This is a genomic window from Pseudomonas sp. Irchel 3E20, assembly GCF_900187645.1.
In the GTDB taxonomy this organism is placed as follows: Bacteria; Pseudomonadota; Gammaproteobacteria; order Pseudomonadales; family Pseudomonadaceae; genus Aquipseudomonas.
On record NZ_FYEE01000001.1, the window covers coordinates 456,568 to 512,130 of the forward strand.

Annotated in this window: 55 protein-coding genes (2 of these 55 cut by a window edge); 31 read left to right on the top strand and 24 right to left on the bottom strand. The window is 61.5% G+C overall.

Annotated features, from left to right (window positions below):
* The 8 genes from dnaE to ispD all read left to right on the top strand — a co-directional run.
* A protein-coding gene (dnaE, locus tag CKW13_RS01930; protein WP_095106423.1) for a DNA polymerase III subunit alpha crosses the window boundary here: on the top strand, window positions 1-198 show its final stretch. Its footprint begins 3,324 nt before the window's first position; only the last 198 of its 3,522 coding nucleotides appear in the window; its start codon lies beyond the left edge, outside the window; the stop codon is at window positions 196-198.
* 140 nt (window positions 199-338) lie between these two features.
* The gene (locus CKW13_RS01935; protein WP_095106425.1) at window positions 339-1,286 is read left to right on the top strand and encodes an acetyl-CoA carboxylase carboxyltransferase subunit alpha; all 948 of its coding nucleotides are present in this window, start codon (window positions 339-341) and stop codon (window positions 1,284-1,286) included.
* A gap of 148 nt (window positions 1,287-1,434) precedes the next feature.
* Complete coding sequence (gene tilS, locus CKW13_RS01940; RefSeq protein WP_095107020.1) at window positions 1,435-2,745, top strand: tRNA lysidine(34) synthetase TilS; 1,311 nt, start codon at window positions 1,435-1,437, stop codon at window positions 2,743-2,745.
* A 292-nt stretch (window positions 2,746-3,037) separates the two neighbouring features.
* Window positions 3,038-4,669, top strand: coding sequence for a CTP synthase (locus CKW13_RS01945; protein ID WP_095106427.1), 1,632 nt, complete (start codon window positions 3,038-3,040; stop codon window positions 4,667-4,669).
* A gap of 5 nt (window positions 4,670-4,674) precedes the next feature.
* A complete protein-coding gene (gene kdsA / locus CKW13_RS01950; RefSeq protein ID WP_095106429.1) occupies window positions 4,675-5,520 on the top strand; it encodes a 3-deoxy-8-phosphooctulonate synthase in 846 nt (281 codons plus the stop codon).
* A gap of 152 nt (window positions 5,521-5,672) precedes the next feature.
* Complete coding sequence (eno, locus tag CKW13_RS01955) at window positions 5,673-6,962, top strand: phosphopyruvate hydratase (RefSeq protein ID WP_095106431.1); 1,290 nt, start codon at window positions 5,673-5,675, stop codon at window positions 6,960-6,962.
* Between the two features lie 173 nt (window positions 6,963-7,135).
* Window positions 7,136-7,414 (top strand): cell division protein FtsB, encoded by a 279-nt coding sequence (ftsB, locus tag CKW13_RS01960; protein WP_095106432.1) that lies wholly within the window; start codon window positions 7,136-7,138, stop codon window positions 7,412-7,414.
* Window positions 7,411-8,118 (top strand): 2-C-methyl-D-erythritol 4-phosphate cytidylyltransferase, encoded by a 708-nt coding sequence (ispD, locus tag CKW13_RS01965; RefSeq protein ID WP_095106433.1) that lies wholly within the window; start codon window positions 7,411-7,413, stop codon window positions 8,116-8,118. The genes ftsB and ispD overlap by 4 nt, the downstream gene beginning before the upstream one ends.
* Before the next feature lie 3 nt (window positions 8,119-8,121).
* On the opposite strand, the gene CKW13_RS01970 is transcribed toward ispD, so the two are convergent.
* Window positions 8,122-9,018 carry a LysR substrate-binding domain-containing protein gene (locus CKW13_RS01970; RefSeq protein ID WP_095106435.1) on the bottom strand — a complete coding sequence of 299 codons (897 nt, stop codon included), beginning with the start codon at window positions 9,016-9,018 and terminating at the stop codon, window positions 8,122-8,124.
* Window positions 9,019-9,133: 115 nt separating this feature from the next.
* Here CKW13_RS01970 and CKW13_RS01975 point away from each other — a divergent pair, with 115 nt between their 5' ends.
* The 8 genes from CKW13_RS01975 (at window position 9,134) to rpoS (ending at window position 16,343) form a co-directional block, all read left to right on the top strand.
* Window positions 9,134-10,246 carry an S-(hydroxymethyl)glutathione dehydrogenase/class III alcohol dehydrogenase gene (locus tag CKW13_RS01975; RefSeq protein ID WP_095106437.1) on the top strand — a complete coding sequence of 371 codons (1,113 nt, stop codon included), beginning with the start codon at window positions 9,134-9,136 and terminating at the stop codon, window positions 10,244-10,246.
* An 88-nt stretch (window positions 10,247-10,334) separates the two neighbouring features.
* Window positions 10,335-11,180, top strand: coding sequence for an S-formylglutathione hydrolase (gene fghA, locus CKW13_RS01980; RefSeq protein ID WP_095106439.1), 846 nt, complete (start codon window positions 10,335-10,337; stop codon window positions 11,178-11,180).
* A gap of 52 nt (window positions 11,181-11,232) precedes the next feature.
* Window positions 11,233-11,706 carry a 2-C-methyl-D-erythritol 2,4-cyclodiphosphate synthase gene (ispF, locus tag CKW13_RS01985; RefSeq protein WP_095106441.1) on the top strand — a complete coding sequence of 158 codons (474 nt, stop codon included), beginning with the start codon at window positions 11,233-11,235 and terminating at the stop codon, window positions 11,704-11,706.
* On the top strand, window positions 11,703-12,761 hold the full coding sequence (gene truD, locus CKW13_RS01990; RefSeq protein WP_095106443.1) for a tRNA pseudouridine(13) synthase TruD: 1,059 nt from the start codon (window positions 11,703-11,705) through the stop codon (window positions 12,759-12,761). Before ispF ends, truD begins: the two co-directional genes overlap by 4 nt.
* Entirely contained in the window at window positions 12,749-13,498 is a 750-nt protein-coding gene (gene surE / locus CKW13_RS01995) for a 5'/3'-nucleotidase SurE (protein WP_095106445.1), read from the top strand. The genes truD and surE overlap by 13 nt, the downstream gene beginning before the upstream one ends.
* Before the next feature lie 41 nt (window positions 13,499-13,539).
* Window positions 13,540-14,175, top strand: a complete 636-nt coding sequence (locus CKW13_RS02000) for a protein-L-isoaspartate(D-aspartate) O-methyltransferase (RefSeq protein WP_176465036.1) — start codon at window positions 13,540-13,542, stop codon at window positions 14,173-14,175.
* A gap of 212 nt (window positions 14,176-14,387) precedes the next feature.
* Window positions 14,388-15,233 (top strand): peptidoglycan DD-metalloendopeptidase family protein, encoded by an 846-nt coding sequence (locus CKW13_RS02005; RefSeq protein ID WP_095106449.1) that lies wholly within the window; start codon window positions 14,388-14,390, stop codon window positions 15,231-15,233.
* A 105-nt stretch (window positions 15,234-15,338) separates the two neighbouring features.
* Complete coding sequence (rpoS, locus tag CKW13_RS02010) at window positions 15,339-16,343, top strand: RNA polymerase sigma factor RpoS (RefSeq protein WP_095106451.1); 1,005 nt, start codon at window positions 15,339-15,341, stop codon at window positions 16,341-16,343.
* A gap of 75 nt (window positions 16,344-16,418) precedes the next feature.
* On the opposite strand, the gene rnt is transcribed toward rpoS, so the two are convergent.
* The gene (rnt, locus tag CKW13_RS02015) at window positions 16,419-17,093 is read right to left on the bottom strand and encodes a ribonuclease T (RefSeq protein ID WP_095106453.1); all 675 of its coding nucleotides are present in this window, start codon (window positions 17,091-17,093) and stop codon (window positions 16,419-16,421) included.
* Window positions 17,090-18,136, bottom strand: a complete 1,047-nt coding sequence (gene pyrC / locus CKW13_RS02020) for a dihydroorotase (RefSeq protein WP_095106455.1) — start codon at window positions 18,134-18,136, stop codon at window positions 17,090-17,092. The genes rnt and pyrC overlap by 4 nt, the downstream gene beginning before the upstream one ends.
* A 157-nt stretch (window positions 18,137-18,293) precedes the next feature.
* Here pyrC and CKW13_RS02025 point away from each other — a divergent pair, with 157 nt between their 5' ends.
* Window positions 18,294-19,202 (top strand): OmpA family protein, encoded by a 909-nt coding sequence (locus CKW13_RS02025; protein ID WP_095107022.1) that lies wholly within the window; start codon window positions 18,294-18,296, stop codon window positions 19,200-19,202.
* Between the two features lie 126 nt (window positions 19,203-19,328).
* Window positions 19,329-20,546, top strand: coding sequence for an argininosuccinate synthase (locus CKW13_RS02030; protein WP_095106457.1), 1,218 nt, complete (start codon window positions 19,329-19,331; stop codon window positions 20,544-20,546).
* Window positions 20,547-20,674: 128 nt separating this feature from the next.
* On the opposite strand, the gene CKW13_RS24670 is transcribed toward CKW13_RS02030, so the two are convergent.
* Complete coding sequence (locus CKW13_RS24670; RefSeq protein WP_256576487.1) at window positions 20,675-21,403, bottom strand: hypothetical protein; 729 nt, start codon at window positions 21,401-21,403, stop codon at window positions 20,675-20,677.
* Between CKW13_RS24670 and CKW13_RS24375 the strand changes: the two genes are divergently transcribed.
* Complete coding sequence (locus CKW13_RS24375; RefSeq protein WP_176465016.1) at window positions 21,393-21,563, top strand: hypothetical protein; 171 nt, start codon at window positions 21,393-21,395, stop codon at window positions 21,561-21,563. The genes CKW13_RS24670 and CKW13_RS24375 overlap by 11 nt on opposite strands.
* Window positions 21,564-22,123: 560 nt before the next feature.
* The gene (locus CKW13_RS02040) at window positions 22,124-22,750 is read left to right on the top strand and encodes a response regulator transcription factor (RefSeq protein ID WP_095106459.1); all 627 of its coding nucleotides are present in this window, start codon (window positions 22,124-22,126) and stop codon (window positions 22,748-22,750) included.
* Between the two features lie 193 nt (window positions 22,751-22,943).
* Here CKW13_RS02040 and CKW13_RS02045 read toward each other — a convergent pair whose 3' ends face one another.
* From CKW13_RS02045 to metG, 8 genes are all read right to left on the bottom strand, one after another.
* Window positions 22,944-23,123 (bottom strand): PA3496 family putative envelope integrity protein, encoded by a 180-nt coding sequence (locus tag CKW13_RS02045; RefSeq protein ID WP_095106462.1) that lies wholly within the window; start codon window positions 23,121-23,123, stop codon window positions 22,944-22,946.
* Between the two features lie 106 nt (window positions 23,124-23,229).
* Window positions 23,230-23,868 (bottom strand): endonuclease III, encoded by a 639-nt coding sequence (nth, locus tag CKW13_RS02050; protein ID WP_095106465.1) that lies wholly within the window; start codon window positions 23,866-23,868, stop codon window positions 23,230-23,232.
* A complete protein-coding gene (locus tag CKW13_RS02055; protein ID WP_095106467.1) occupies window positions 23,865-24,482 on the bottom strand; it encodes an Rnf-Nqr domain containing protein in 618 nt (205 codons plus the stop codon). Before CKW13_RS02055 ends, nth begins: the two co-directional genes overlap by 4 nt.
* Window positions 24,475-25,086 carry an RnfABCDGE type electron transport complex subunit G gene (locus CKW13_RS02060; RefSeq protein ID WP_095106469.1) on the bottom strand — a complete coding sequence of 204 codons (612 nt, stop codon included), beginning with the start codon at window positions 25,084-25,086 and terminating at the stop codon, window positions 24,475-24,477. Before CKW13_RS02060 ends, CKW13_RS02055 begins: the two co-directional genes overlap by 8 nt.
* Window positions 25,083-26,072 carry an RnfABCDGE type electron transport complex subunit D gene (locus CKW13_RS02065; protein WP_095106471.1) on the bottom strand — a complete coding sequence of 330 codons (990 nt, stop codon included), beginning with the start codon at window positions 26,070-26,072 and terminating at the stop codon, window positions 25,083-25,085. The genes CKW13_RS02060 and CKW13_RS02065 overlap by 4 nt, the downstream gene beginning before the upstream one ends.
* Entirely contained in the window at window positions 26,059-27,246 is a 1,188-nt protein-coding gene (gene rsxB / locus CKW13_RS02070; RefSeq protein WP_095106473.1) for an electron transport complex subunit RsxB, read from the bottom strand. Before rsxB ends, CKW13_RS02065 begins: the two co-directional genes overlap by 14 nt.
* Entirely contained in the window at window positions 27,243-27,815 is a 573-nt protein-coding gene (locus tag CKW13_RS02075) for an Rnf-Nqr domain containing protein (RefSeq protein WP_095106475.1), read from the bottom strand. Before CKW13_RS02075 ends, rsxB begins: the two co-directional genes overlap by 4 nt.
* A 120-nt stretch (window positions 27,816-27,935) precedes the next feature.
* A complete protein-coding gene (gene metG, locus CKW13_RS02080; protein ID WP_095106477.1) occupies window positions 27,936-29,984 on the bottom strand; it encodes a methionine--tRNA ligase in 2,049 nt (682 codons plus the stop codon).
* Window positions 29,985-30,156: 172 nt separating this feature from the next.
* Here metG and apbC point away from each other — a divergent pair, with 172 nt between their 5' ends.
* A complete protein-coding gene (gene apbC, locus CKW13_RS02085; protein ID WP_095106479.1) occupies window positions 30,157-31,251 on the top strand; it encodes an iron-sulfur cluster carrier protein ApbC in 1,095 nt (364 codons plus the stop codon).
* 51 nt (window positions 31,252-31,302) lie between these two features.
* On the opposite strand, the gene CKW13_RS02090 is transcribed toward apbC, so the two are convergent.
* On the bottom strand, window positions 31,303-32,061 hold the full coding sequence (locus tag CKW13_RS02090) for an SDR family oxidoreductase (protein ID WP_095106480.1): 759 nt from the start codon (window positions 32,059-32,061) through the stop codon (window positions 31,303-31,305).
* A 160-nt stretch (window positions 32,062-32,221) separates the two neighbouring features.
* On the opposite strand from CKW13_RS02090, the gene CKW13_RS02095 reads away from it, so the two are divergent.
* The 4 genes from CKW13_RS02095 (at window position 32,222) to groL (ending at window position 35,736) form a co-directional block, all read left to right on the top strand.
* The gene (locus CKW13_RS02095) at window positions 32,222-32,953 is read left to right on the top strand and encodes a HugZ family protein (RefSeq protein WP_095106482.1); all 732 of its coding nucleotides are present in this window, start codon (window positions 32,222-32,224) and stop codon (window positions 32,951-32,953) included.
* 66 nt (window positions 32,954-33,019) lie between these two features.
* A complete protein-coding gene (locus tag CKW13_RS02100) occupies window positions 33,020-33,496 on the top strand; it encodes an FxsA family protein (protein WP_095106484.1) in 477 nt (158 codons plus the stop codon).
* A 250-nt stretch (window positions 33,497-33,746) separates the two neighbouring features.
* Window positions 33,747-34,040, top strand: a complete 294-nt coding sequence (locus tag CKW13_RS02105) for a co-chaperone GroES (protein WP_019827816.1) — start codon at window positions 33,747-33,749, stop codon at window positions 34,038-34,040.
* A gap of 49 nt (window positions 34,041-34,089) precedes the next feature.
* Entirely contained in the window at window positions 34,090-35,736 is a 1,647-nt protein-coding gene (groL, locus tag CKW13_RS02110) for a chaperonin GroEL (RefSeq protein WP_095106486.1), read from the top strand.
* Between the two features lie 100 nt (window positions 35,737-35,836).
* Here the strand turns inward: groL and CKW13_RS02115 are convergent, their stop codons facing one another.
* Window positions 35,837-36,595, bottom strand: a complete 759-nt coding sequence (locus CKW13_RS02115) for a phosphatase PAP2 family protein (protein WP_095106488.1) — start codon at window positions 36,593-36,595, stop codon at window positions 35,837-35,839.
* Window positions 36,596-36,779: 184 nt separating this feature from the next.
* Between CKW13_RS02115 and colR the strand changes: the two genes are divergently transcribed.
* The 5 genes from colR to CKW13_RS02140 all read left to right on the top strand — a co-directional run bounded on the left by colR (window position 36,780) and on the right by CKW13_RS02140 (window position 40,486).
* Window positions 36,780-37,463, top strand: a complete 684-nt coding sequence (gene colR, locus CKW13_RS02120; protein WP_095106492.1) for a two-component system response regulator ColR — start codon at window positions 36,780-36,782, stop codon at window positions 37,461-37,463.
* Window positions 37,453-38,733, top strand: coding sequence for a HAMP domain-containing sensor histidine kinase (locus tag CKW13_RS02125; RefSeq protein ID WP_095106494.1), 1,281 nt, complete (start codon window positions 37,453-37,455; stop codon window positions 38,731-38,733). The genes colR and CKW13_RS02125 overlap by 11 nt, the downstream gene beginning before the upstream one ends.
* A gap of 137 nt (window positions 38,734-38,870) precedes the next feature.
* Complete coding sequence (locus CKW13_RS02130) at window positions 38,871-39,551, top strand: class I SAM-dependent methyltransferase (protein WP_095106496.1); 681 nt, start codon at window positions 38,871-38,873, stop codon at window positions 39,549-39,551.
* Between the two features lie 3 nt (window positions 39,552-39,554).
* A complete protein-coding gene (locus CKW13_RS02135; RefSeq protein ID WP_095106498.1) occupies window positions 39,555-40,259 on the top strand; it encodes a lipopolysaccharide kinase InaA family protein in 705 nt (234 codons plus the stop codon).
* The gene (locus tag CKW13_RS02140; protein ID WP_095106500.1) at window positions 40,259-40,486 is read left to right on the top strand and encodes a hypothetical protein; all 228 of its coding nucleotides are present in this window, start codon (window positions 40,259-40,261) and stop codon (window positions 40,484-40,486) included. Before CKW13_RS02135 ends, CKW13_RS02140 begins: the two co-directional genes overlap by 1 nt.
* A 57-nt stretch (window positions 40,487-40,543) precedes the next feature.
* On the opposite strand, the gene CKW13_RS02145 is transcribed toward CKW13_RS02140, so the two are convergent.
* The 10 genes from CKW13_RS02145 to CKW13_RS02190 all read right to left on the bottom strand — a co-directional run bounded on the left by CKW13_RS02145 (window position 40,544) and on the right by CKW13_RS02190 (window position 54,555).
* Window positions 40,544-43,576, bottom strand: coding sequence for a multidrug efflux RND transporter permease subunit (locus CKW13_RS02145; RefSeq protein WP_095106502.1), 3,033 nt, complete (start codon window positions 43,574-43,576; stop codon window positions 40,544-40,546).
* Between the two features lie 14 nt (window positions 43,577-43,590).
* Window positions 43,591-44,742 carry an efflux RND transporter periplasmic adaptor subunit gene (locus CKW13_RS02150; RefSeq protein WP_095106504.1) on the bottom strand — a complete coding sequence of 384 codons (1,152 nt, stop codon included), beginning with the start codon at window positions 44,740-44,742 and terminating at the stop codon, window positions 43,591-43,593.
* A 205-nt stretch (window positions 44,743-44,947) separates the two neighbouring features.
* Entirely contained in the window at window positions 44,948-46,048 is a 1,101-nt protein-coding gene (locus tag CKW13_RS02155) for a DUF1513 domain-containing protein (protein WP_095106506.1), read from the bottom strand.
* Window positions 46,049-46,062: 14 nt separating this feature from the next.
* Window positions 46,063-47,127: an imelysin family protein gene (locus CKW13_RS02160; protein WP_095106508.1), complete on the bottom strand. Its 1,065-nt coding sequence runs from the start codon at window positions 47,125-47,127 to the stop codon at window positions 46,063-46,065.
* A 29-nt stretch (window positions 47,128-47,156) separates the two neighbouring features.
* The gene (locus CKW13_RS02165; RefSeq protein ID WP_095106510.1) at window positions 47,157-48,584 is read right to left on the bottom strand and encodes a di-heme oxidoredictase family protein; all 1,428 of its coding nucleotides are present in this window, start codon (window positions 48,582-48,584) and stop codon (window positions 47,157-47,159) included.
* A gap of 261 nt (window positions 48,585-48,845) precedes the next feature.
* On the bottom strand, window positions 48,846-50,189 hold the full coding sequence (locus CKW13_RS02170) for an imelysin family protein (protein ID WP_095106512.1): 1,344 nt from the start codon (window positions 50,187-50,189) through the stop codon (window positions 48,846-48,848).
* Window positions 50,190-50,410: 221 nt separating this feature from the next.
* Window positions 50,411-52,462 carry a bifunctional diguanylate cyclase/phosphodiesterase gene (locus CKW13_RS02175; protein WP_095106514.1) on the bottom strand — a complete coding sequence of 684 codons (2,052 nt, stop codon included), beginning with the start codon at window positions 52,460-52,462 and terminating at the stop codon, window positions 50,411-50,413.
* A gap of 310 nt (window positions 52,463-52,772) precedes the next feature.
* Window positions 52,773-53,369 carry a superoxide dismutase gene (locus CKW13_RS02180; RefSeq protein ID WP_010452821.1) on the bottom strand — a complete coding sequence of 199 codons (597 nt, stop codon included), beginning with the start codon at window positions 53,367-53,369 and terminating at the stop codon, window positions 52,773-52,775.
* Window positions 53,370-53,545: 176 nt separating this feature from the next.
* A complete protein-coding gene (locus CKW13_RS02185) occupies window positions 53,546-54,148 on the bottom strand; it encodes a LysE/ArgO family amino acid transporter (RefSeq protein ID WP_095106516.1) in 603 nt (200 codons plus the stop codon).
* A gap of 5 nt (window positions 54,149-54,153) precedes the next feature.
* A complete protein-coding gene (locus CKW13_RS02190; protein ID WP_095106518.1) occupies window positions 54,154-54,555 on the bottom strand; it encodes an ACT domain-containing protein in 402 nt (133 codons plus the stop codon).
* A gap of 149 nt (window positions 54,556-54,704) precedes the next feature.
* Here CKW13_RS02190 and CKW13_RS02195 point away from each other — a divergent pair, with 149 nt between their 5' ends.
* Window positions 54,705-55,563, top strand: the 5' portion of a protein-coding gene (locus CKW13_RS02195; RefSeq protein WP_095106520.1) for a LysR family transcriptional regulator ArgP. 29 nt of this gene lie beyond the right edge of the window; 859 of the gene's 888 nt are visible here — the first part of the coding sequence; its start codon is at window positions 54,705-54,707; its stop codon lies off the right edge, out of view.

The following is a 55,563-nucleotide window of genomic DNA, read 5'->3' on the forward strand; positions in this document are numbered from 1 at the left end:
GGCGACCAATTGCGGGTGCTGGGCGACTTGCTCAAGCGCCATCGCGGTGCCTGCCCGATCACCCTGGAATACAGCGGCCCCGATGCCAAGGCGCTGCTACAGTTCGGCGAAACCTGGCGAATCGACCCGGCGGACAGCTTGATTCAAGCCTTGCGTGACCAGTTCGGGCGAGACAACGTCTTCCTCCAATACCGTTGATGGCCTGGTGCCCCGCGTGGGCGCCGGTCCTGACCTGAATTTTTAATCTCGACCTGAACGCGCCTCTCCCTTAAGGTAGGGCGCGAATAGACAACCGGCCGGCCCAAGCTCTCTTGGACGTCGACCCAAGACGGACGCCTATGAACCCGAATTTTCTAGATTTCGAACAGCCAATCGCCGACCTGCAAGCCAAGATCGAAGAGTTGCGCTTGGTCGGTAACGACAATTCGCTGAATATCGGCGATGAGATCTCCCGCCTGCAGGCCAAGAGCAGCACCCTGACCGAAGACATCTTCGGCAAGCTGACCAGTTGGCAGATCGCGCGCCTGGCGCGTCACCCGCGGCGCCCGTACACCCTGGACTACATCGAGCACATTTTCACCGAGTTCGACGAACTGCACGGTGACCGTCATTTCTCCGACGATGCGGCCATTGTCGGCGGCGTTGCCCGACTCGAAGACCAACCGGTGATGATTATCGGCCACCAGAAAGGGCGTGAAGTCCGGGAAAAGGTACGCCGTAACTTCGGCATGCCGCGCCCCGAAGGCTACCGCAAGGCCTGCCGCCTGATGGAAATGGCCGAGCGTTTCAAAATGCCGATCCTGACCTTCATCGACACCCCGGGCGCGTACCCGGGCATCGACGCCGAAGAGCGCAACCAGAGCGAAGCGATTGCCTGGAACCTGCGCGTCATGGCGCGCCTGAAAACCCCGATCATCGCCACCGTGATCGGTGAAGGTGGCTCCGGCGGCGCTCTGGCGATTGGCGTGTGTGACCAACTGAATATGCTGCAGTACTCCACCTACGCGGTGATCTCACCGGAAGGCTGTGCGTCGATCCTGTGGAAAACCGCCGAAAAAGCTCCGGACGCCGCCGAAGCCATGGGCATCACCGCCGAGCGCCTGAAGGGTCTGGGCATTGTCGATAAGGTGATTGGCGAGCCTTTGGGCGGCGCCCACCGTGACCCGGCTACCGCCGCTGCATCGATTCGCGCCGAGCTGAGTTCGCAGTTAGCGATGCTGAAAAAGTTCGATAACGATGCATTGTTGGCCCGTCGCTATGAGCGTTTGATGAGCTACGGTCTCTGACCTGACCCAGCGACACCCCTGTGGGAGCGGGCTTTCCCGCGAAGGCGTCGGCACAACCAACATTAATGTTGGAGGCCATGGACTCTTCGCGGGCAAGCGGAGCGCCGTCCGGCCCGTTCCGACATTGGATTTGGGCGAAGTGATCGAAATGAATCAGTCAGCCATGGATCTACCCGCCAAACTGCTGCTGAACCTGGCCCCTTGGCGCACGGCCCCGATCTGGCACGTCGCCTTCTCCGGGGGGCTCGATTCCACCGTCCTGCTGCACCTTCTTGCCCAATTGGCGCACACCCATTCCCTGCCCAGGCTGACGGCCATCCATGTGCATCATGGCCTGCAATCGGTGGCGGATGCGTGGCCGCCACATTGCCAGGCTGTTTGCGACGCCCTTGGCGTGCCATTGCGGGTGATCCACGTGCAGGTGAAGGCCGGGGCGAGCCTTGAGCGAGCGGCTCGTGAGGCCCGCTATGCTGCCTTCGCTCAAAGCCTGGGGAGCAACGAGGTGCTGTTCACCGCCCAGCACCGTGACGATCAGGCCGAAACCTTGCTGTTTCGCCTGTTGCGCGGTGCTGGGGTCAGAGGCCTGTCGGCGATGCCGCCGCAGCGTGCGCTGGGGCAAGGGCAGTTGCTGCGCCCGCTGCTGGACGTGTCGCGGGCCGAGTTGGCGGCCTATGCCCGCGAGCATGGCTTGTGCTGGATTGACGACCCGTCCAACCAGGATCAGCAGTTTTCCCGCAACTATCTGCGACAGGAAATCTTTCCTGCATTGCTCCAGCGCTGGCCACAAGCCGTGGCCACCATGGCCCGCAGCGCCGCCCATGTGCAGGAAGCCCAAGGCTTGCTCGATGAATTGGCGCTGATGGATTTGCAAACGGCCCGCGCGGCCTGCGCGTTCGATTGGCTGGGGCTGCCTTCGCTGGAAATGGCGGCGTTTATCGGGCTGTCCCCGGCCCGGCAACGCAATGCCCTGAGCCATTGGCTGGCGCCCATGACCCGGTTGCCGGACAGCGATCACTGGGCGGGATGGGAGAGCCTGCGCGACGCCGCGCCAGGTCGGCATCCACGCTGGCGGCTGGCGGACGGCGAGTTGCAGCGCGCGGGCGGGCGCCTGTGGTGGCTGGCCGGTGCCTGGCTGCGCGAACCGGTTGGCGACCTGGGCTGGGCCGATCCGCGCCAAGCTTTGGCGTTGCCGGATAACGGCTGCCTCGCATTGACCGGCACGGCGCCCGACGGGCGGCTGCGGGTGCGTTATCGCCAGGGCGGCGAAGTGATGGCGGTGGTGGGGCGCGGCCATCGCGATCTCAAGCGTTTGCTCAACGAACGGGGTGTGCCAGGCTTTGCCCGTGGCCGATTGCCGCTGCTGTACAGAGGCGGCGAACTGCTGGCGGTGGGCGGCGTCCCGGGCCTGGATGGCGCTGCCGATGGCCCGTGGCAATTGCGGTGGCAGCCTCCTGCCTGAGATCAAGGTTTGAGCTGGAAGGGGCTTTCCGGTAGACTACGCTCCCTTCTTGATACAACTTCTGTGGATTCGCCTGAATTGCAGCAGTTGCCGATTACCAAGCAGTCTTTGCTGGGCGATTCCAAAAAATGTGTAGCGAACAACGTACCGGTGGTTTCACTTCCGGTCTGTCCCAACGCGGCGGTTTTTTTGAAAGATGCACTGTAATTAATGCAGGTGATCGGGGGCTTCGGCCTTCCTTCGCTTTCCCCGGCGGCTCGGACCGCTTTAACGCAGACTTCTAGGGTTTTTCATGACGCGCTACATATTCGTCACGGGCGGTGTTGTTTCTTCATTGGGGAAAGGCATCGCATCGGCTTCATTGGCGGCCATCCTGGAGGCGCGGGGACTTAAGGTCACCATGCTCAAACTGGACCCGTACATCAACGTTGACCCGGGCACCATGAGCCCGTTCCAGCACGGTGAAGTGTTCGTCACCCACGACGGCGCCGAGACCGACCTGGACCTGGGCCACTACGAGCGGTTCATTCGCACGACCATGACCCAGGACAACAACTTCACCACCGGCCGGGTTTACGAACACGTGCTGCGCATGGAGCGCCGTGGTGCCTACCTGGGCGCCACCATCCAGGTGATCCCGCACATCACCGATGAAATCAAGCGCCGCATTATCAAGGGTGCCGGCAATGCCGACGTGGCCTTGGTCGAGATCGGCGGCACCGTGGGCGACATCGAATCCCAGCCGTTCCTGGAAGCGATCCGCCAGTTGCGTTTTGAAGTCGGCGCCAAGCGCGCGATGCTGATGCACCTGACCCTGGTGCCGTACATCGCCACCGCTGGCGAGACCAAGACCAAGCCGACCCAGCACTCGGTCAAGGAATTGCGCTCCATCGGCCTGCAGCCGGACGTACTGGTCTGCCGCTCCGACCACCCGATCGATATCTCCTCGCGTCGCAAAATCGCCCAGTTCACCAACGTCGAAGAACGTGCGGTGATTGCCCTGGAAGACGCCGACACCATCTACAAGATCCCGGGCATCCTGCATTCCCAGGGCCTGGACGATTTCGTCGTCGAGCGCTTTGGCCTGCAATGCGAAGGCGCGGATCTGTCCGAGTGGGAGAAAGTGGTCGACGCCAAGCTCAACCCGGAACACGAAGTCACCATCGCGATGGTCGGCAAGTACATGGAGCTGCTGGATGCTTATAAGTCGCTGATCGAAGCGATGAGCCATGCTGGCATCACCAACCGCACCAAGGTCAACCTGCGCTACATCGATTCCGAAGACATCGAGAACCAGGGCACCGCGCTGCTCGAAGGCGTGGACGCGATCCTGGTACCCGGCGGCTTTGGCCTGCGTGGCGTGGAAGGCAAGATCACCGCCGTGCAATTCGCCCGCGAAAACAAGGTGCCCTACCTGGGTATCTGCCTGGGCATGCAAGTGGCGGTCATCGAGTTCGCCCGTAACGTTCTGGGCTGGAAGGACGCCAACTCCACCGAGTTCGACCACACCAGCGCTCACCCGGTCGTGGGCCTGATTACCGAGTGGGAAGATGCCACCGGTGTCGTCGAGACCCGTACTGAATCCTCCGACCTGGGCGGCACCATGCGCCTGGGCGCTCAGGACTGCCAGCTCGTCGCTGGCTCCCTGGTACACGATTGCTATGCCAAGGACGTGATCGTCGAACGCCATCGCCATCGTTATGAAGTCAACAACAAGCTGCTGCCAAGCCTGATCGAGGCCGGCCTGAAAATCTCCGGTCGCTCCGGTGATGGCGCGCTGGTGGAAGTGGTCGAAGCGCCGGATCATCCGTGGTTTGTCGCATGCCAGTTCCACCCCGAGTTCACCTCGACGCCCCGTGACGGTCACCCGTTGTTCAGCGGTTTCGTCAAGGCCGCGTTGGCTCAACACCAGAAGAAGGCGTGATCCCCATGGCACAGAAAATCATCCGTGTCGGCGACATCGAAATCGCCAACGACAAGCCAATGGTGCTGTTCGGCGGCATGAACGTGCTGGAAAGCCGCGACATGGCCATGCAGGTGTGCGAAGAGTATGTGAAGGTTACCCAGAAACTGGGTATTCCTTACGTGTTCAAGGCCAGCTTCGACAAGGCCAACCGTTCGTCCGTGACCTCCTACCGTGGCCCAGGCCTGGAAGAAGGCATGCGGATTTTCCAGGACATCAAGCAAGCCTTCGGCGTGCCGATCATCACTGACGTGCACGAGCCCGCGCAGGCTGCCGTGGTGGCCGAGGTCTGCGACATCATCCAGTTGCCGGCCTTCCTGTCCCGCCAGACCGACCTGGTGGTGGCCATGGCCAAGACCGGCGCGGTCATCAACATCAAGAAAGCCCAGTTCCTCGCGCCCCAGGAAATGAAGCACATCCTGAGCAAGTGCGTGGAAGCGGGTAACGACCAGTTGATCCTCTGCGAGCGTGGTTCGAGCTTCGGCTACAACAACCTGGTGGTGGACATGCTCGGCTTCGGCATCATGAAGCAGTTCGAGTACCCGGTTTTCTTCGATGTGACCCACGCGCTGCAAATGCCTGGCGGTCGCTCCGATTCAGCGGGCGGTCGCCGCGCCCAGGTCACCGACCTGGCCAAGGCAGGTATGAGCCAAGCCCTGGCCGGCCTGTTCCTGGAAGCCCACCCCGACCCGGACAACGCCAAGTGCGACGGCCCTTGCGCCCTGCGTCTGGACAAGCTGGAGCCGTTCCTGGCCCAGCTCAAGGCCCTGGACGAACTGGTGAAGAGTTTTCCGACGGTAGAAACCGCGTAAAGCTGATTTCTCCGGTAAAGTACCGCACGTTTTTATGACTCAGGCCCTCGGGCCTGAGTTTTGTTGTCTGCCGGGCTGCCCCGCGTACCGCGCAGACGACTCAGGTTTCCTTCAGCTGCGTCGTTTTCGTCAACTTTGGAGTGTTTACAACAATGGCAAAAATCGTCGACATCAAAGGTCGTGAAGTTCTCGACTCCCGTGGCAATCCCACTGTGGAAGCCGACGTGCTTCTCGACAACGGCATCATCGGCAGCGCCTGCGCGCCGTCCGGTGCTTCCACCGGCTCCCGTGAAGCACTGGAGTTGCGTGATGGCGACAAGAGCCGTTACCTGGGCAAGGGTGTACTCAAGGCCGTAGCCAACATCAACGGCCCGATCCGTGAGCTGCTGCTGGGCAAGGACCCGGTTGACCAGAAAGGCCTGGATCACGCGATGATCGCCCTGGATGCCACTGAGAACAAAGGCTCCCTGGGTGCCAACGCGATCCTCGCCGTGTCCCTGGCTGCGGCCAAGGCGGCAGCCCAGGACCAGGACCTGCCGCTGTACGCCCACATCGCCAACCTCAACGGCACGCCGGGTGTGTACTCGATGCCGGTGCCGATGATGAACATCATCAACGGCGGCGAACATGCCGACAACAACGTCGATATCCAGGAATTCATGGTGCAGCCTGTCGGCGCCAAGACGTTCTCCGATGGCCTGCGCATGGGCACCGAGATCTTCCATCACCTCAAGGCTGTCCTCAAGGCTCGCGGCCTGAGCACTGCGGTGGGTGACGAAGGTGGTTTCGCGCCGAACCTGGCGTCCAACGAAGATGCCCTCAAGGTCATCTCCGAAGCCGTGGCCAATGCGGGCTACACCCTGGGCACCGACGTGACCCTGGCTCTGGACTGCGCGGCCAGCGAGTTCTTTGAAGACGGCAAGTACAACTTGTCCGGCGAAGGCCAGGTGTTCACCGCTGAAGGTTTTGCCGATTACCTCAAGGGCCTGACCGAACGCTACCCGATCATCTCCATCGAAGATGGCCTGGATGAGTCCGACTGGGCTGGCTGGAAAATTCTTACCGACAAGATCGGCGAGAAAACCCAATTGGTGGGCGATGACCTGTTCGTGACCAACACCAAGATCCTCAAGGAAGGCATTGATAAGAAGATCGCCAACTCGATCCTTATCAAGTTCAACCAGATCGGCACCCTGACCGAAACCCTGGAAGCCATCCAGATGGCCAAGGCTGCTGGCTACACCGCCGTGATCTCGCACCGCTCCGGCGAAACCGAAGACTCGACCATTGCCGACCTGGCGGTCGGGACTGCGGCTGGCCAGATCAAGACCGGCTCGCTGTGCCGTTCCGATCGTGTCTCCAAGTACAACCAATTGCTGCGTATCGAAGAGCAACTGGGCGCCAAGGCCAAGTACAACGGCCGTGGTGAGTTTCGCGGTTAAGCACTAAATGGTAAAAAAGACACCGGATTGTGTCGGAAAAGTCGTGCGATCGACGGTTTTGCCACTAATCTGATGTCTTATTGGTACGGGCCTGGTTCTTCCAGGCTTCGTGCTATTAGTTGATCCGAAGTTGTTGGCGTGGCTGTCTTTTTTCACTGGAAACCCGATATTCGATGCGCAGTCCCAATTGGTTGTTCCTTGTCTTGCTCTTGTTGCTGGCCGGCTTGCAGTACCGCCTATGGGTGGGCAATGGCAGCCTGGCGCAAGTGGCCGACTTGACCCAGCAAATTGCTGACCAGCACGCCGAGAACGAAGGGTTGCTGGAGCGTAACCGAGTGATGGACGCGGAAGTCACCGAGTTGAAAAAAGGCATGGAGACCGTTGAAGAACGGGCTCGCCATGAGTTGGGAATGGTCAAGGAGGGCGAAACCCTCTACCAGTTGGCCCAATGATTCCTGTCTTGCCGGCCTTCTGGGCTGTGATTCCTGCCGCGGGCGTCGGTGCCCGTATGGCCGCGGACCGCCCCAAGCAGTATCTGGCCTTGGGCACACGCACAATTCTTGAACACAGCCTCGGCTGTTTCCTCGATCACCCGTCCCTCAAAGGCCTGGTGGTCAGCCTCGCGCTGGACGATCCCTATTGGCCGAACCTGGCATGCGCGAGCGATACGCGGATCCAGCGGGTCGAGGGCGGCGATGAACGTTCCGGCTCGGTCCTCAATGCTTTATTGCATCTGCACGCCCAGGGCGCGGGCGATGATGACTGGGTGCTCGTGCACGACGCCGCGCGGCCGAACCTGGCCCGGGATGACCTCGACCATTTGCTCAGCGAATTGGCCGACGACCCGGTGGGCGGCTTGCTGGCGGTGCCGGCCCGCGACACCCTCAAACGCGTCGATGCCCAGGGGCGGGTGCTGGGAACCGTGGATCGCAGCCAGATCTGGCAGGCCTACACCCCGCAGATGTTCCGCCTCGGCGCCTTGCACCGGGCCTTGGCCGACAGCCTGGTGGCGGATGCCGTGGTCACCGACGAAGCCTCGGCCATGGAGTGGGCGGGCCTGGCGCCACGCCTGATCGAGGGCCGTTCGGACAATATCAAGGTCACCCGCCCGGAAGACCTGGAGTGGCTGCGCCTGCGCTGGGCCACCCGTACATAAGCTTCAACCGCGATATTCCGGCCTCAGGGCCAAGCCTTCCTTCAAGAACTCCACCAGTTTGCGCACCTTGGGCGACAAGTGCCGTTGCTGCGGGTAGAGCGCCCAAACGGCGGTGTTGGGCGGCTGATGGGCGTCGAGCAGGGCAACCAAGCGGCCGCTGTGCAAGTGCTCCAGCACGTAGTAATCCGGCAATTGGCAGAGCCCGACGCCTTGCAGCGCCGCATCCAGCACCGCTTGCCCACTGTTGCATCGCCAGTTTCCCTGGACCCGTTGGGAAAATTCCCGGCCATCCTGCTGTAAAAGCCACAGGTCGGAGCTACCGATCAGACAGTTGTGGCGGCTCAATTCCGACAGGCTATGGGGCCGGCCGTAACGCTCCAAGTAGGAAGGCGAGGCGCACAGGTACATGCGCCGGGGCGCCAAGCGCGTAGCCACCAGCCGCGAGTCTTGCAAGCGGCCCAGGCGAATCGCCAGGTCCAGGCCTTCATGCACCAGGTCCAGGGGGCGGTTGCTCAACTCGATATCCACCCGCAACTGCGGGTAGAGGCCCATGAAGGTGGTCACCAGCGGCACGATAAAACGCTCGCCGTAAGCTACCGCGCAGGTCATGCGCAACATGCCCTTGGGTTCACTGGTCAGGTCGCCCACGGCGCGCAAGGCTTCTTCGCGACCGTCCTGCAGGCGTTGGCAGTGCTGCAGGAACGTCTGGCCGGCCTCGGTCAGGGTCACGCGACGGGTGCTGCGGTAGAGGAGTTTTGTCTGAAGGCGCTCCTCAAGGCGTGCGACTTGTCGGCTGATATGGGAGGACGAAACCCCAAGACGCTCGGCGGCTGCGGTGAACTGGCTGCATTCGGCCACGGCGACGAATTCGTCTATGCCTTCCCAGCGGTTCTCGGTCATGGCGGCTTCCTTGATTATCCCTGTGTAGCAATAATGTTTTGCTTTTGGTTGGATTATTAATCGTTCAGCGCTGTTTTACACTCCCAGCCTCGTTTTAATTCACTGGAGAGTCAGCATGATTAAGTCACGCGCCGCCGTTGCCTTCGAGGCCAAGAAACCCCTTGAGATCGTTGAAGTCGATGTCGCCATGCCCAAGGCAGGCGAAGTTCTGCTGCGAGTCGTGGCCTCCGGGGTCTGCCACACCGATGCCTACACGTTGTCCGGCGCGGACCCGGAAGGCATCTTCCCGTCGATCCTTGGCCATGAAGGTGGTGCGGTAGTCGAGGCCATCGGTGAAGGCGTGACATCGGTGGCGGTGGGCGATCATGTGATCCCGCTTTACACGCCCGAATGTGGGAAATGTAAGTTTTGCCTGTCGGGCAAAACCAACCTGTGCCAGGCCATTCGCGCCACCCAGGGCAAAGGCCTGATGCCTGACGGCACTACTCGCTTTTCCTATAAAGGCCAGCCGATTTTCCATTACATGGGTACTTCGACCTTTTCCGAGTACACCGTGCTGCCGGAAATCTCCGTAGCGAAAATCGCCAAGGATGCGCCCCTGGAAAAGGTCTGCCTGCTGGGTTGCGGCGTCACCACTGGCATCGGCGCAGTACTCAACACCGCCAAGGTCAAGCCGGGTGACACCGTGGCGATCTTCGGCCTGGGCGGCATTGGCTTGTCGGCGGTGATCGGTGCGGTCAAGGCCAAAGCGGCGCGCATCATTGCCATCGACATCAATCCGGCCAAGTTCGACATCGCTCGGCAACTGGGTGCCACTGACTGCGTCAATCCCAAGGATTTCGATCGCCCGATCCAGGAGGTGATTGTCGATATGACTGACGGCGGCGTGGACTTTTCCTTCGAATGCATCGGCAACGTGCAGCTGATGCGCGCGGCGCTGGAGTGCTGCCACAAGGGCTGGGGCGAGTCGGTGATTATCGGCGTCGCCGGTGCGGGCCAGGAAATCGCTACCCGGCCATTCCAATTGGTCACCGGTCGCGTCTGGCGCGGTTCGGCGTTTGGCGGCGTGCGTGGGCGCAGCGAGTTGCCCAGCTACGTGGAAATGGCCCAGACCGGCGAGATCCCACTGGACACCTTCATCACCCACACCATGGGCCTGGAAGATATCAACAAGGCTTTCGACCTGATGCATGAAGGCAAAAGCATTCGTACTGTCATCCACTTCTGACCAATAGTGGCGAGCGGCAAGCAGTGATCTGCAAGAGGGTGCGCCTTCTTGCAGCCTGTGGTTTGACGCTTGCGGCTGGGAGCCTTCAATGCCCCTGGAAAACATTTCTTGCCAGAAAAGCTTCGGCGGCTGGCACAAGCGTTACCGGCACCGCTCCGAGGTGTTGGGCTGCGACATGGTGTTTGCCGTGTATCTGCCGCCGCAGGCCGAGTCGGGCGCCAAGTTGCCGGTGCTGTATTGGCTGTCGGGCCTGACCTGCACCGATGAGAACTTCATGCACAAGGCCGGCGCCCAGCGCATGGCGGCGCAGTTGGGGTTGATAATCGTCGCCCCGGACACCAGCCCCCGTGGCACCGATGTGCCGGGCGACCCGGATGGCGCGTGGGATTTTGGCTTGGGGGCCGGGTTCTACCTCAATGCCACGCAAGCGCCGTGGGCAAAAAACTATCGGATGCATGACTATGTTGTGCAGGAATTGCCGGCGTTGGTCGAAGCGCATTTCCCGGCCTCGGAGAAGCGCGGTATCAGCGGTCACTCCATGGGCGGTCACGGGGCGCTGGTGTGTGCATTGCGCAATCCGGGGCGTTACCAATCGGTGTCAGCCTTTTCGCCAATCAACAACCCCATCGACTGCCCTTGGGGTCAGAAAGCGTTTTCCCGTTACCTGGGCGAGGACCGCTCGCGCTGGCGCGAATGGGATGCCTGCGCGCTGATTGCCCAAGCCCGGGAGAAGCTGCCGTTGTTGGTGGACCAGGGTGACCGCGATGACTTCCTTGAAACCCAACTCAAACCCCTGGCCCTGCAACAGGCCGCCAGGCTGGCGGGCCATCCGCTGACCCTGCGCCTGCAACCGGGCTACGATCACAGCTACTTTTTCATCGCCAGTTTCATCGACGAGCACTTGGCCCATCACGCGCGTGCGCTAGGCGCCTAATGTGCGCCAAAGCAGGTAGAATCACGCCCTGACTCAATCGGGGCGTTTTTTTATGCGTATTGGCCACGGCTACGATGTACACCGTTTCGCACAAGGCGATTTCATCACCCTGGGCGGTGTGCAAATTGCCCACCATTGCGGGCTGCTGGCCCATTCCGACGGCGACGTGCTGCTGCATGCCTTGAGCGATGCCCTGCTCGGCGCGGCGGCGCTGGGGGACATCGGCAAACACTTCCCGGACACCGACCCGCAATTCAAGGGCGCCGACAGCCGCGTGCTGCTGCGCCACGTTGTCGCATTGATCCATGCCAAAGGCTGGAAAGTCGCCAACGTCGATAACACCATCATTGCCCAGGCGCCGAAAATGGCCCCCCACATCGAAGCGATGCGTGCGTTGATTGCCGCGGATCTTCAGGTCGAGTTGGATCAAGTGAACGTAAAAGCCACCACCACTGAAAAGCTCGGCTTTGTCGGCCGTGAAGAAGGCATCGCGGTGCACGCCGTCGCCTTGTTGCAACGCTCATGAACGACCTGCAATTGCTGGGCCCACGTGCCTACGGCGAATCCCTTGGCAGTGCCGTACTCAAAGCCAGCGCGGAAGATTTCCAGGTCGATGAAGTGCTCGATATCCCCTTGAGCGGCGATGGCGAACACCTGTGGTTGTGGGTCGAAAAACGCGGCCTCAACACCGAAGAAGCGGCGCGGCGCATCGCCAAGGCTGCCGGCGTGCCGTTGCGTACGGTGAGCTATGCGGGCCTCAAGGATCGCCAGGCGTTGACGCGCCAATGGTTCAGCTTGCAACTGCCGGGCAAGGCCGACCCGGATCTGTCGGCAGCGCAGAACGACACGTTGACCATCCTCAAAAGCATGCGGCACAAACGCAAACTGCAACGCGGTGCCCATTCGGCCAACGGCTTTACTTTGCGCCTCACCCAACTGAGCGGCGACCACGCGGCCATCGACGAGCGCTTGCGCTTGATCGCCCGTCAGGGCATTCCCAACTATTTTGGTACGCAACGTTTCGGCCACAACGGCGGCAATGTGGTTGACGCCCGTGGCTGGGCTGTGCGTAAGGCACTGCCGGAGCAACGCAATGTGCGCTCGCGGCTGCTGTCCACGGCCCGCAGTTTTTTGTTCAACCAAGTACTGGCGGCGCGGGTTGCCGACGGCAGTTGGCAGCGCGCCCAGGTGGGCGACCTCCTGGCCTTCACCGACAGCCGCAGCTTCTTCCCGGCCGGGGAGGCCGAGTGCAGTGATCCGCGCTTGGCCATTCTCGACCTGCACCCCACCGGGCCGCAGTGGGGCGAAGGCGAGTCGCCGGCCGGCGGCGCGACCCATGCCTTGGAGCAAGGTGTCGCGGGCAGTGAGCCGGACCTGCGCGATTGGCTGGTGGCCGCGGGCATGAAACATGAGCGTCGAATCCTGCGGCTGCCCATTGGCGGTTTGACGTGGCATTATCCCGAGCCTGACATTCTGCAACTGGAATTCGTCCTGCCGGCCGGATGCTTTGCCACTGTACTGGTGCGCGAGCTTGTCGATCTGGTGCCGGTGGGGCAGACGGACAGCCCATGCGTATTCTGATTTCTAATGACGACGGGGTCACGGCCCCCGGCCTCGCCGCGCTTCATGCTGCGTTGGCGGATTACACCGAGTGCGTGGTGATCGCCCCGGACCAGGAACGAAGCGGCGCCAGCAGCTCGCTGACGCTCGACCGTCCGTTGCATCCGCAAACCCTGGCCAACGGCTTTATCAGCGTCAACGGCACCCCCACCGACTGCGTTCACCTGGGGGTCAACGGCTTGCTCGCGCAGGCGCCGCACATGGTGGTATCCGGGATCAACCTGGGCGCCAATCTGGGGGATGACGTGCTGTATTCGGGCACCGTCGGCGCGGCGCTGGAAGGGCGTTTCCTGGAGCGTCCGTCCTTCGCGTTTTCGCTGGTCTCGCGCCAGGTCGAGAACCTGCCGACGGCCGCCCACTTCGCGCGCAAGCTGATCGAGGCCCAGGCCGGGTTACAGCTGCCACCGCGCACTGTGCTCAACGTCAACGTGCCTAATCTGCCCGTGGATCATATCCGCGGCGTGCAACTGACGCGCCTGGGGCACCGTTCCCGGGCGGCGGCACCGGTGGAAGTGGTCGACCCGCGCGGCCGTTCCGGCTACTGGATCGCGGCTGCTGGCGATGCCGACGACTGCGGTCCTGGTACGGATTTCCACGCGGTGATGCAGGGCTACGTTTCGATTACGCCGTTGCAACTCGATCGCACCTTCAACGACGCCTTTGCCAGCGTCGAAGGCTGGCTGGAGGGGCTGCGCTGATGGCTCGCGAGCAAGACGACATGCTGCGGCGCGGTATCGGCATGACCTCCCAGCGCACGCGGGAGCGCTTGATCCAGCGCTTGTATGAAGAAGGGTTGTCCAACGCCCAGGTGTTGGAGGTGATCCGCCGTACACCACGGCACCTGTTCGTCGATGAAGCGCTGGCCCACCGCGCCTACGAAGACACCGCGCTGCCCATTGGCCACAACCAGACCATTTCCCAGCCGTACATGGTCGCGCGCATGAGTGAACTGCTGTTGGCCGCCGGGCCTCTGGACAAGGTGCTGGAAATCGGCACCGGCTCGGGCTATCAGACGGCGGTGCTGTCGCAATTGGTGGAACGGGTGTTTTCCGTTGAGCGCATCAAGGTCCTGCAGGACCGCGCCAAGGAACGCCTGGTGGAGTTGAACCTGCGAAACGTGGTGTTCCGCTGGGGCGACGGCTGGGAAGGGTGGCCGGCGCTGGCACCGTATAACGGCATTATCGTCACTGCGGTGGCCACTGATGTGCCGCAGGCCTTGCTCGATCAGTTGGCCCCTGGCGGGCGGTTGGTGATTCCGGTGGGGGCTGGCGAAGTTCAGCAATTGATGCTGATTACCCGCGAGGAGCAGGGTTTTTCTCGGCAGGTTCTCGGTGCCGTACGTTTTGTGCCGTTGCTCAATGGCCCCCTGGCCTGAGCATTTATATAAACGCGATGAATTCTGTGCGCGGTCGCCTGTCCTATAACGGCGCCGAAAAGAATAAACAAAACCCGAGCATGAACCGATAGCCAGATAAACCCATCGAATGGGCCTTGGCGTCGGTAAAGCATGCGCAGCCGGTTATACTGGCGACATTCCAAGCCTCAACGGGCACTCTTTTTTATCAGCCACCACAAAGGGAGCGGCGGGTGAGTCTCACAGCCATTGCGCAGCGTATGGATGTAAAAAGCTTTCAGCGACTGGTGATTGGCCTTGTCTTGAGTTCCATGTTGGCTGCCTGTTCCAGCACGCCCAAGGGCAATGTACGGGTGGTCGATCGCAATAATGCAGCGCCTCAGCGGCCGGTAGTGACCACAGGTCAGTACGTGGTCAAACGCAGCGACACCCTGTTTTCGATCGCCTTCCGCTATGGTTGGGACTACAAGGCCCTCGCTGCACGCAACAATATTCCACCGCCTTACACCATCCACCCGGGTCAGACGATTCGCTTCGATGGTCGTTCGGGTTCAACGCCAACCACTGTTGTCACGCAGTCCACTTCGACCCCGTCTTCCTCCAGCAAGACCACTGTGACCCGTCGCCCGGCGGGCACTACCAACGGCGTGATAACCGCTCCGGCGAGTAAGCCTACCCTCGCGCCGCTGCCGCCCGCAGGCCCGGCGCCCAAGGGTTGGGGATGGCCGGCAAATGGCGTTTTGATTGGAAAATTCTCTTCAAACGGTAGTTTGAATAAAGGGATTGATATCGCCGGGGATTTGGGACAGCCTGTTTTAGCTGCGTCTGATGGGGCGGTCGTGTACGCCGGGAGTGGCTTGCGGGGCTACGGCGAGCTCGTCATCATCAAACACAGCGATACCTACGTCAGTGCCTACGGTCATAACCGCAGGCTGTTGGTTCGGGAGGGGCAGCAGGTCAAAGTCGGGCAGGCTATTGCCGAAATGGGGTCAACTGGTACAGACCGGGTGAAACTGCACTTTGAGATTCGCCGTCAGGGTAAGCCTGTAGACCCACTGCAATTCCTGCCACGCCGTTGATCGGTTGTCAGCCTGTTCCCTCACGTAGAAGGAACAGGCTCCAGCGTTGCCAAGGATAAAGGCGCCGCTTGAGCTTGAGGTCGAACTCACCAAAGGACTATAACAATGGCTCTCAGTAAAGAAGTGCCGGAGTTTGACATCGATGATGAGGTTCTCCTGATGGAGGCCGGCATCGCTACGGATTCGATGTCGAATGAGGGATCTGCAACACCTTCAGTTCGCACCAAATCCAAACACTCCGCTTCACTCAAGCAACACAAATACATTGACTACACCCGGGCGCTCGACGCGACCCAGTTGTACCTCAATGAAATCGGCTTTTCCCCCCTGCTGTCGCCGGAAGAAGAAGTTCATTTTGCGCGCTTGTCGCAAAGTGGCGACCCGGCCGGGCGCAAGCGCATGATTGAAAGCAACTTGCGGCTGGTGGTGAAAATCGCCCGACGCTACGTCAATCGTGGGCTTTCACTGCTCGACCTGATCGAAGAGGGCAACCTCGGCTTGATCCGCGCGGTGGAGAAGTTCGACCCGGAACGGGGCTTCCGTTTTTCGACCTACGCAACCTGGTGGATCCGTCAGACCATCGAGCGCGCGATCATGAATCAGACCCGGACCATCCGGTTGCCGATCCATGTGGTCAAGGAACTGAACGTCTACCTTCGGGCCGCACGGGAATTGACGCAAAAACTCGATCACGAACCTTCCCCTGAAGAAATCGCCAACCTGCTGGAAAAACCGGTGGGCGAGGTCAAGCGCATGCTAGGCCTTAACGAGCGGGTTTCCTCGGTGGATGTCTCGCTGGGTCCGGATTCGGATAAAACCTTGCTGGACACCTTGACGGACGATCGCCCTACCGACCCTTGCGAGTTGCTGCAGGACGACGATCTGTCGCAAAGCATCGACCAGTGGCTCTCAGAGCTGACGGACAAACAGCGTGAAGTGGTGATACGCCGCTTCGGGTTGCGTGGCCACGAGAGCAGTACCCTTGAAGATGTTGGCCTTGAGATTGGTTTGACCCGGGAGCGGGTCAGGCAAATCCAGGTCGAGGGGCTCAAGCGCCTTCGCGAGATCCTGGAAAAAAATGGCTTATCCAGCGAGTCGCTGTTCCAATAGACCCTTATTGAGCCGGCACAAAAAATCCGGAGCCCTTATGGGGCTCCGGATTTTTTATGGGGCAAGCAAAGCCGATCAGTCGTTGAAGTCTTCCCAACCGCCCATTTGCTTCCAACGGTTGACGATGCCGCAGAACAGGTCAGCGGTCTTCTCGGTGTCATAGCGCGCCGAATGCGCCTCGCGGCCATCGAAATCGATATCCGCAGCCTGGCAGGCCTTGGCCAATACGGTTTGGCCGTACGCCAGGCCGGCCAGTGTGGCGGTATCGAAGCTGGAGAACGGGTGAAACGGGTTGCGCTTCATGTCCAGGCGCGCCACGGCGGCGTTGAGGAAGCCCAGGTCGAAGCTGCTGTTGTGACCGACCAGGATCGCTCGCTTGCAGCCATTGGCCTTCAGCGCCTTGCGTACACCACGGAAGATGTCGGTCAGTGCGGCTTCCTCACTCACTGCCATGCGCAACGGGTGGTCGAGCTTGATCCCGGTGAATTCCAGGGCCGCGGCTTCAATGTTGGCGCCCTCGAAAGGCTCGACGCGGAAAAAATAGGTGTGCTCGGGGAACACGAAACCTTTTTCGTCCATGCCAATAGTGGTGGCGGCAATTTCCAGCAGTGCGTCGGTGGCGCAGTTGAAGCCGCCGGTTTCTACGTCGACCACGACGGGCAGGTAGCCCCGGAAGCGGGCCGCCATCGGGTGACGGGAACCGCCGCCGCCATGGCCTTCTTGCTCGTCATCGTAATGGTCTTCACTCACAGGTGTTCCTCCAGCAGGCGCCAGCGCAGTTTTTCACCGGCGCGCAGCGGGATGACAGTCAGCTCGCCGAACGGCAGGCTGGTAGGGGCGGTCCAGTCTTCGCGGACCAGGGTGATGCGATCGGTATTGGCCGGCAAACCGTAGAAGCGCGGGCCATTGAGGCTGGCGAACGCTTCGAGCTTGTCCAGCGCGTTGCGTTGCTCGAACGCCTCGGCATACAACTCGATTGCCGCATAAGCGGTGTAGCAACCAGCGCAACCACAGGCGGCTTCCTTGGCGTGCTGAGCATGGGGGGCCGAGTCGGTGCCGAGGAAAAACTTGGCATTGCCACTGGTGGCGGCGTCGAGCAGTGCCTGCTGGTGAGTATTGCGCTTGAGGATCGGCAGGCAATAGAAGTGCGGCCGAATACCGCCCACCAGCATGTGATTGCGGTTGTAGAGCAGGTGATGGGCGGTGATGGTCGCCCCCACGTTGGCCGAAGCCTCGCTGACAAACTGCACTGCATCGGCGGTGGTGATGTGCTCGAACACCACTTTCAGGGTCGGGAACAACTCGACCACGCGGCGCATGTGCTCATCGATAAAGATTTTTTCGCGATCGAAGACATCGACATCGCCACGCGTGACTTCGCCATGAATCAGCAAAGGCATGCCGACTTCTGCCATGGCCTCGATCGCCGGCAGGATCTTGTCGATGCTGGTGACGCCGGAGTCCGAGTTGGTGGTTGCGCCAGCCGGGTACAGTTTGGCGGCGTGCACGAAGCCGCTGGCCTTGGCCTCGCGGACATCTTGCGGTTGGGTGCGGTCGGTGAGGTACAGCACCATCAGCGGCTCGAAGCGACTGCCGGCCGGCCGCGCAGCGAGGATGCGCTGGCGATAGGCATCGGCTTCAGCGGCGTTGCGCACCGGGGGTACCAGGTTGGGCATGATGATGGCGCGACCAAAGGTGCGCGCAACATCCGCCACAGTATTGGGCAGCGCAGCACCATCACGCAGGTGTATGTGCCAGTCGTCGGGACGCAGCAGGGTCAGGCGGTCGGACATTGGGGATTCCAGGCGGGTCAAACTGAGGCGAATGCTACCGGAAAAGACTCTTGCAGGCACTCGCTATCAAGTTTTGTCGCTGGCAACCGATATGCTCAAGGTATGCCGTAAATGAATGTATCGGTCTTTTCAGTTGTAGAAGCCAGTGGAGCCGCCCGTGCGCCAGCGTTATCTAGCCTTGCTCAGTGTGTTTGCCAGCCTGCCGGCCATGGCCCTGACTTTCCAGACCCGTCTGGAGAGCATTGAGTGGAAGGTCGAAGGCGACAAGTTCGAGTGTCGCCTGGCGCAGCCGATCACCGATTTCGGCTCTGGCGAGTTCGTGCGCCGCGCGGGCGAGCAGGCGACGTTTCGCCTCAAAGCCTTTAACGCCTTGCTCGGCGGTGGCTCGGCGACATTGCTGGCGGCGGCGGCCCCGTGGCAGCCGGGGCGTGCTGATATCAACTTGGGGACGGTCAGAAGTGGCAGTGGCGATGTACTGTTCAACAGCTCTCAAGCCCAGGCTGGCCGGCTTATCAGCGGTCTGATGGACGGCCGCAGCCCTGTGGTGCGCCACTACTCCCGCGACGCAGGGGTTTCGGAAATCCGCCTGTTGCCGGTGCGATTCAGCAAGGCCTATAGCGACTATCAAGGTTGCGTGGCCAAGCTCCTGCCCATGAACTTCGAACAAGTGAAGCTGGGCCAGGTTGGGTTTCCGGGCGGCGGCATCGAGCTCGATGAGCAAGCCAAGGCCAAGTTGCAAGTGATGCTCGACTATATGAAGGCCGACCCCACGGTCAACCACATCGAACTCGACGGCCACTCCGATAACAGCGGCAACCGTTTGACCAACCGCGATTTGTCGCGCCGCCGGGCCTTGGCGGTGATGGAGTTCTTCAAGGCCAACGGCATAGAAGAATCCCAGGTGACCATCAGGTTCCATGGCGAACGTTATCCCTTGGTGGCCAACACCAACTCTGCCAACCGGGCCAAGAACCGTCGGGTCAACATTCATCTGCAACGGGTCGCGCCCGTCGAGAAACCGGCCCCGCAAGCCGCTTCCACGCCCAACGCAGCTGCGACGTCTTGAAGCAGCGCTAGTCGCTCGATCGACATAATCTGTCGCTTGGTCGTCATAAGCTGTCGCGCCACTGTAAATCATCCGCTTGGAACGGTAGACTTGTCGGCTTTCCGTAGAACCCGGTGGAGTGATGGCATGGCGGACGTAAACAAGGTCGTTCTGGCGTATTCCGGCGGCCTGGACACTTCGGTGATCCTCAAGTGGCTGCAGGATACTTACAACTGTGAAGTGGTGACGTTCACCGCTGACCTGGGTCAGGGCGAAGAGGTCGAACCTGCACGCGCCAAGGCACAAGCCATGGGCGTGAAAGAAATCTACATCGACGACCTGCGCGAAGAATTTGTGCGTGATTTCGTTTTCCCGATGTTCCGCGCCAACACCGTTTACGAAGGCGAGTACCTGCTGGGTACTTCCATTGCCCGCCCGTTGATCGCCAAGCGCCTGATCGAAATCGCCAACGAAACCGGTGCCGATGCCATCTCCCATGGCGCGACCGGTAAAGGCAACGACCAGGTGCGTTTCGAGCTGGGCGCCTACGCCCTCAAGCCGGGTGTGAAAGTCATTGCGCCGTGGCGTGAATGGGACCTGCTGTCGCGCGAGAAGCTGATGGATTATGCCGAGAAGCACGGCATTCCGATCGAGCGTCATGGCAAAAAGAAATCCCCGTACTCGATGGACGCCAACCTGCTACACATCTCCTATGAAGGTGGCGTGCTGGAAGACACCTGGACCGAGCACGAAGAAGACATGTGGCGTTGGACCGTCTCCCCGGAGAAGGCTCCCGATGCCCCGCAGTATCTGGAATTGACCTACCGTAACGGCGATATCGTTGCCCTGGACGGTGTCGAAATGACTCCGGCCACCGTTCTGGCCACCCTGAACCGCATCGGTGGCGAACATGGTATCGGTCGTCTGGATATCGTCGAGAACCGTTACGTCGGTATGAAGTCCCGTGGCTGCTACGAAACCCCTGGCGGCACCATCATGCTGCGTGCGCACCGCGCCATTGAGTCCATCACCCTGGACCGTGAGGTCGCTCACCTTAAAGATGAGTTGATGCCCAAGTACGCCAGCCTGATCTATACCGGCTACTGGTGGAGCCCTGAGCGTTTGATGCTGCAACAAATGATTGATGCTTCCCAGGCTCACGTGAACGGTGTGGTTCGCTTGAAATTGTACAAGGGCAATGTGATTGTCACTGGGCGCAAGTCCGATGAGTCGCTGTTCGATGCCAATATCGCGACCTTTGAAGAAGATGGTGGCGCTTATAACCAGGAAGATGCAGCGGGCTTTATCAAACTGAATGCATTGCGCATGCGCATTGCGGCCAACAAGGGCCGCAAGCTGTTTTGATGTTTTAACTGGTGTGTATAAGAAAAGGCCCTGCAGTGCAGGGCCTTTTTTATTGAATTCGTTTAATACAACCGTTGTATGTGATGGCATGATGTATAAACAGATCTCGCGGGTGTTTGTTCTTGTTATTAGCCATTGGCCTGGTAGGACAGGGTTAAAGCAAAGTTGTTCAAGTTGTAAGAAATATAGGGGTGTCGTTTGTGCTTCTCTTCGTTTGCTGTGCTCCAATCGCTCTGGGTCATAAGTTTTGCGGATTTCTGATTGGTCAAAAATACAATCAAGTAACCTGTGTCGGATGATTTCTGGATTTTCTGTTCAACTTTGTGCATCAATTCGTCTGCTTCTTTTTTTGTACTAATCCAACGTGTATCGACAATGTGCAGGTCGTATAAAAGTCGAGGAAAGTTCAGTATGTGCTGTACGCCATGGCCGGCGAACAGATTCACATGCGCAGGTGGGTCCTGGGCATTGCCTGACGAGTAATGATCCTTGTGGTAATGAACCTCAGGATGCTGTGGGGGCTGTTTACGCAGCCTTTCAGGAAGGTAAAAGTTCGAATTATGGTAGTTTGATGGCATTCCTTCATCCGGCAAGTTGGCGGTGGAGCTGTTAGCTAAATTTTCTTGCTTTAGCTTCTCATCGATGATTTTTATAAAGTGTTTGCCTTTCTCAAAGTCGGACGGCGCATAAAGTGACTTGTAGTTGAAGTTTAGGGTGGCAAAGAACAACAAAATCAGAAAAAACGGAAAGGTAATCAGGAACCAGACATAAACCTGACGTTCCTGGAAATCAAGGAAAGGAAGCGATACGGCCGCCGACGTTTCCGAGAGGGTAGCGAAGATCGCGATGATCGTCATGGGAGTGGCGCTTTTCTTTGGTGGTGTGGTCATTTTCTTTCACTTTTATATAGAGGCTTCTAGTGGTTGGTTGGGACGTCTTTATGGTGTGGTGGGTGAGATGTTTTGTGGAATGATTATATTTTCGGCAGATGAGTTACTTATGGTTCCTTATAAATGATTCTAGACGTGTTCCAATCAGGGAGAAGTTTTTTTGATGGCTGAAGGGAGAAAGGTTTGGCTGTTAAATGTAATTTCGCGGATCTGAAGTCTGAAAGCTGTGTAGTCTATTTCCTTGAAGGTGCTCTCGTGGCTTTTGGTAACTCCCAGTTTGTTGATGATTTTATTTAAATGTAAGACTTGTTGAGTTTTATTTTGTATGGGTCGGCTGAATTGTTACTCTGTTTTTCTGTCGGTACAGAAAATATGAATTTTTTATGACTATGCCGACTTTGTTAATACTCTGGAACAAAAAGTGATTTGGCGGGTGTTGTGATCGGACTGATTCACGACCGATGCTTGACTCTAACTGATACAAAGTAGCGTGTAACGCAGGCCTGAATACCCGCGATTTAATTTAAAGACACACCATTTTTAATGTTTTTTTGTAGTCCAAATCCGTGATGCTTGTAGGGAAGGTCTCTGGCTGTTAGTGGCCGGGGGGTAGGCCATCCCAAGGGGTAAATGACTAGGCTATTGTGCTGACTCTAAAAATTCGAACAGCGAAAATTGGACTTGCCCATGAATAAAGTGCTGATCGTGGATGATCATCCCGTCATACGTCTTGCTGTACGCATGCTGATGGAGCGCCATGGCTATGAAGTCATTGCGGAAACGGATAATGGCGTTGATGCATTGCAACTTGCCCGCGAGCATATGCCCGATATTGTTATCCTGGATATCGGTATTCCCAAGCTCGATGGCCTGGAAGTTATTGCGCGACTTACCTCCACTGCAATGCCTTTCAAGGTGTTGGTACTCACCTCCCAGGCTCCCGGACATTTCTCCATGCGGTGCATGCAAGCCGGCGCCGCGGGCTATGTCTGCAAGCAGCAGGACTTGACGGAGCTGCTCAGCGCCATTAAGGCCGTGCTTTCCGGCTATAGCTATTTCCCCAACCAGGCCTTGCACACGGTGCGTTCGAGCCTTGGCAATGCCAGTGAGGCCGATATGGTCGATCGCTTGTCGGGGCGAGAAATGATGGTGTTGCAACAACTGGCCCGTGGGAAAACCAACAAGGAAATCGCCGACGGGATGTTCCTCAGCAACAAGACCGTTAGCACTTACAAAACCCGCTTGTTGCTCAAGCTCAATGCTCGTTCCTTGGTTGATCTGATTGAGTTGGCGCAACGTAATGGTCTGGTTTGAGGCCAGGTAAGAGCGCGCGACCTGCACCGGTTGTTCGGTAGGGTTCGTGTTATCGGCTTGAAGTGACTGCTCAGGCACTGACAGTTGTGCGCCAGGGGGGGAGTGGCGGCGGGACGTTGGGGTTGAAACGAAGACGGTGCTGAAGGTGCTGCGCAGTTAACAAAAAGCCTCCACTTTGGGAGGCTTTTAAGGTTTAGAGATCAAAGTCGTAATCCGCAAGTTGCCTTTGTAGACGCCGTTCTTCGAGAAGATTGTCGATGGTGCGGCGCTTGCTGAGGTTGGTCTTGGCGACCTCTACCACGGGTTCGGCATCTTCTACTTCGGTGGCGGTGAAGTCGTCGTCTATGTCGGGTTGTTCTTTACCAGCGCTCATCGGTTAACTCCAAGCTTGGGCTGCCGTTGGCGCCCCTTATAGCGACAATCCGCTGGCGGGTAAAAAAGATTTTTTCAATCGATTGATAAGCTAACTCTATGGCAGCTCAATCGTCCGAGTTTTTTTCCTTGTATTCGCACAGGTCTTCGATTCGGCAACTACCACAGCGGGGCTTGCGTGCCTGGCACACGTAGCGCCCATGCAGGATCAGCCAATGGTGCGAGTCCAGCAGGTACTGTTTGGGCACGAATTTCATCAGTTGTTTTTCCACTTCCACCACGTTCTTGCCCGGCGCCAGGCCGGTGCGGTTGCTGACGCGGAAGATGTGGGTATCGACGGCCATGGTCAACTGGCGAAATGCGGTGTTGAGCACTACATTCGCGGTCTTGCGGCCGACGCCGGGGAGCGCCTCCAGCTCTTCACGGGTTTGGGGCACTTCCCCGCCATGGTGCTCGACCAGCAACCGGCAGGTCTCGATGACGTTCTTGGCCTTGCTGTTGTAGAGGCCGATGGTCTTGATGTAGTGCGACAGCCCTTCGATCCCCAGGGCATGAATAGCGGCTGGGGTGTTGGCCACCGGGAACAGCTTGGCAGTGGCTTTGTTGACGCCCACATCGGTGGATTGGGCAGACAGGATTACCGCAATTAGCAACTCAAACGCTGATGAGTAGGCCAGTTCGGTTTTGGGTTGCGGATTGTCTTCGTGGAATCGACGGAAAATTTCCAGGCGTTTTGCGGCATTCATGGGTAGTCGGATTCCTTGTCTAGACGGTCAGGGCGCGCGCGTCGAGCCCAGGCTTGTCTGGCCGCGATGAGCAGCCCCAGTAGGATGAAACTGCCGGGTGTGAGCGCAAGTAGATGGGGGCTGGCGGCCGTTACCCAGATCCACAGCGCCCCGCAGTCGTCGATCGATCCAGCAAGCCACCCCCAGTGATTGCCCAGCGAGCCGCTGCCGAGCAGTTCGCGCACCGCGCCCAGGAAGAGTAGCAAGCAGGCGGGCAGCCCCAACAGGCGCAGCCTATGGCGCAAGGTATCGTGGATGAAGAAACCGTTCATCTCCAACACCACGCATTGCAACCCGATCAACCCAGGGTAAAACCCCAGGCTGTGATGTAGAGGCAAACTGTGCAGTTGCAAGGCCAAGTCGGCACAACCGGTGAAAGTGGCTGCGAGAACGACGCTGGCGGGCAGGCGCAGGCTTTCTGTCAAGCGTGGGCGTAGCCCTCTCATTGCTACGGCATAGGCCACGACGACTGTCAGCAGCATCAGCCCCCAGCTGAGGGCATTGACCAGGCTGCCAGTAACGCCTAGCAGTGGCGCCAGGAGCAGGCTGTTGCGCAGCGTCACGGCGTTAGTCATGGGCGCCCTCGCCAAGCAGTTGGGCTCTGTGCTCGTCGAAGTAGCGCAATGCGTCATGCACGGCGCTGACGGTGGCCCGGGAGGTGAGGGTGGCGCCGGCCAATTGGTCGAACTGGCCGTTGTCTTTCTTCAGGGCCCAGGCCGGCTCGGCCGGGTTGCCAAGGGATTTGCCGGCGAAGCTCGCCAGCCAGGGGTTGGGCGTCAGCGCAATCTGCGCGCCAAGCCCTGGGCTCTCGTTGTGGGCCAGGGGTTTGATGGCCAGCAATTTGCCGTTCGCGCCGATGGCGATCAGCAGCTGGATCGGGCCGCCGTAACCCTGGACCTGGCTGTGCAAAAGGATCGCGCTGGGTCGTGCGGCCCGGGTCGCTCGATACCCGGCCAGCAGCCGACTGGTGGCCAGTTGCGGTTCGGCCAGTGCCAGCGGTTGGTCGAGGGGCTGATTGTCGTAGCTGCCTGGGAGCAGGAGCGAAAGTATTTTCTGGCTTTGCAGGGCTTTTTGCTGGGTGGCGATCAGTGGGGTGGCGAATCGTTGCAGCCACGCAGTGGCCGCGATGCCCGAGCCCGCCAGCAGCAATAGAACCAGTACGCCCCGGGCGCGGCTCATGGGGCACTCGCCGGGGCGGGAAAGAGCCGGTCCAGAGCCGGTACGCCCAGGTTCATCAGCAGCACGGCGAAGGCCAGGCCATCGGGATAGCCGCCCCAGGTGCGGATCACGTAGGTGAGGATGCCGACGCCTGCGCCGAAACATAGCCGCGCCTTGGCCGTGCGCGGCCCCGACACTGGCTCGGTGACGATAAAAAACGCGCCCAGCACAGTGGCGCCGCTGAGCCAATGAAACAGCGGCGAGCCGTTGGAGTCCGAGCCTGTGCCGTTCCAGAACAGCAGGCCCATGACGAACAAACCTGCCAGCAGGCCCACCGGCGCATGCCAGGTGATGATCCGTTGTTGCAGCAAAAACGCGCCACCGGCCAGGAATCCAAGGTTGGCCCATTCGCTGCCTTTGCCGCCCCAATGGCCGAACGCCGGGTTGCTTGCGAACAATTCATCCACCGTCAGGCTGTTGTTGATACGCAGGCTGTCCAGCACTGTGGCCTGGCTCCAGGCATCGGCCAGCGGCGCACCGAAATCGATGCCGAACACCTGTTGCATTGCTACCGGTAAGCTCACGCTGGCGAGCCCGGGCCACTGCGTCATGGCATGGGGAAAGCACACCAGCACCAGGGCATAGCCCAGCATGGCCGGGTTGAACGGGTTTTGGCCGACGCCGCCGTACAGATGCTTGCCAAACAATAAGGCGCAAGCGGTGGCGCTGACCGTCAGCCACCACGGGCAGAAGGCCGGTAGGGCGATTGCCAGCAGGGCGGCGCTGACCAGGGCACTGCCATCGCTCAGCGCAGGCATGACCGCCCGTCGCCGTAGGCGCAGGATTAGCGCTTCGACCGCCACGGCGGTGGATGCGGCCAGCAGTAGGTTGATCGCCAGCCCCCAGCCGTACAGCCACAGCAGCACCGCGAGCCCAGGGATGGTCGCCAGTAGCACTCGCTTCATGGCGTGCTGCAGGCGCGGGTCAGCCGCTTCACGGGGCAACATGGTCTTGCACCTGGCGTTCTGCTTGGGTCAATCGCGCTTGGGCCTGGGCCAGTTGCTCGGCAGAGACGCCGGGTTGGCGTTGCAGTTTGTTCAGGGCGGCGCGGGCGTAGGCCAGTTCGGTTTTCAACTGGCGCAGGTGGCTGTCGATGGGGCGTTTCTCGGTGCGCTGCAACTGCGGCGCGGGGCGGTCATTCTGGTCTTCGGCTTGGTGCAGGGCATGTTCGGCCTGGCCCAGAGTTTCCCGCAACGCTTGCAGGCGCTCGGCGGGTGCGCCGTCGGCCTGGGCTTTTTTCAGTTCGGCACGGCGGGTGGCCAGTTGGATCTTGGCTTTTTTCAGTTCGACGTCCCGCGGTGCAGGGGCGGCGGGCGTGGCCGGTTGTATGTGGGCCAGGGCCAGTTCGGCGGCTTCGAATTGTTGGGCCAGCAGCCTCAGTTGGGTCTGTTGCTCGAAGGTTGGTGGGTGGCCGAAGGCTTTCAGGGTTTTGTGCAACTGTGCGCGGCTCATGGCCAGGTCGATCTTGGCTTTTTTCAACGCGACGTCGGCGGCCACGGCTTTTTGCGCGCGCACCCGTTCAATCGCGGCGTGTATCGGGTTGTCAGGCGTTTCGGCCGTGATGGCGGGACCTTTGGCGCGGGCTTGCTTGCGTTCTTCATCACGGCGCAAACGGGCGTTGCGTTGTTCAAAGCGGCGGCGTGCGTGGTTGCGCTTGGCGCTACGGGCCTGTTGCTCTTGCGGGCTGTGGGCCAGCCCGCCGACGATGGGTACTACGGTGGTCAAGGGCAGCGGCAGCAGGTCGATGCAGTCCACCGGGCAAGGCGCCACGCACAGGTCGCACCCGGTGCACTCGTCGATGATGACCGTGTGCATCAGCTTGGCGGCGCCGACAATCGCGTCCACCGGGCAGGCCTGGATGCACTTGGTGCAACCGATACACTCGGCCTCGCGGATGTACGCTACCTGGGCCGGGGCGCTGCCACGCTCCGGGTCCAGTTGCAGTACTGGCACCTTGAGCAGTTCGGCGAGGGCGGCGATGGTTTCGGCGCCGCCCGGCGGGCACCGGTTGATGGCCTCGCCCTTGGCGATGCCTTCGGCGTAGGGCTTGCACCCGGGGTGGCCGCATTTGCCGCATTGGGTTTGCGGCAGTAGGGCGTCGATACGTTGAATCAGGCTCATGGGTTGAACAGTCCGGTAAAACCGAGAAACGCCACGCCGATCAATCCGGCGCTAATCAGCTCGATCGGCAGGCCACGAAAGGGCAGGGCGATATCGTTGTCTCGGGTGCGCTGGCGTAAATCATCGAACAGGCTTAATACCAGCCAAAAGCCCAAGCCGCCACCCAGGCCCAGCGCCAGTGTTGCGCCGAGCCCGCGCTCTGCCTGGCTGCCCAGCAAACCTGCGCCCAGTATCGCCGCATTGCCCAGCAACAGCGGCCAGAGCCCGGCAAGCGGTAGCCGTGGTAACACCCGCGCCAGCAGCTTCAGTACCGGGCCGATCAGGCCGACGGCCAACGCCAGCAAGACAAACAGGCGCAACCCGGTCAGGCCCAGGGGGTGCAGCAGCCATTCATACAGCAGGTGCCCGAGCAGGGCGTTGCTCAGCATCAGGCAAGTGGTGGCCAGGCCTAGGGCATGGATGCGCAGGCGATCGGCGTCGGCCAGCAGCGTGTCGCTGCCCAGCGGCCAATGCAGGATGAGGTTGTTAATCAGGGCAGCGCTGGCAAGCGTGAACAGGAGGTCGGTCATGGTGGTGCCGGGTTGGGCGAGCGGATTGCCTCAAGCCTAGGGCAAGCGGGCAGGGCCGGCCAGATAAGAAAATCCCACGGCCACCGGCAAGTGGTCGTGGGATCGGGCCTGCGCGGTGCGTTACTTGATGCGCTGGCCTGGCTTGGCGCCGCTATCAGGGCTGAGCAGGTAGATTTCTTCGCCGCCAGGGCCGGCAGCCATCACCATGCCTTCAGAGACGCCGAAGCGCATTTTGCGCGGCTTGAGGTTGGCGATCATCATGGTCAGGCGCCCTTCGAGCTTGGCCGGGTCTGGGTAAGCGCTCTTGATGCCCGAGAACACATTGCGTTGCTCGTCACCGATGTCCAGGGTCAGGCGCAGCAGTTTGTCGGCGCCTTCCACGGCTTCGGCCTTGAGGATCAGGGCCACGCGCAGGTCAACGGCGGCAAAGGCGTCGAAGTCGATCTCGGCAGACAGCGGGTCCTTGGCCAGTTCGCCGTTGCCTTGTGGGGCAGCGCCGGTGTCGGTCTGGCTGGCGACCAGGTCTTCTTTGGACGCATCGGTCATCGCCTGAACCTTTACCGGGTCGATGCGGGTCATCAACGGCTTGAACTCGTTGAGCTGATGGTTGCTCAGCAAGGTGGTGTGGTCGTCCCAGGTCAGCGGCGGCACGTTGAGGAACGCCTCGGCGTCGGCGGCCAGCAGCGGCAGCACAGGTTTGAGGAAGATCACCAGTTGGCGGAACAGGTTGATGCCCAGCGCGCAGATGGCCTGGACTTCATCCTGCTTGCCTTCCTGTTTGTTCAGCGACCACGGCGCTTTGTCGGCGATCCAGGCGTTGGCGCGGTCGGCCAGGGCCATGGTTTCGCGCATGGCGCGGGCAAAGTCGCGGGCTTCATAGGCCTCGGCAATGCTTGGCGCAGCGCTAAGAAAGGCTTCGGTCAGTTCCGGCGCGGCATTGCCTGCCACCAGCACGCCGGCATTGCCCTTGTGGATAAAACCTGCGCAACGGCTGGCGATGTTGACGACCTTGCCCACCAGGTCGGAGTTGACCTTCTGCACGAAGTCTTCGAGGTTCAGGTCCAGGTCGTCCACACCACGGCCCAGCTTGGAGGCGTAGTAGTAGCGCAGGTATTCCGGCGCGAGGTGGTCAAGGTAGGTTCGGGCCTTGATGAAGGTGCCGCGGGACTTGGACATCTTCTGGCCGTTGACGGTCAGGTAGCCGTGCACGTTGATTGCGGTCGGCTTGCGGTAGCCGGCGCCTTCGAGCATGGCGGGCCAGAACAGCGCGTGGAAGTTGACGATGTCCTTGCCGATGAAGTGATACAGCTCGGCGGTGGAGTCCTTGCCCCAGAACGCGTCGAACTCCAGCTCCGGGCGGCGTGCGCAGAGGTTCTTGAAGCTGGCCATGTAGCCGATGGGCGCGTCCAGCCACACGTAGAAGTATTTGCCTGGCTCATCCGGGATCTCGAAACCGAAGTACGGCGCATCGCGGGAGATGTCCCACTGCTGCAGGCCGGCGTCGAGCCACTCAGCGAGCTTGTTGGCCACGGCTTCCTGCAGGGTGCCGCTGCGGGTCCAGGCTTGCAGCATGTCCTGGAAGTCCGGCAGCTTGAAGAAGAAATGCTGGGAGTCCCTGAGCACCGGGGTGGCGCCGGAAATCGCCGATTTCGGGTCCTTGAGGTCAGTGGGCGCGTAAGTGGCGCCGCATTTTTCGCAGTTGTCGCCGTACTGGTCTTCGGTGCCGCATTTGGGGCAGGTGCCCTTGATGAAGCGGTCGGCCAGGAACATTTTCTTTTCCGGGTCGAAATACTGGGTGATCGAGCGCGTGGCAATGTGCCCGGCATCACGCAGCTTGAGGTAGATCTGGCTCGACAGCTCACGGTTTTCTTCGGCGTGAGTGGAGTGGAAATTGTCGAAGTCCACCAGGAAGTCGGCGAAGTCGCCGCTGTGCTCGGCTTGCACGTTGGCGATCAGTTGTTCCGGGGTGATGCCTTCTTTTTCTGCGCGCAACATGATGGCCGAGCCGTGGGCGTCGTCTGCGCAGACGTAGATGCATTGATTGCCGCGTTGCTTCTGGAAGCGCACCCACATGTCGGTCTGGATGTACTCAAGCATGTGGCCAAGGTGGATGGAACCATTGGCATAGGGCAGGGCGCTGGTGACGAGGATCTTGCGTGGCTCGGACATGGGGCTCGGCTACTTGATGAAACGGAGGTCGGCCACTATAAAGCGCCGGCGCAGTTTTTTCACCCTGTCTGCGGCGTTGCGTGGCGGGTGCGGCGCCCGGGCATGTCCGCCATGGCGCTTAAACGGGTAGGATAGCCACCTGATTTTCCCTGTCCCGCTATCGGAGTAACCCATGAGCGCCGTCAATCGCGCAGCGGTGGAAGCCGTCCTTCGCCAATACACCGACCCCTATCTGAACCAGGACCCGGTCAGCGCCGGGTGTGTACGCAGCATCGAGATCGAGGGGGACCGGGTCAGCGTCAAGCTCGAAATCGGCTACGCCGCCGGCCTGTTCAAGAGTGGCTGGGCGCAGTTGCTGCAGTTGGCCATCGAACAACTCGAGGGCGTGCTGACGGCGCGGGTCGAAGTCAACAGCGTGATCGCCGCGCACAAGGCGCAGGCGCAGATCCCGGGCCTGGCCAACGTGAAGAACGTGGTGGCCGTGGCCTCCGGCAAGGGCGGCGTGGGCAAGTCCACCACCGCCGCCAACCTGGCGCTGGCCCTGGCCCGCGAGGGCGCCCGGGTGGGCATTCTCGATGCCGATATTTACGGCCCGAGCCAGGGCATCATGTTCGGCATTGCCGAAGGCACCCGCCCGAAAATCAAGGACCAGAAGTGGTTTGTGCCGATTGAGGCCCATGGTGTCGAAGTCATGTCCATGGCCTTCCTGACCGATGAGAACACGCCCATGGTGTGGCGCGGGCCGATGGTTTCCGGCGCGTTGCTGCAACTGGTGACGCAAACCGCCTGGGGCGACCTGGACTACCTGGTGATCGACATGCCGCCAGGCACCGGCGATATCCAACTGACCCTGGCGCAGAAAGTCCCGGTGGCCGGTGCGGTAATCGTCACCACCCCCCAGGACCTGGCGCTGCTGGATGCGCGCAAAGGCGTGGAAATGTTCCGCAAGGTCCACATCCCGGTACTGGGCGTGGTGGAAAACATGGCCGTGCACATCTGCTCCAATTGCGGGCACGCCGAGCATCTGTTCGGTGAGGGTGGTGGCGAGAAACTGGCCACGCAGTTTGGCGTTGAGCTGTTGGCGTCGTTGCCGCTGTCGATGCTGATCCGCGAGCAGGCCGATGCGGGCAAGCCGACGGTGATTGCCGAGCCGGACAGCCAGATCGCCATGGTCTACCAGGAACTGGCCCGCCAGGTTGGTGCGCGGATTGTGCTGCAGGAAGCCGCATCGCCGGCGATGCCGAACATCACCATCAGCGACGATTGAGATTCAAACCTGTGGGAGCGGGAGTTCGCTCCCACATGAGTGTGGCGGCGCCTAGAGGCGCAAGCCGCCATCCAACTCCAGGATGCGCCCGGTGTAGTAGTCGTTTTCGAAGATGTACGCCGCCGAATGGGCGATTTCATCGGGCTTGCCCATGCGCTTGAGGGGGATGCCCGAGGTCATTTTCTCCAGGGCTTCGGGCTTCATGCCCAGGGTCATTTCGGTTTCGATAAAGCCCGGTGCGATGCCGGCCACACGGATGCCGTAGCGTGCCAGTTCCTTGGCCCAGGTCACGGTGGCTGCGGCGACGCCCGCCTTGGCCGCGGAATAGTTAGTCTGGCCGACGTTGCCGGCGCGGGAGATCGACGAAATGTTGATGATCGCGCCGCTGTTCTTCAGTTCGACCATTTTCGCCGCCACTTCCCGGGTGCACAGGAACACGCCGGTCAGGTTGACGTCGATCACCGCTTGCCATTGGGCCAGGCTCATCTTGGTCATTTCGCCGTCCTTGACCTTGAGCAGCAGGCCATCTCGCAGGATGCCGGCATTGTTAATCAAACCGTGAATCGCACCGAAATCCGCCGCGACTTGAGCGACCATGTGGCCCACCTGTTCTTCGTCGGCAACGTTGCACAGGTAGGCGCGGGCTTGGGCGCCGGCGGCCTGGCACGCCTGGACGGCGTCATCGAGTTTGGCCTGATTCAAATCCACCAAGGCCAGCTTCGCGCCTTTGGCAGCGAAATACTCGGCCATGGCCCGGCCCAAACCCTGGCAACCGCCGGTGATAATGATTACTTTGTCAGTGAGTTGCATTCGCATGCCCCGTTGGCAGGTCTGAGTGGTTTCCTAATCCAGGGCCATCCTGCGTGCCTGTGCGGCTTGGCTGCAGATGAGAATTGCCCTGCTGGCGACACTGGAACCGCTATCCGGTCGCCCGTCCGTTTTCGACGGTTTCTATATAAGGAGTCATAAGTTGAGCGTTGAAGCTGCCAAGCATGCCCGAGAATTGCTGCTCAAGGAATACCGTGGCGCATTGGCCACGCACTCCAAGTCCATGCCTGGTTTTCCCTTTGGTTCGGTGGTGCCTTACTGCCTGGACGAGCAGGGCTGGCCGCTGATTCTTATCAGCCGTATCGCCCAGCACACCCATAACCTGCAAAAAGACCCCAGGTGTTCGCTGCTGGTGGGCGAGCGCGGTGCCGATGACGTACAAGCTGTCGGCCGCCTAACCTACCTGGGCGAGGCACAGAAGCTCGACGACGCGGCCGCCATTGAAGCGGCCGCCGAACGTTATTACCGCTACTTTCCCGACTCGGCGAACTATCACCGGGCCCATGATTTCGACTTCTGGGTACTGAAACCGGTGCGCCACCGCTACATCGGCGGGTTCGGCGCGATTCACTGGGTTGACGACTTGACCCTGGCCAACCCCTTTGCCGGCAAGGCCGAGGTGAGCATGGTCGAGCACATGAACAGCGATCACGCCAAGGCCATCGCCCATTACGTCGAACTGGCCGGGTTGCCGACCGGCGAACCGGCGCAACTGGCGGGCATCGACACCGAAGGTATGCACCTGCGCATTGGCCAGGCCCTGCATTGGTTGCCTTTTGCGCAGCCTTGCAATACGCCGACACAAGTGCGCGAGGCCCTGGTTTTGCTGGCTCATGCCGAGCAATGGCCAAAAAAGGCACAGGCCCAGGCTTGAATTCACGAAACGGCGACGTCATCTAGGTTCTACTTGCAAGGCACTCTTGCGTTGAGGAACCATTTGATGCGCCCTTTTCTATTGCTCTTTCTGCTGTTTCCGGTGCTAGAGCTGTTCGTATTCGTCAAAGTCAGTGCCGCCATCGGCTTCTTCCCGGCGCTGCTGCTGATTATTCTCGGCTCGATGCTCGGCGTGTTCGTGCTGCGCATCGCCGGCCTGGCCACCGCCCTGCGGGCTCGTGAAAGCCTGAACCGCGGTGAGTTGCCTGCCCAGACCATGCTCGAAGGCCTGATGATGGCCCTGGGTGGCGGTCTGTTGATCGTTCCCGGGTTTATCAGCAGCGTGTTTGGCCTGGTGATGCTCCTGCCGATTACCCGCCGGCTGCTGGCCAACAAGATGCGTCAACGCGCCGAGGAACAAGCGATTCGCCAGCGTGCCTTCGCCGACGACCTGCAACCGCGCGGCGGCCCGACGCCCCGTCAACCCCTGGGGCGTGAGCCGACAGTGATCGAAGGCGAATTCGAGCACCGTGACTCCAAGTAATTGCTTCCTGTCCACGGCACCTTCGGGTGCCGTGTGTCATTTTCGTTGCCTGCGGGCAAAAAAAATTCACCTTCCGGCCCTTGTAATCAGCTTCTACGCCCTTATGTAACGGTCACCGCAAGGTTTCTGGTGACGATCACCAGACAGACTTCCGCGGTTCGCTTGCCGAGCCGCACCCGGCACTGCCGGATTTGCTAACCCGCCGGGACTACACCGGCCGCTGAAAACCACAAATTAGGAGAGATCGACAATGAAGCTTCGTCCTCTGCATGACCGCGTCGTTATCCGTCGCAGCGAAGAAGAAAAGAAAACCGCTGGCGGTATCGTTCTGCCAGGTTCGGCTGCTGAAAAAGCCAACAGCGGCGAGATCCTCGCTGTAGGCACCGGCCGAGTACTGGATAACGGTGAAGTACGTGCGCTGGCCGTAAAAGTGGGTGACAAGGTTGTGTTCGGCCCTTACTCCGGCAGCAACACTGTGAAAGTAGACGGCGAAGACCTGCTGGTAATGGCTGAGAACGAGATTCTCGCTGTTATCGAAGGCTGATTCCCCGCTCAATTTCCCGCTACTACAAAGTATTTAAGGAATATCGATCATGGCTGCTAAAGAAGTTAAATTCGGCGATTCCGCCCGCAAGAAAATGCTCACCGGTGTCAACATCCTGGCTGACGCAGTAAAAGCGACCCTGGGCCCAAAAGGCCGTAACGTGATTATCGAGAAGAGCTTCGGCGCTCCGACCATTACCAAGGACGGCGTTTCCGTAGCCAAAGAGATCGAACTGGAAGACCGTTTCGAAAACATGGGCGCGCAGCTGGTCAAAGACGTTGCCTCCCGTGCCAACGATGACGCAGGCGACGGTACCACCACCGCTACCGTACTGGCTCAGTCGATCGTTAACGAAGGCCTCAAGGCCGTCGCTGCCGGCATGAACCCGATGGACCTCAAGCGCGGCATCGACAAGGCGACCATCGCTGTTGTTGCCGAGCTGAAAAACCTGTCCAAGCCATGCGCTGACACCAAGGCTATCGCTCAGGTAGGCACCATCTCCGCCAACTCCGACAGCTCCATCGGCGACATCATTGCCGAAGCCATGGAAAAAGTCGGCAAAGAAGGCGTAATTACCGTTGAAGAAGGCACTGGCCTGGAAAACGAACTGTCGGTTGTAGAAGGCATGCAGTTCGACCGTGGCTACCTGTCCCCATACTTCGTTAACAAGCCAGAAACCATGGTTGCCGAGCTGGAAAGCCCGCTGATCCTGCTGGTCGACAAAAAGATCTCCAACATCCGTGAAATGCTGCCAGTACTGGAAGCCGTGGCTAAAGCCGGCCGCCCACTGCTGATCGTTTCCGAAGACGTTGAAGGCGAAGCCCTGGCGACTCTGGTTGTGAACAACATGCGCGGTATCGTTAAAGTCGCGGCCGTCAAGGCTCCAGGCTTTGGCGACCGTCGCAAAGCCATGCTGCAGGACATCGCCGTGTTGACCGGCGGTACCGTTATCTCCGAAGAGATCGGCCTGAGCCTGGAAAGTGCCACCCTGGAAAACCTGGGCAGCGCCAAGCGTGTGACCATCTCCAAGGAAAACACCATCATCGTTGACGGTGCTGGCGTTGAAGGCGACATCCAGTCGCGCATCAACCAGATCCGCGCCCAGGTTGCCGAGACTTCCTCGGACTACGACCGTGAAAAACTGCAAGAGCGTCTGGCCAAGCTGTCCGGCGGCGTTGCAGTCATCAAGGTTGGCGCCGGTTCCGAAGTTGAAATGAAAGAGAAAAAAGCCCGCGTTGAAGACGCCCTGCACGCAACCCGCGCAGCCGTTGAAGAAGGCGTGGTACCTGGCGGTGGCGTTGCGCTGATCCGTGCTCTGGAAGCTCTGGTTGACCTCAAAGGCGACAACGCTGACCAGAACGTAGGTATCGCTGTTCTGCGTCGTGCCGTTGAATCGCCACTGCGCCAGATCGCTTCCAACAGCGGCGACGAGCCAAGTGTTGTGGTTAACGAAGTCAAGAACGGTAAAGGCAACTACGGCTACAACGCTGCCACCAGCGAATACGGCGATATGGTCGAAATGGGTATCCTGGACCCAACCAAGGTGACCCGTTCGGCACTGCAAGCAGCCGCTTCGATCGCTGGTCTGCTGTTGACCACCGAAGTTGCGATTGCTGACAAGCCGAAAGCTGAAGGCTCTGCTGGCGGCGGTATGCCAGACATGGGCGGCATGGGTGGCATGGGCGGCATGATGTAACCCAGCTTCACCCCGCACGACAAAACCCCGCCGGCCTCAAGCCGGCGGGGTTTTTTATGGCCTGCACAATCGTGTGCAACCTCGTGGCAGCAAACCTGTTCTAGCCCTCAACAGGTAGACCCTTAGTGTTGGTCGACGCACTCGCTCCTTCAACCGCCGAGGCCGGCCGATACAGAACGTAGTAATACGACCCCAGGCAAATCAGCCAACAGAAAATCGCCGTCCACAGGTTGTGGGAGAAGAAGTGCGCGCCTTGCATCATGCGTCCCACAGAAAACACCGTGCCCAGGGTGAAAGCAAAGGCCAGTGCATAACGGGCCACACGTGGGCGGCGGTCGCGCAAAACAAAAAACAGCGCAAACAGGGTGAAGCCGGTTGCCGCATGGCCGCCAGGCCAGCAGCGCCCGGGTTTGTCGGTGGCCGGGCGTGGGCTAAGTAGCTCGCTGTAGGTTTCCTTGCCGCCAAACTCTTTCAGGCTCCAGGGGCATTGCACGGCGGTCACGGCTTTTATCGGCGTGACGAAGGATGTGGCCAGGGCCAGCGATAGCACCAGGCAACCCAATTCCCGTTTGAATGGCTTGAGCCGGGCGACAAAAAACGAGGCGATCAGGCCCAGGATGGCAAACACCGAAAAGGCGATGACCAATTGCTTGGCGCGGTCATGGAGGATGTTTTCGAGGAAGTAGCTGTGCTTGCCGATGAATTCGCCACTGGCCGAATCGTAGAAGTACGACGCCAGTGCCATGTCCAGGGAGGTCAACTCCAGCAGGACCAGGGCCAGTGCCACAACGGCGGGAACGCCCAGGCAAACCCAGAGGTTCAGGGGGCGTGAAACGGGGCGGGCAAGGCTGGCGGGCATGGGAGTCCTTGGCGAGTGGAGATTGATTGCGCGCAGACTCTGCGCCGCGGGCCGTCGCCAGGGTGTGAACGGGGGGTGAAAAACTCGTCAAGCCCAGCGTTTCGCGCAAGCCCTAGCCGCGGCTGGCACTTGGCTTTAAGCTGCGCGAGCCAAACGGCCGTTACCCTGGACGCGGAGAGTGCCCATGCGAATTCTATTGGTTGAAGATAACCGCGATATTCTGGCCAACCTGGCCGACTATCTGGGCCTTAAGGGCTACACCGTCGATTGCGCCCAGGACGGCCTCTCGGGCCTGCACTTGGCCGCCACTGAACACTATGACCTGATCGTGCTCGACATCATGCTGCCCGGTATCGACGGCTACACCCTGTGCAAACGCCTGCGCGAAGACGCGCGCCGTGACACACCGGTCATCATGCTCACCGCTCGCGATCAATTGGACGACCGCCTCCAGGGTTTCAAGTCCGGGGCGGACGACTACCTGGTCAAACCCTTTGCCCTGTCGGAACTGGCGGCGCGGGTCGAGGCCGTCATGCGCCGGGCCCAGGGCGGCGGCCGCCGGGCCTTGCAGGTGGGCGACCTGAACTACGACCTCGACACCCTGGAAGTGACCCGCGAAGGGCGCTTGCTCAAGCTCAACCCCGTCGGCCTGAAACTGCTGGCGGTGCTAATGCAGAAAAGCCCCCACGTGCTGCGCCGCGAAATCCTCGAGGAAGCCCTGTGGGGCGACGATTGCCCCGACAGCGACAGCTTGCGCAGCCACGTTCACCAATTGCGCCAGGTGATCGACAAACCGTTCGCTAAACCCTTGCTGCAAACCGTTCACGGCGTGGGCTACCGCTTGGCCGAAGGTCGCGATGGAGTTTAGGCAGAGCCTTGCCCAACGGATCATCATCGCCTTTGCGTTGATGAGCGCGTTGGTGGCGGGGGCGTTTGCCATGGGCATCGTGGCGACGGTGCACCTGGTCGAAGAAAAACTCATCTCTGCCGGCCTGGGCGGTGACCTGCAACGCCTGTTGCTGATGGACAACATGGAAGACTGGCGCCATCGTCCGGAACCGGACCAGTTGTTCTACTTCAGCGGCGGGCGCGGGGACTTCGCGCTGCCCAAGGACCTGCGGCACTTGACTCCGGGCTTCCACGAAATATTCCGCGAGCAGTTGTCCTACCACGCCATTGCCGAAGTGGTGGACGGGCGCCGCTATGTCCTGCTGCAAGACCAAAGCGATTTCGAGGAACGCGAGCGGGTGCTGTTCGCCGTGGTGCTGGTGGGCTTTGTCCTGAGCCTGGCGCTGGCGGTGTTCCTGGGTTGGGTGCTGGCGCGCAAAGTGATGGCGCCGGTGGTGCGCCTGGCCCGCCAGGTGCGCCATCGCGACCAATTGCTGGGCCTGGCACCGCCGCTGGCGCCGGACTATGCGGCCGATGAAGTCGGTGAACTGGCGGTGGCTTTTGACGCCACCCTGGGCCGCTTGCGCCAGGCGCTGGACCGCGAGCGCCTGTTCACCAGCGACGTCAGCCACGAACTGCGAACACCGCTGATGGTGCTCGCCAGCTCCTGTGAACTGCTCCTGGAAAACCCCGGCCTCGACCCGCGCGGGCGCGCCCAGGTCGAGCGCATCGCCCGGGCCTGTGAAGAAATGCGCGAGCTGGTGCAAACCTTCCTGATGCTCGCCCGTGCCCAGCATGAAGACGCCAGCATGTCGCCGAGGCTGACCCTGGGCCAAGTGGCCGAAGGCCTGATCGCCCTCTGGCGCGAGCCGATCGAAGCCAAGGGGCTGCGGCTCATCTACGACGGCGGCCACCCGCTGAGTACGCGTTACCACGCCACGTTGCTGCATGCAGTGATGGGCAACCTGCTGCGCAATGCTTTGCACTACACCGACCATGGCTTTATTCGCCTGACCCTGGAAGCCAGCGGTTTCGTGGTCGAGGACAGCGGCGTGGGCATTCCTGAAGAAAAACGCGAAGCCATGTTCGAGCCCTTCGTGCGCGGCCACGACAAGCGCGGCGATGGTTTGGGCCTGGGCCTGTCGCTGGTGCAGCGGATCTGCGAGAACCAGGGCTGGACCGTCAGCCTCAGTACCATGGAGCCCAACGGTTGCCGGTTCCGGGTGGAGTTGGCGCCGGTTCTGGAGTGAGTGATCGAGGCTGAGAGGGTGTGCGTAAAATCTTGAAATACAACCCTCGTGGACCGGACGAAGTTTTCACAAAGGGATGACCTGACACCAACATTCCGACGCCTAAGGTGACGCCATCGACTCTGGAGACCCCGACGATGGCTACCCCGATCAAACTGGAATTTTCCAACAAGTACACCCCCAAGCACGCCCAGGAGTACCTGCAAAAGCATCAGGACGGCTTGGCCCGCAAACTTTCCCACCTGCGTGATGAGCAACTGGCCCGCAAGGCCCTGGCCCTGGCCGGGGAGCCCGGCTTGGTGCTCGACTTGCCCTGCGGCGCCGGGCGTTTCTGGCCGTTGCTGGCGGAAAAAACCAACCGCGTGATTATCGGCGCCGATAATTCGCCCGCTATGCTCGATGTCGCCATGGGCTCGCAACCGGCCGATGTGGTGAAACGGGTACAACCCTTGCACACGTCTGCGTTCGACATCGACTTACCTGATAACGCCGTCGATAGCATTTTCTGCATGCGCTTGCTGCACCACATCGGTGACGCCGCTCACCGCATCGCTCTATTGCGCGAGTTCCAGCGCGTCAGCCGCGACAGTGTGATCGTCTCGCTGTGGGTCGATGGCAACTTCAAGGCCTGGAAACGCAAGCGTCTGGAGCAAAAGCGCCAGGAAAAAGGTGGGCAGGGCGGTTACCAAAATAGATTTGTGTTACCTGTTGTTACTGTTGAAGATGAGTTCCGCCAGGCTGGCTTCCGCATTCAGGAACACCTGGATTTCATACCGTTATATGCCATGTGGCGGGTTTACGTACTACGCAAGGAGTAGCAGATGGCCGTTGACTATGCGTCGCCGGTGGGCCACCAGGATGTGGACCGGTTCGAGCATTTCTGGAATCAGCGCGGGGAGTGGGTCGAAGAGCCTAATGAGCGCCGTGGCGGGCAAAGTGGCGTGCAGCGCATTGTCAGCGCCCACGGCCGCTTGCTCTACGCCAAGCGTCAGGTCGGCCACTTGTACCGCAGTTGGCTGTACCCCTTTGGCCGGCCCACCGTGATGCGCGAACGCGACGCCCTTAATGGTTTGCGGATGTTGGATGTAGGCGTGCCGGAGCTTGTGTTCTGCGGCGCGCAGCAGGATCAGCACCATCAGTGGCAAGGTTTGCTGGTCACGGCAGCGCTGGAAGGTTACGTGGATATCGAGCAGTGGTACGCCGCCGGCGAGCGCGAGCGGCACGGCGAGGAAGTGCACGAACGCCTGCTCAAGCAACTGGCCGGGAACCTGGCGCGCATGCACAACGGCCGCTGGCAGCATGGCTGCCTGTACGCCAAGCATATTTTTGTGCGGGTGGTGGACGAGCAGGTGGACGTGGCCCTGCTGGACCTGGAAAAAGCCCGCCAGCGCCTGAACCGCACCCGTGCCGCGCGGCACGACATGCAGCAGTTACGCCGCCATTCGTCGTGGAGCGGGGCGGACTGGCAGAAGCTCAGCTACTTTTACGAGGCGGCGTTTGGCAGCGCTATCAAGGGTTTAACCTAATGAAGTTAGAAATTGCACGAGGTTTGTTCCTGGCAGGAGCCTTGGCAGTTGCAACCTGGGCGGTGGCGGCGTGGGAACAGCCGCGGATGCAGGTGCTCAGCGCGGCCAATGGCGATGCCCTGTGCACCCAGCCGCGGGTGGCCAAGGCCTCAATGGCCAACGAGCCCGACCACGACCTGCTGCTGTTCATGTTCGGCATGGCCCAGGGCATGCGACCGCAGAGTTGAGCTGTTAGGCACTGAAAAAAGACCTCGCCGATGCGAGGTCTTTTTATGCCTGCCGGTTCAGGCCTTTGCCTTGTCCGGCGCGGCCAGCAGGGTGTAGACGCACGGCAGCACGAACAGGGTGAACAGGGTGCCGATGGACATGCCGGTGGCGATCACGGTGCCGATATCGAAGCGGCTGACCGCCCCCGCGCCGCTGGCCAGAATCAGAGGCACCATGCCGAACACCATGGCCGCTGTGGTCATCAGCACCGGGCGCAGGCGAATGGCCGCGGCTTCTTCCACCGCCTCGCGGGCGCTCAGGCCTTTGTCGCGGCGTAGCTGGTTGGCGAACTCGACGATCAGGATGCCGTGCTTGCTAATCAGCCCAATCAACGTCACCAGGCCGACCTGGGTGTAGATGTTCAGGCTCGACCAGCCGAGAAACAGCGGAATCAACGCACCGCAGATCGACAGCGGCACCGTCACCAGAATCACCAACGGGTCGCGAAAGCTCTCGAACTGCGCCGCCAGCACCAGAAAAATGATCGCCAGGGCCAGGGCGAAGGTCACCCACAGGGCGCTGCCTTCCTGGACGAATTGCCGCGAAGCGCCGCCGTAGTCGAAGGCGTAGCCGGGGCCGGCTTCTTCCTGGGCGATCTGGCGCACGGTGTCGATGGCCTCGCCCATGCTCACCAGGGGGAAACCGGAAATCTTCGCCGCGTTCAATTGCTGGAACTGGTTCAACTGCCGAGGGCGGGCGCGGTCGCTGACGCTAATCAGGGTGGACAGCGGCAGTAACTGGCCCTGGGCGTTCTTCACGTAGTAGGTGTTCAGCCAATCGGGGTTGTCGCGGTAGGCCCGCTCGACCTGGGCGATCACCTTGTAGCTGCGGCCCTCGATGGTGAACCGGTTGATTTCGGCTTCGCCCAGCAGGGTCGCCAGGGTGCCGCCCAGGTCCTGCATGGACACGCCCATCTGCGCCGCCTTGGCGCGGTCGATATCCACCACCACTTCCGGTTTGTCGAAGGCCAGGTCGATGTCCATGAAGGCGAACTTGCCCGACTCCAGCGCACGTTTTTTCACCCGGTCGGCGATTTGCAGCAGGGAGGCGTAGTCGTTGGCCGAGTTGATGATGAACTCGAACGGCAGGCCTTCGCCGGTGCCGGGCAGGGACGGCAGGTTAAAGCCGAAGATCTGCAGCCCCGTGATGGCGGCGAGTTTGCCCTGCACCTCGGGCAGGATCTGCATTTGCGTGCGGTCCCGTTCGTTCCAGGGCTTGAGCAGGAAACCGCCGATGCCCGATTGCACGCCGTTGTAGCCGTTGATCTGGAACGAGGAGTAGTACTCGGGGAACGCTTTGAAGATCGCGATGAATTCGTCGGTGTAGGTGTTGAGGTAGTCGAGGTTAGTGGGCTGTGGCGCGTTGGCCATCATGAAAATGATGCCCTGGTCTTCGTCTGGCGCCAGTTCCGTCTTGGTGAACTTGAGCAGCACCGGGATCAGGCACAGCACCACCACGGCGAACACCAGCACCACCGGCCGGGTGTTCAGGGTGCCGTGGAGCAGGCTTTGGTAGCGGCGCTTGAGGCCGTCGAAGATCAGGTCCAGGCGATGGGCCAGCCCAGACGGGTTCTCATCGTGGCGCAGGAGCAGGGCGCACATCATCGGCGAGAGGGTCAGGGCGACGATGCCGGAAATCACCACCGCCCCGGCCAGGGTCAGGGCGAACTCCTTGAACAACGCACCGGTCAGGCCTTCGAGGAAACCGATGGGGGCGTACACCGCCGCCAGGGTGATGGTCATCGATACCACCGGCATGGCGATTTCCCGGGCACCTTCGAGGGCGGCGTCCTGCGGCGTCTTGCCCTCTTCGATATGGCGGTGGATGTTCTCCACGACCACGATGGCGTCGTCCACCACCAGGCCGATGGCCAGCACCATGGCCAGCAGCGTCAGCAGGTTGATCGAGTAGCCCATCAACTGCATGAAGAACATCACGCCGATCATCGACAGCGGGATGGTAATCACCGGGATCACCACCGAACGCAGGGCGCCGAGAAACAGGAACACCACGACAATGACAATCAGCACCGCCTCGAACAGGGTCTTGACCACCTCGTCGATGGAGGCCTGGATAAACAGCGTCGCGTCGTAGGCTATTTCCGACTTGAGGTTGGGCGGTAGCTGGGCTTCCAGCTCGGGCATGATCTTGCGCACTTCCTTGATGACGTCCAACGGGTTGGCGCCAGGCGTGGCCTTGATGCCGATGTACACCGACGGCGTGCCGCCGAAGGAGCTGATGGAGTCGTAGTTTTCGGCACCCATTTCTACCCGCGCCACGTCGCGCAGCAGCACGCGGCTGTCGCCGTCGATCTTCACCGGGATCGCGGCAAAGGCTTCGGCGGACTTGAGTTCGGTGTTGGCGTTGATGCTGGTCACCGTGTACTCGCCCTTCACCTCGCCCGCGGCGGAAAGGAAGTTGTATTGGCGCACGGCGTTGGTCACGTCGGCGGCGCTCAGGCCGAAACCGGCGAGCTTGACCGGGTCCAGCCACAGGCGCATGGCAAACACCTGGTTGCCGAGGATTTCGGCCTCGGCCATGCCCGGCAGGGTGGCGAGCTTGGGCTGGATGACCCGCGACAGGTAGTCGGTGATCTGCGGGTTGCTCAGTTCCTGGCTGAAATAGCTGATGTACATCAGCGCCGAGGCGTCGGCGGCCTCTTTGCTCAGCACCGGGTCTTCGGCGTCCTGGGGCAGCTTGTTCTTGACTTCGTTGGCCTTGGCCAGCAGCTCGGTGAACAGGCGATCGCTGTTGGCGCCGATGCGCGCGTAGATGGAAATCACCGAGAAGTTCTGGCGGCTGACCGAGGTCATGTAGTCAATGCCTTCGGCGCTGGCCAGGCTTTGCTGCATCGGCTGGGTGATGTAGCCCTGGATGGTTTCGGCGTTGGCCCCGGGGTAGGCGGTGGTCACCGTGATAAGGGCGTTTTCCATTTGCGGGTACTGGCGCAGCGGCAACTTGCTGAAGGCCTGGAACCCCAGCAGCACAATCAGCAGGCTGACCACGGTGGCGAGCACCGGGCGGCGGATGAACGGGTCGGTAAAGGCCATGGGGGTTCCTTGAATCAGTCGGCGCGCGGCTGGCTGCTCTGTTCGTCAGGCAAGGTCTTGTCGGCACTGATGGCAAGGGTGGCGTTGTTGTCGAGCTTGATCTGCCCGGCGCTGACCACTTGTTCACCGCTTTTGAGGCCCTTGCTGATGAGCACCAGGCCATCACGGCGCTCGCCGGTCTCAATGAAACGCCGCTCGGCGATCAATACCGGTTGGCCGTTGGCGTCTTTTTCCACCTGGCCATCGGCGTTCTTTTTTTGCGCCACCACAAACAGCGAGTTGCCGTACAGGGTGTAGGTGATCGCGCTTTCCGGCACGACGATGGCGGGCTGTGGGTCGGGAAGCAGCACCTGGAGGCTGGCGAACATGCCGGGCAGCAACTGGCCGTCCGGGTTGGCCAGGGTGGCGCGTACCAACACATTGCGCGTGCTGTCCTCGACCTTGGGGTTGATGGCGCTGACCTGGGCAGTGAAGTCCTGTTGCGGGTAGGCCGAGACTTTAAGCTGCACCGATTGGCCCACGGTCAGTTTCGGCACCCATTGCTCGGGCACGTAGAAGTCGACATAGAGGCTGCTCAGGTCTTGCAGGGTAGCGATCACCGTGCCGCTGGCCAGGTAGTCGCCCACGTCCACCTGGCGAATGCCGATGGTGCCGCTGAACGGCGCGAGGATGCGCTTCTTGGCCAGGGACGCCTTGAGTTGGTTGACCGTGGCCTTGTGCTTTTGCAACTGCGCCGAGAGGCGGTCGAACTCGCCCTTGGAAATCGCCTGGCTGCCCACCAGTTGGCTGCCGCGGCCGTAGTCAAGTTTGGCCAGGCCCAGGTCGGCCTCGGCGGTTTCCAGCAGGGCGGCTTCCACGGCGCTGTCCAGTTGTACGATGGGTTGGCCGGCCTTGACCTTCTGCCCGGACTTGAACTGCACCTCTTGGACGGTGCCGGCGATCTCCAGGCTCAGGTTCACCCCTTGCAGGGCCTTGAGGCTGCCCACCGTCGGCAAACGACCCTGCCACGGCTGTTCGCGGGCCGTGGCCACCGCCACGCTGATGGGCGGCGGCGGCGCGGAAAACGCCTGGATCTGCTGATAAATCGAGAACGCCTTGTAGCCCGCCAGCAACAGGACGATCAGCAGGACAAGGCCCAACATGATAAGCATGCGGCGGCGCAGCATATTCCGGTTCCTTGGAGGGCGTTTGGCGAAATTGTCTGACAATCAGCGTGGCAGATTACTCCCGTTGCCGGGGAGATGACCAGATGTGTTCCGGCCATCGCCCGCCGTGCATCCGTGGGTACGCGGTTTGCCGGCGATGGCGATCTTGTGACCGTCATCGCGAGCCAGCTCTGCTCCTACAGGTAGGGGCAGTGGCCGTAGCGTTTCAGGCCATCAGGTGCAAGTGGTTGTCCCACAACCCGGCGGGCAGTTCCAGGGGCTGGGCCACCAGGTTGGGCTGGCGGCAGTCGTAGAAGCGGCAGCGGCCCTGGCCCGAGGTGACGACAAAGCCATCGGCCACCGCACCCACGCCGGCACAGTCGGGCAGGGGCGCGTCGAGGCGTACCTGGGCGGTGTCCAGATCCCAGATAAAGAAGCGGTTGCCCCGTGGCGCCGTCAGGGCCACCAGGCGCAGCTCGCTGTGCACGGCGACGCTGGCGGTGTAGTGCCCCATGGCCTGCAACTGTTCATCGGCCACCGGGAAGGGCACGAATGCCTGGCCGGGGCGCTTGATCGCCAGCAACTCGGAGCGCTCGTGGGACGGCCCCATGAACTGCTGCCCGGCGACGATGGTGCCGTCGCTGGCGATACCCAGGTGGCGCACGCTGTTCATCGGCTGGGCGAGGGTTTCCTTGCTCAACAGGGTGCCGTCGCGCTGCATCAGCACCAGGCTGGGTTCCATGGCGTCGAGGTTCATCTCGACTCGGCTCTCGGCCTCGGTGCGGATGCCGCCGTTGGCCACCACCAGGGTTTCGCCGTCGGGCAGCCACGACACCTGGTGCGGGCCGATGCCGTGGGTGGAAATTTCGCCGCTGTGCACCAGACGTTCACCCTCGAAGCGGTATACGCCGAGCAGGCCGCGCCCGGGGGCGGTGGTGTCGTTTTCCGTGGCGTAGAGCCACTGGCCGTCCTTGTGGATGACCGCGTGGCCATAAAAGTGCCGGTTCGGCTGCGAGGCGAGGGTTTGCAGCAGGGTGCCGTCGCGCAGGTCGATCAGGTAGCTTTCGGTGCCGGGGCGCCGCGCCACGAACAGCGCGATGGGCAGCGTGGGGTGGTTGATGATGTCGTGGCAGCGCTGGGCGACGCGGGTGGCGAACACCCGGGTGCCGTCCAGCCGATAGCCGACGGCGTAGTGCGCGCCGTCGCCGTCATCGCGCGCCGAGAGCAGCAGCGGGCTGCGGCCCTGGCGCTTGAACAGAGTCCAGCCACCCAGGGTCACCGCGCCGAGCAGCGCGCTGCCCAAGGCTAAAGCCTGACGTCGCAACATGGCACTTACCCTCATCAGTCACCGTCGTTGGCGTTGAAGCCCAGTTGAATGCCCAGCGCTTTGGCCAGTTCGCCTTCGTGCAGGCGATGGACCACGTTGAGGCTGTCGTAGAGGTCGTTGAGCTGCTGGCGGCCGGCATCGTCGCCGAGCATTTCGGTCAGCGAACGCTGGCTGCTGGCGAACAATGTCAGGGAGGCGGCGTAGGCGGCGTCGATCTTGTCGGCCAAGGCCTTCTGCTCGGCCGGCAACAGGCCGCGCAGGCCTTTGTTGTCCACCCCGGCCCACACGGTCTGGGCGGCGCTGAGGCTGGCTTCCAAGCCTTGCAGCGACGACTGGCTGCGCCACGCATCGGCCTGGAACGGCTGCGGGATGCCCTTGGTCTGGCGGCCCATGGGCGTGCCGAGTTTTTTCTTCAGGGTGTCCAGGGCGGTGACCTGGACGCGCAGCAGGTCGGCGATGGCTTCGTGGGAGTCGGCGTAGCGCTGGTTGGGGAACTTGCTCATCTGCGCGAGCATGCCGTCAGTGGTGTTCCAACCGGCGAGGATCTCTTCGGCCAGTTGCTTCTGGCGCTCGCCAATGGCCATCAGCAGCGGGCAGTAGCGCTCTTTTTGCGCGGCGTCGGCGAGGTCAACCTTGGCGTCGAACAGGATGTACTCGTAGGCCGACAGGCCTTGCACCACCACGCTGGATTTGCTCAGGGCCGCGGCATCGATCTGCGGCTGGGCGCTGACCAGTTGCTCGACCTGGCGGCCCACCAGGTTCTTTTTGTCTGGCCAGAACTGCACCTGCCAGGCGCGGTTGCCCTCGGCCAGTGGGCCGATCAGCAGCGGTTGCAACTGGGCCCAGGCTTTTTGCGCGTGGAGGAAATCGGCGCGGGCGGTGTCCAGGCTTGCGTTACCTTGGCAGTAGGCCAGGGCACTGGTAGCCAGTTGCCGGTCGGCGTCGACCCAGCGGCTGTAGGTCGGCAGGATCACCTGTTTGGCGATGGCCGCCGAGGTCACTGCTTGCGGGTCTTGGGGCGAGCACGCGCCGAGGGCGAGGGCGGCAAGGCTGGTGAACAACAACTTGGGACGGAACATGTCGGGCTCCCTTTGGGTGGGCAAGGCGTTTAAAGAGAATTCAGGAAGGCCAGCAACGCGGCGCGCTGCTCGGCATTAAAAGTCAAAACCTGTTGTTGTGCAGCCTGGGCCTCACCGCCATGCCAAAGCACGGCTTCGAGCAGGTTGCGGGCGCGGCCGTCATGCAAAAACTGGGTGTGGCCGCTGACGGCCTCGGTCAAGCCGATGCCCCACAACGGCGGCGTGCGCCAGTCGCGGCCACCGGCGGTGAATTCTGTGCGGTTGTCGGCCAGGCCTTCGCCCATGTCGTGCAACAGCAGGTCGCTGTAAGGGCGGATCACCTGGTTGGCCAATTCGGGTTCGGCCGCGTTGGCTGCAGTGGTGTACTGCGGTGTGTGGCAAGACTGGCAACCGGCCTGGTAGAACAGGTTCTTGCCGGCCAGCACCTGCGGCGCCTCGACGTCGCGGCGCGCCGGCACCGCGAGGTTGCGGGCGTAGAACAGCACCAGGCGCAGGATGTTGTCGCTGACCTCCGGCTCGTCGTCGGGGCCATTGCCATTGGGCGCCTGTTTGCAGGCCACTTGGGTATCGGTGCAGTCATCGACGGTTCTCAGGGAGGTGGTCAGGCCCATATCACCCGAAAACGCGTGAACGTTTTGTTGATTGAGGTTCGGCTGCCCGGCCTTCCAGCCAAATCGCCCGAGCACGGTTTTTTCCAGGGCGTCGTCCCACACGTAGTTAGGCCGCCCGGCGATGCCCTTGGCGTCGCGAGCCTGGGCCTGGGCGTTGGCCAGAATATCGGCCTCGGGGATGGCTTCGAGCAGGCCCAGGCCGATCATCGGCGGGGCGATGCGCGCGGAGAACCGCGTGTCCGGGTGCATCGGCCCGTAGCCCAGTTGGCTGAAGTTGAGCCGGGGCTTGCGCAACTGCACTTCGGTGCCGTCCTTGAAGCGCACGCTCAGCGGTTCGTAATCCACCCGCACCTTGCCTTCGGGGGTGACACCGGGTATCGCCATGTCCTGGAACTGGCCGCCGTACACCGGCTCGGGCACTACGCCCAGTTGCTCGATGACCTTGGCGTAGGCCGGATCGTTGGGGATCGACAGGCGCACCAGCATCGACACCGCGTTGCTCGCGCTTGGCGTGGGCGGGTGGCCGCGGCCGTCCTTGATGTGGCAGTTCTGGCAGGCGTTGGTGTTGAACAGCGGCCCCAGGCCATCGCGGGCGGTGGTGGTGGACGGGGCGATCACCCAGGGGTTGCGGAAAAAACTGTTGCCCACACTGAAGTCCAGGCGCCGGGTGGGCGACAGGTTGGCTGACGGCAGGGAGAAGGCGTTCTGGTCGCGCTTGTTCACCGTGGTCGCGCCGCCGGAGCGGGCCTCGCCAGGTTCGGCCTGGGTAAAGCGCGGGGCGTCATCGCAGGCACTCAAGCCCAGGGCCAACAGCAGAGTGGACAAGCGAAGCGGCAGCGAAGGCATCGGGTTTCCTGGGGGACGAGCCAAAAAGAAGGCGCAAAGTCTAACAGGGCGGGGGGATTTGAATAAGAGGAATTATCGTTTGCTTGACCCACAGCAGGGTTCTGCACGTGGGGGCATTCATGTGGGCGCGGGGCGGTTCGCGATGGCGGTGTGCCAGCGCCCAATAGGCGCTGGCTGTGAAACCACTATCGCGGGCAGGCCCGCTCCCACAGCGGTGGGTGTTGACTGAGGGGGGTTAGCCCCTCAGTGGTGCAGGCGCGATCAGAATTCGTGATCGGCGTTGTCTGGGTTCAGGTCGGTGATGCCCAGTTTGCCGGCGGCCTGTTCGATCGAACCGGTCTGCTTGACCAGGGCGGCGATGGCGTCGCGCACGATCTGGTTGCCCGCAGTGTTGCCGGCGCCGATCAGTTGGTCGTAGTGCTCACCCTTGTTGGCGTGGTCGACGATCACTTGCATCTTCGCTTCGGTCGCTTCTAGGTCGGCCTTGAGGGCGCTGTCGGCGGCCGGGTCGGCCTTGGCCACCAGGGACGAGAGGCTGGCGCCGCTCATTTTGGTGCCGTCGGTGCGGGTGTACTCGCCCAGGTAGACGTTGCGGATGCCCTTGGCGTCGAAGAACTGCGAGTTGTGGGTGTTGTCGCTGAAGCAGTCGTGTTCGTCTTCCGGCGAGTTGGCTTCCAGGGACACCTTCATGCGTTCGCCCGCCAGTTCACCCAGCGACAGGCTGCCCATGCCGAACAGCATCTTGCGCAGGCCGGTGCCCACCGGTTCGGCTTGCAGGGTGGCGCGGTAGTTGTCGGCCACGTTGGGCTTCCAGTTGCCGACCATTTCTTCCAGGTCGCTGACCAGCAGTTGGGTCACGGCTTTGAGGTAGGCGCGGCGGCGCTCGTTGTGGCCACCGGTGGCGCCGGCGCCTTCGAGGTAGTCAGTGGCTGGGCGGTTGCCGGCGCCCGGGCCGGTGCCGTTGAGGTCCTGGCCCCAGAGCAGGAATTCGATGGCGTGGTAGCCGGTGGCGACGTTGGCTTCGGAACCGCCCAGCTCATTGAGGCTGGCCAGTTTCTCGGCGGTGATGTCCTTGACGTCGATCTTGTCTTCGCCGACCTGAATCTCGGTGTTGGCGATGATGTTGGCAGTGGCGCCGGGGTTGCCCAGGGCGTGCTCGTAGCTCTTGTCGACGTAGTCGATCAGGCCTTCGTCCAGGGGCCAGGCGTTAACTTGGCCTTCCCAGTCGTCGATGATGGTGTTGCCGAAGCGGAACACTTCGCTTTGCAGGTACGGTACGCGGGCCGCAACCCAGGCAGCCTTGGCGGCGCTCAGGGTGTCGGCGTCGGGCTTGGCCAGGAAGGCGTCGATGGCGGTTTGCAGGGTCTTGGCGGTGGACGCCGAGTCGCTGTAGACGGCGTAGACGATGTCGGCGTAGTGGGCGACAACGGCCTTGGCGGCGGCTTCGTCAACCGTGCCGGCGCTAGCGGCAGCAGGGGCGGCGGGCGCGGTGGCGGCGGGCGTCGGGGCTTGCGGCGCGCCAGGCTTGTCTTTGCCTTCGCCGCAACCGGCGAGGGAAATAGCGATGGCCAACAGACTGGCGGTAGCCAGAGGCATACGAATCATGGCGAACATCCTGCTTTTAAGAGAGGGGGCTGGCGCGGTGCGCGCGCGAAACTGCGACATAATGCAAATCTTTCGCATTATGTGTAAAGGGCCACTGTTGCAAATAGTTTTCCCCTGTGGGAGTGGGCTTTGCCCGCGAAGGCGGCCTGCCAGCCGCTGCAGAGGTAGCGAATGTACTGGCCCCATCGCGGGCAGGCCCGCTCCCACAGGGTGGGGCGCGGTTACAGGATCGCTGCGTTGCTGCGCTGCGCCTGCTTGAGGTAGGCGACCAGTTCCCGGGCCGGCAGGGGTTTGCTGTAGTGGTAGCCCTGGCCCTCGTGGCAGCCCTCGGAAATGATGTACGCCTCCTGCTCGGCGGTTTCCACGCCTTCGGCGATCACCTGCATGCCCAGGCTTTTGCCCAGTTGGATGATGGCCCGCACGATGGTGGCATCGTCGTCGTCATCGAGCAGGTCCTGGACGAAGCTCTTGTCGATCTTGATCTTGTCCAGCGGCAGGCTCTTGAGGTAGCTCAGGGACGAGTAGCCGGTGCCGAAGTCGTCGATGGCGATCAACGCCCCGGAGCGGCGCAGGCTCAGCAGGTGCTGGGCGGCGGTGCTGATGTCTTCCATCAGGCCGGTTTCGGTGACTTCCAGCTCCAGGCTGCGCGGCGGCAAGCGGTATATCTGCAGCAGGTTGTTGACCACCCGCGGCAGCTCGGCGTGGTGCAGTTGCACCGTGGACAGGTTGACCGCCATGCGCAGGTCGGCGAACCCCTGGTCGTGCCATTCGCGCAGTTGGCGGCAGGCCTGGTCGAGCACCCATTCGCCGATGGCGATGATGCTGCCGTTCTGCTCGGCCAAGGGGATGAACAGGTCCGGCGGGACCAAACCGTGTTCCGGGTGCTGCCAACGGATCAGCGCCTCGACCCCCACCACGCGGTGGTCGCGGTAGCTGATCTGCGGCTGGTAAACCAGGTACAGCTGGTCGCGGGCCAGGGCCTCGCGCAGGTCTTTTTCCAGCTCGCGGCGCCGGCGCATTTCGCTATCGACGCTGGCGATGTAGAACTGATAACGGTTGCGCGAGCGGGTTTTGGCCAGGGTCATGGTCTGCTCGGCCTTTTGCAGCAGCTTCTCGGTGCTGTCGCCGTCCTCGGGGAACAGGGTGATGCCGATGGTGGCCCGCAGGCGGATTTCCTGGTGGTCGAGGGCGAAGGGCGCTTCCAGGTCATCGAGAATGCTTTGTGCCAGCTCGGCGGCCTCGTAGGGTTGTTCGATATCGGCCTGGACCAGGGCGAACTGATCGCCACCCAAGCGCGCGAGCGCGCCGAGGCGGCCGCTGTGGGCCCGCAGGCGATCGGCCAGGGCCAGCAGCAATTGGTCGCCGGCCTGGTAGCTGAACTGCTCGTTGATGCTCTTGAAATCGTCCAGGCCTACGCAAATCACCGCCACGCGGCGTTGCAGGCGCCCGGCGTCAACCAGGATCTTGTCCAGTTGCTGCTGCAACTGCTGGCGGTTGGGCAGGCCGGTGAGGAAGTCGTACTGGGCCATGCGCAGCAGGCTGTTTTCCGCTTCGTGGCGCAGATGGGTGTTGCGCTCGATGGATTCGAGCAACTGGTTGGCGGTGTTGATCCACATCCCCAGTTCGTTCTTTTCATGGCCCTTGAGCTGCGGGATTTTGTGCTCGCTGGGGCGGTCGGGGTTGATAGTGGTCAGGTGTTCGATGATGCGCGACAGCGGCTTGGTCAGCAGCCAGTGGTAGACCAGGTACAGCACCAGGCCCATGGCCAGGGCGCGCAACACGCCGGAGATAAAAATGATGACCGAACTGATGATGAAACTCTGGCCATAGGTGGCGGTGTCGAGGGTGATGCTCAGGTCGCCGTAATACTCGCTGTAGGGCCCGCGGCCCACCAGTTGGGTGGTGAAGGTGCGCTCCTGGCCCAGGATCAGGTCGGTCAGCCAGCGGCTGGGGGACTGCTGCAACTCGCGGCTTTTTTGCGCCAGCATGGTTTCGTTGGGATGGCCGATGGAGGCCATACGCACCGCGTCGTCTTGGAACAGCCCTTCGATCACCTGCATGCCCATTTCCCGGTCCAGGCTATAGACAGCCTGGGTCGAAGGGTCGCGGAACATATCGAGGATACGCTGGGCGTCGTTGGCGACTGCCTGGCGGGTTTTGTAGGCATCGAACACGATTTGCGCGCAACTCAGGACCACGCCGACGGTCAACGCCGACAACAGCACCACCCGGAGCAGCTTCACCGACAAGCTGTTTTTGAGTTCCAGCTTCAAAGGGTAATTCCTTGTTCCGTGCGGATAGCGTCAAGATGCCATGAGTATTGGCAATCCCGTGGTGGCAGTCAAAGGGACATTCAAGCCTGAGGTGTTTTGTCCGTCGTGTGCCCGGGGTGCAGTCGGACGCTGATGACTGTGGCGGTCGTGGCCCGGCACGACTTGAGACACGCCTGCCGATTTCCCTGGGGGTTGATGTTAGCGTGCCATGACGCGCAGGCAAGGCGCAATTGGTAGGCCGGCCTGGGTTCAGTGGGGCGCAAAATGCAAAAAACCCGGCAATGCCGGGTTTTTTGTACTGCAAGCGAGCTTAAGCGGTGAAGGTTTTGCCTTCGAACTGCTCAGCCACGAACTTCCAGTTGACCAGGTTCCAGAACGCTTCCACATACTTTGGACGCACGTTGCGGTAGTCGATGTAGTAGGCGTGTTCCCAGACGTCGCAGGTCAGCAGCGGGGTGTCGCCGCTGGTCAGCGGGTTGCCGGCGCCGATGGTGCTGGCCAGGGCCAGAGAACCGTCAGCCTTTTTCACCAGCCAGCCCCAGCCGGAGCCGAAGGTGCCGACGGAAGTCTTGGTGAACTCTTCCTTGAACTTGTCGAACGAGCCGAAGGCAGCGTTGATGGCTTCAGCCAGCGCGCCAGTCGGTTGACCGCCGGCGTTTGGCGCCAGGCAGTTCCAGTAGAAGGTGTGGTTCCACACTTGGGCTGCGTTGTTGAAGATGCCGCCCGAGGAAGTCTTGACGATTTCTTCCAGGGTCTTGCCTTCGAACTCGGTGCCTGGCACCAGGTTGTTCAGGTTCACGACGTAGGTGTTGTGGTGCTTGTCGTGGTGGAATTCCAGGGTTTCCTTGGAAATGTGCGGCTGCAGGGCATCGTGTGCGTAGGGCAGCGGCGGCAATTCGAAAGCCATGTTGATTCTCCTAATCAGGTCTGTTGCGGTGAGCGCAAGGCCGATCACGGGCGGCCAAACAAGCGCCGTGGAGTTTGTACTCTTTGCGGCGCAGGGGCTGGATCATAGCACCGGGGGGGCGGCATAACCACGCAACAACTGTGTGGGATAGAGGTTCCAGAGCGTTTGGGAATAAGTCATGCGGCGCTTATCAGCTGGTACGCCACGCCGAACATCATCGCCGCCACCAGCAGGTCGAGGATGCGCCAGGTGGCCGGGCGCGCCAGCCATGGGGCCAGCCATGCCGCGCCCAGGGCCAGGGCGGAAAACCACAGGAACGAGGCACTGGCGGCGCCCGCCACATAGGCGCCGGGTTCGGTCTGCTGGGCGCCGAGGGAACCGATCAGCAGCACCGTGTCGAGGTAGACGTGGGGGTTGAGCAGGGTCACCGCCAGGGCACTGAGCATCACCGCGCGCAGCGAGCGCACCTTCTGCCCTTCGCCCTGGCCCAGGCTTTGCCGCGAGCAGGCGCGGCGCAGCGCCAGGGTGCCGTACCACAACAGGAACGCCGCCCCGCCCCAGCGTGCCACCGCCAGCAGTATGGGGTTGTGTGCCAGCACCGTGGCCAGGCCGAACACCCCGGCGGCCACCAGCAACGCATCGCACACCACGCACAACGCGGCCACCGGCAGGTGATGTTCGCGGCGCAGGCTTTGCGCCAGGACGAAAGCGTTCTGCGTACCAATGGCCATGATGAGCCCTAGCGCGACCAACAATCCGTTCACATAGCTTTGCCACATAAGGTTTACTCCGCGCCCGCCGCCAGTTGCTCAAGCACCGTCATGGCGCGCTCGGCATCGGCCTGGCCGACGAACAGATGGTCATGGAAGTACCCGGCGATCACATTGCAACTGATCCCGGCGCGGCCCAGCGCACTGGCGAACGCGGCGGTCAGGCCGACAGCGGCGAGGGCCGAGTGCACGTTGAGGGTGATCCACGCAGCTACATAGTCGAAGTTGAACCCGGCGCGCACGGCCTGGCGCCGCTCCAGAATCACCGTCAGGCCTTCGCGCTCGCGAAAACTGCCGATCACTTCGCAACCCTGGGGCAGTTGGCCATCGCGGATGGTGCAGAACACGTACTCGCCGTCGTTCAGGTGTGGGCTCATGCTGCGCAGCAGCGTGTCGAGGGCGGTTTCGCCGGCCATGGGAAGTGTCCTTGAAGATTGAGGTCGATATGCCGCGCGCGCCTTGGCGAGCAGGCTTGGGGCATTGCGCAGCATCGGATGGCTCGCATTCTGCGGTGCAGGCCTGTATAAGAAAAACCAATATTGCTGATCGCCCATTAGGAAAACTGATGTTCGACTACAAATTGCTATCGGCCCTCGCCGCCGTGGTCGAACAGGCCGGGTTTGAGCGCGCGGCGCAGGTGCTGGGCTTGTCCCAATCGGCCATTTCCCAGCGCATCAAACTGCTGGAGGCGCGCATCGGCCAACCGGTGTTGGTACGGGCCACGCCGCCGGCGCCGACGGAAATCGGCCGACGCCTGCTCAACCACGTGCAGCAGGTGCGTTTGCTCGAACGCGACCTGCAAACCCTGGTGCCGGCCCTGGATGAAGAAGGCTTGCCGGAACGGCTGCGCATCGCCCTCAACGCCGACAGCCTGGCGACCTGGTGGGCCGAGGCGGTGGGGGATTTCTGCGCCGAGCAGCACCTGTTGCTGGACTTGATCGTGGAAGACCAAACCGTGGGCCTCAAACGCATGCGCGCCGGCGAAGTGGCCGCGTGCGTGTGCGCCAGCGAGCGCCCGGTGGCCGGTGCGCGCAGCGTGCTGCTGGGGGCAATGCGCTACCGGGCCCTGGCCAGCCCGGCGTTTGTCGCCCGGCACTTCCCCCAAGGGGTGAAGGCCGAGCAACTGGCCCGCACCCCGGCGCTGGTGTTCGGCCCGGATGACTTTCTCCAGCATCGTTTTCTGGCGTCAGTGGGCGTCACGGGCGGTTTCGAGCACCATTTGTGCCCGTCCTCCGAAGGCTTTATCCGCCTCGCCGAAGCGGGCCTGGGCTGGGGCCTGGTGCCCGAGTTGCAGGTGCGCGAACAACTGGCCCGGGGCGTGCTGGTGGAACTGCTGCCAGATAAGCCCATCGACGTGCCGCTGTACTGGCATCATTGGCGCAATGGCGGCCAACTGCTGGGCCTGCTCACCGAACACCTCGTAC

Excerpts from the sequence above, each read along its gene's own strand:
- CKW13_RS01935 (WP_095106425.1), top strand. The coding sequence starts at position 339 with ATGAACCCGAATTTTCTAGATTTCGAACAGCCAATCGCCGACCTGCAA.
- tilS (WP_095107020.1), top strand. The coding sequence starts at position 1,435 with ATGAATCAGTCAGCCATGGATCTACCCGCCAAACTGCTGCTGAACCTG.
- CKW13_RS01945 (WP_095106427.1), top strand. The coding sequence starts at position 3,038 with ATGACGCGCTACATATTCGTCACGGGCGGTGTTGTTTCTTCATTGGGG.
- kdsA (WP_095106429.1), top strand. The coding sequence starts at position 4,675 with ATGGCACAGAAAATCATCCGTGTCGGCGACATCGAAATCGCCAACGAC.
- eno (WP_095106431.1), top strand. The coding sequence starts at position 5,673 with ATGGCAAAAATCGTCGACATCAAAGGTCGTGAAGTTCTCGACTCCCGT.
- ftsB (WP_095106432.1), top strand. The coding sequence starts at position 7,136 with ATGCGCAGTCCCAATTGGTTGTTCCTTGTCTTGCTCTTGTTGCTGGCC.
- ispD (WP_095106433.1), top strand. The coding sequence starts at position 7,411 with ATGATTCCTGTCTTGCCGGCCTTCTGGGCTGTGATTCCTGCCGCGGGC.
- CKW13_RS01970 (WP_095106435.1), bottom strand. The coding sequence starts at position 9,018 with ATGACCGAGAACCGCTGGGAAGGCATAGACGAATTCGTCGCCGTGGCC.
- CKW13_RS01975 (WP_095106437.1), top strand. The coding sequence starts at position 9,134 with ATGATTAAGTCACGCGCCGCCGTTGCCTTCGAGGCCAAGAAACCCCTT.
- fghA (WP_095106439.1), top strand. The coding sequence starts at position 10,335 with ATGCCCCTGGAAAACATTTCTTGCCAGAAAAGCTTCGGCGGCTGGCAC.
- ispF (WP_095106441.1), top strand. The coding sequence starts at position 11,233 with ATGCGTATTGGCCACGGCTACGATGTACACCGTTTCGCACAAGGCGAT.
- truD (WP_095106443.1), top strand. The coding sequence starts at position 11,703 with ATGAACGACCTGCAATTGCTGGGCCCACGTGCCTACGGCGAATCCCTT.
- surE (WP_095106445.1), top strand. The coding sequence starts at position 12,749 with ATGCGTATTCTGATTTCTAATGACGACGGGGTCACGGCCCCCGGCCTC.
- CKW13_RS02000 (WP_176465036.1), top strand. The coding sequence starts at position 13,540 with ATGACCTCCCAGCGCACGCGGGAGCGCTTGATCCAGCGCTTGTATGAA.
- rpoS (WP_095106451.1), top strand. The coding sequence starts at position 15,339 with ATGGCTCTCAGTAAAGAAGTGCCGGAGTTTGACATCGATGATGAGGTT.
- pyrC (WP_095106455.1), bottom strand. The coding sequence starts at position 18,136 with ATGTCCGACCGCCTGACCCTGCTGCGTCCCGACGACTGGCACATACAC.
- CKW13_RS02030 (WP_095106457.1), top strand. The coding sequence starts at position 19,329 with ATGGCGGACGTAAACAAGGTCGTTCTGGCGTATTCCGGCGGCCTGGAC.
- CKW13_RS24375 (WP_176465016.1), top strand. The coding sequence starts at position 21,393 with ATGATCGTCATGGGAGTGGCGCTTTTCTTTGGTGGTGTGGTCATTTTC.
- CKW13_RS24670 (WP_256576487.1), bottom strand. The coding sequence starts at position 21,403 with ATGACGATCATCGCGATCTTCGCTACCCTCTCGGAAACGTCGGCGGCC.
- CKW13_RS02040 (WP_095106459.1), top strand. The coding sequence starts at position 22,124 with ATGAATAAAGTGCTGATCGTGGATGATCATCCCGTCATACGTCTTGCT.
- CKW13_RS02045 (WP_095106462.1), bottom strand. The coding sequence starts at position 23,123 with ATGAGCGCTGGTAAAGAACAACCCGACATAGACGACGACTTCACCGCC.
- nth (WP_095106465.1), bottom strand. The coding sequence starts at position 23,868 with ATGAATGCCGCAAAACGCCTGGAAATTTTCCGTCGATTCCACGAAGAC.
- CKW13_RS02055 (WP_095106467.1), bottom strand. The coding sequence starts at position 24,482 with ATGACTAACGCCGTGACGCTGCGCAACAGCCTGCTCCTGGCGCCACTG.
- CKW13_RS02060 (WP_095106469.1), bottom strand. The coding sequence starts at position 25,086 with ATGAGCCGCGCCCGGGGCGTACTGGTTCTATTGCTGCTGGCGGGCTCG.
- CKW13_RS02065 (WP_095106471.1), bottom strand. The coding sequence starts at position 26,072 with ATGTTGCCCCGTGAAGCGGCTGACCCGCGCCTGCAGCACGCCATGAAG.
- rsxB (WP_095106473.1), bottom strand. The coding sequence starts at position 27,246 with ATGAGCCTGATTCAACGTATCGACGCCCTACTGCCGCAAACCCAATGC.
- CKW13_RS02075 (WP_095106475.1), bottom strand. The coding sequence starts at position 27,815 with ATGACCGACCTCCTGTTCACGCTTGCCAGCGCTGCCCTGATTAACAAC.
- metG (WP_095106477.1), bottom strand. The coding sequence starts at position 29,984 with ATGTCCGAGCCACGCAAGATCCTCGTCACCAGCGCCCTGCCCTATGCC.
- apbC (WP_095106479.1), top strand. The coding sequence starts at position 30,157 with ATGAGCGCCGTCAATCGCGCAGCGGTGGAAGCCGTCCTTCGCCAATAC.
- CKW13_RS02090 (WP_095106480.1), bottom strand. The coding sequence starts at position 32,061 with ATGCAACTCACTGACAAAGTAATCATTATCACCGGCGGTTGCCAGGGT.
- CKW13_RS02100 (WP_095106484.1), top strand. The coding sequence starts at position 33,020 with ATGCGCCCTTTTCTATTGCTCTTTCTGCTGTTTCCGGTGCTAGAGCTG.
- CKW13_RS02105 (WP_019827816.1), top strand. The coding sequence starts at position 33,747 with ATGAAGCTTCGTCCTCTGCATGACCGCGTCGTTATCCGTCGCAGCGAA.
- groL (WP_095106486.1), top strand. The coding sequence starts at position 34,090 with ATGGCTGCTAAAGAAGTTAAATTCGGCGATTCCGCCCGCAAGAAAATG.
- CKW13_RS02115 (WP_095106488.1), bottom strand. The coding sequence starts at position 36,595 with ATGCCCGCCAGCCTTGCCCGCCCCGTTTCACGCCCCCTGAACCTCTGG.
- colR (WP_095106492.1), top strand. The coding sequence starts at position 36,780 with ATGCGAATTCTATTGGTTGAAGATAACCGCGATATTCTGGCCAACCTG.
- CKW13_RS02125 (WP_095106494.1), top strand. The coding sequence starts at position 37,453 with ATGGAGTTTAGGCAGAGCCTTGCCCAACGGATCATCATCGCCTTTGCG.
- CKW13_RS02130 (WP_095106496.1), top strand. The coding sequence starts at position 38,871 with ATGGCTACCCCGATCAAACTGGAATTTTCCAACAAGTACACCCCCAAG.
- CKW13_RS02135 (WP_095106498.1), top strand. The coding sequence starts at position 39,555 with ATGGCCGTTGACTATGCGTCGCCGGTGGGCCACCAGGATGTGGACCGG.
- CKW13_RS02140 (WP_095106500.1), top strand. The coding sequence starts at position 40,259 with ATGAAGTTAGAAATTGCACGAGGTTTGTTCCTGGCAGGAGCCTTGGCA.
- CKW13_RS02145 (WP_095106502.1), bottom strand. The coding sequence starts at position 43,576 with ATGGCCTTTACCGACCCGTTCATCCGCCGCCCGGTGCTCGCCACCGTG.
- CKW13_RS02150 (WP_095106504.1), bottom strand. The coding sequence starts at position 44,742 with ATGCTGCGCCGCCGCATGCTTATCATGTTGGGCCTTGTCCTGCTGATC.
- CKW13_RS02155 (WP_095106506.1), bottom strand. The coding sequence starts at position 46,048 with ATGTTGCGACGTCAGGCTTTAGCCTTGGGCAGCGCGCTGCTCGGCGCG.
- CKW13_RS02160 (WP_095106508.1), bottom strand. The coding sequence starts at position 47,127 with ATGTTCCGTCCCAAGTTGTTGTTCACCAGCCTTGCCGCCCTCGCCCTC.
- CKW13_RS02165 (WP_095106510.1), bottom strand. The coding sequence starts at position 48,584 with ATGCCTTCGCTGCCGCTTCGCTTGTCCACTCTGCTGTTGGCCCTGGGC.
- CKW13_RS02170 (WP_095106512.1), bottom strand. The coding sequence starts at position 50,189 with ATGATTCGTATGCCTCTGGCTACCGCCAGTCTGTTGGCCATCGCTATT.
- CKW13_RS02180 (WP_010452821.1), bottom strand. The coding sequence starts at position 53,369 with ATGGCTTTCGAATTGCCGCCGCTGCCCTACGCACACGATGCCCTGCAG.
- CKW13_RS02185 (WP_095106516.1), bottom strand. The coding sequence starts at position 54,148 with ATGTGGCAAAGCTATGTGAACGGATTGTTGGTCGCGCTAGGGCTCATC.
- CKW13_RS02190 (WP_095106518.1), bottom strand. The coding sequence starts at position 54,555 with ATGGCCGGCGAAACCGCCCTCGACACGCTGCTGCGCAGCATGAGCCCA.